General features: G+C 62.2%; 56 protein-coding genes (1 of these 56 running past the window's edge). 23 read left to right on the top strand and 33 right to left on the bottom strand.

Features of this window, described 5'->3' with window-relative positions; all coding sequences use genetic code 11:
• The 4 genes from LB558_RS03430 to LB558_RS03410 form a co-directional block, all read left to right on the top strand.
• Positions 1-626: the 3' end of an ABCB family ABC transporter ATP-binding protein/permease gene (locus LB558_RS03430; RefSeq protein WP_224696197.1), read on the top strand. Its footprint begins 1255 nt before the window's first position; the window shows 626 of its 1881 coding nt (coding positions 1256-1881); its start codon lies beyond the left edge, outside the window; its stop codon occupies positions 624-626.
• Positions 627-897: 271 nt separating this feature from the next.
• On the top strand, positions 898-1245 hold the full coding sequence (locus LB558_RS03425) for an antibiotic biosynthesis monooxygenase (protein WP_224696196.1): 348 nt from the start codon (positions 898-900) through the stop codon (positions 1243-1245).
• 373 nt (positions 1246-1618) lie between these two features.
• On the top strand, positions 1619-2317 hold the full coding sequence (locus tag LB558_RS03415) for a phosphatidylserine decarboxylase (protein WP_224696195.1): 699 nt from the start codon (positions 1619-1621) through the stop codon (positions 2315-2317).
• Positions 2318-2320: 3 nt separating this feature from the next.
• Positions 2321-3139, top strand: coding sequence for a CDP-alcohol phosphatidyltransferase family protein (locus LB558_RS03410; protein ID WP_013532542.1), 819 nt, complete (start codon positions 2321-2323; stop codon positions 3137-3139).
• 27 nt (positions 3140-3166) lie between these two features.
• Here LB558_RS03410 and LB558_RS03405 read toward each other — a convergent pair whose 3' ends face one another.
• Both LB558_RS03405 and LB558_RS03400 read right to left on the bottom strand, forming a co-directional pair.
• Positions 3167-5389, bottom strand: a complete 2223-nt coding sequence (locus tag LB558_RS03405; protein ID WP_224696194.1) for an AMP-binding protein — start codon at positions 5387-5389, stop codon at positions 3167-3169.
• 142 nt (positions 5390-5531) lie between these two features.
• Complete coding sequence (locus tag LB558_RS03400) at positions 5532-5939, bottom strand: tautomerase family protein (protein ID WP_224696193.1); 408 nt, start codon at positions 5937-5939, stop codon at positions 5532-5534.
• Positions 5940-6051: 112 nt separating this feature from the next.
• Between LB558_RS03400 and LB558_RS03395 the strand changes: the two genes are divergently transcribed.
• Positions 6052-6906: a LysR substrate-binding domain-containing protein gene (locus LB558_RS03395; protein WP_224696192.1), complete on the top strand. Its 855-nt coding sequence runs from the start codon at positions 6052-6054 to the stop codon at positions 6904-6906.
• Between the two features lie 166 nt (positions 6907-7072).
• On the opposite strand, the gene LB558_RS03390 is transcribed toward LB558_RS03395, so the two are convergent.
• The 4 genes from LB558_RS03390 to LB558_RS03375 all read right to left on the bottom strand — a co-directional run bounded on the left by LB558_RS03390 (position 7073) and on the right by LB558_RS03375 (position 10624).
• Entirely contained in the window at positions 7073-7981 is a 909-nt protein-coding gene (locus tag LB558_RS03390) for a DMT family transporter (protein WP_224696191.1), read from the bottom strand.
• A gap of 60 nt (positions 7982-8041) precedes the next feature.
• Positions 8042-8929 carry a DMT family transporter gene (locus LB558_RS03385; protein WP_224696190.1) on the bottom strand — a complete coding sequence of 296 codons (888 nt, stop codon included), beginning with the start codon at positions 8927-8929 and terminating at the stop codon, positions 8042-8044.
• Between the two features lie 178 nt (positions 8930-9107).
• Positions 9108-9962, bottom strand: coding sequence for a hypothetical protein (locus tag LB558_RS03380; RefSeq protein ID WP_224696189.1), 855 nt, complete (start codon positions 9960-9962; stop codon positions 9108-9110).
• Positions 9941-10624, bottom strand: coding sequence for a S10 family serine carboxypeptidase-like protein (locus LB558_RS03375; protein ID WP_224696188.1), 684 nt, complete (start codon positions 10622-10624; stop codon positions 9941-9943). Before LB558_RS03375 ends, LB558_RS03380 begins: the two co-directional genes overlap by 22 nt.
• A 218-nt stretch (positions 10625-10842) precedes the next feature.
• On the opposite strand from LB558_RS03375, the gene LB558_RS03370 reads away from it, so the two are divergent.
• On the top strand, positions 10843-11415 hold the full coding sequence (locus tag LB558_RS03370; RefSeq protein WP_224696187.1) for a hypothetical protein: 573 nt from the start codon (positions 10843-10845) through the stop codon (positions 11413-11415).
• Positions 11352-11591 (top strand): response regulator transcription factor, encoded by a 240-nt coding sequence (locus LB558_RS03365; RefSeq protein WP_224696186.1) that lies wholly within the window; start codon positions 11352-11354, stop codon positions 11589-11591. The genes LB558_RS03370 and LB558_RS03365 overlap by 64 nt, the downstream gene beginning before the upstream one ends.
• An 84-nt stretch (positions 11592-11675) precedes the next feature.
• On the opposite strand, the gene LB558_RS03360 is transcribed toward LB558_RS03365, so the two are convergent.
• Together LB558_RS03360 and aguA are read right to left on the bottom strand one after the other, a co-directional pair.
• Positions 11676-12770, bottom strand: coding sequence for a polyamine ABC transporter substrate-binding protein (locus LB558_RS03360; protein WP_224696185.1), 1095 nt, complete (start codon positions 12768-12770; stop codon positions 11676-11678).
• Between the two features lie 45 nt (positions 12771-12815).
• On the bottom strand, positions 12816-13922 hold the full coding sequence (gene aguA, locus LB558_RS03355; protein WP_224696184.1) for an agmatine deiminase: 1107 nt from the start codon (positions 13920-13922) through the stop codon (positions 12816-12818).
• A 203-nt stretch (positions 13923-14125) separates the two neighbouring features.
• Between aguA and LB558_RS03350 the strand changes: the two genes are divergently transcribed.
• The gene (locus LB558_RS03350) at positions 14126-14632 is read left to right on the top strand and encodes an OsmC family protein (protein ID WP_127261329.1); all 507 of its coding nucleotides are present in this window, start codon (positions 14126-14128) and stop codon (positions 14630-14632) included.
• 3 nt (positions 14633-14635) lie between these two features.
• Here the strand turns inward: LB558_RS03350 and LB558_RS03345 are convergent, their stop codons facing one another.
• The 14 genes from LB558_RS03345 to rpsF form a co-directional block, all read right to left on the bottom strand.
• Positions 14636-14857, bottom strand: coding sequence for a hypothetical protein (locus LB558_RS03345; RefSeq protein WP_013532531.1), 222 nt, complete (start codon positions 14855-14857; stop codon positions 14636-14638).
• 168 nt (positions 14858-15025) lie between these two features.
• Positions 15026-15667, bottom strand: a complete 642-nt coding sequence (locus tag LB558_RS03340) for a hypothetical protein (protein WP_224696183.1) — start codon at positions 15665-15667, stop codon at positions 15026-15028.
• A 134-nt stretch (positions 15668-15801) separates the two neighbouring features.
• Positions 15802-16542, bottom strand: a complete 741-nt coding sequence (locus tag LB558_RS03335) for an SDR family NAD(P)-dependent oxidoreductase (RefSeq protein WP_224696182.1) — start codon at positions 16540-16542, stop codon at positions 15802-15804.
• A 219-nt stretch (positions 16543-16761) separates the two neighbouring features.
• Positions 16762-18231, bottom strand: a complete 1470-nt coding sequence (gene purF, locus LB558_RS03330) for an amidophosphoribosyltransferase (protein ID WP_013532528.1) — start codon at positions 18229-18231, stop codon at positions 16762-16764.
• A gap of 104 nt (positions 18232-18335) precedes the next feature.
• Positions 18336-18995: a CvpA family protein gene (locus LB558_RS03325; protein ID WP_127289277.1), complete on the bottom strand. Its 660-nt coding sequence runs from the start codon at positions 18993-18995 to the stop codon at positions 18336-18338.
• A 64-nt stretch (positions 18996-19059) separates the two neighbouring features.
• A complete protein-coding gene (radA, locus tag LB558_RS03320) occupies positions 19060-20463 on the bottom strand; it encodes a DNA repair protein RadA (RefSeq protein WP_013532526.1) in 1404 nt (467 codons plus the stop codon).
• A 57-nt stretch (positions 20464-20520) separates the two neighbouring features.
• Positions 20521-22011, bottom strand: coding sequence for a replicative DNA helicase (locus LB558_RS03315; RefSeq protein ID WP_127261333.1), 1491 nt, complete (start codon positions 22009-22011; stop codon positions 20521-20523).
• A gap of 226 nt (positions 22012-22237) precedes the next feature.
• Positions 22238-22726 (bottom strand): DUF1428 domain-containing protein, encoded by a 489-nt coding sequence (locus LB558_RS03310; RefSeq protein ID WP_224696181.1) that lies wholly within the window; start codon positions 22724-22726, stop codon positions 22238-22240.
• A gap of 141 nt (positions 22727-22867) precedes the next feature.
• Complete coding sequence (locus LB558_RS03305; protein ID WP_224696180.1) at positions 22868-23839, bottom strand: small ribosomal subunit Rsm22 family protein; 972 nt, start codon at positions 23837-23839, stop codon at positions 22868-22870.
• 1 nt (position 23840) lies between these two features.
• Positions 23841-24164, bottom strand: coding sequence for a YnfA family protein (locus LB558_RS03300; RefSeq protein ID WP_224696179.1), 324 nt, complete (start codon positions 24162-24164; stop codon positions 23841-23843).
• A 67-nt stretch (positions 24165-24231) separates the two neighbouring features.
• Entirely contained in the window at positions 24232-25536 is a 1305-nt protein-coding gene (locus LB558_RS03295) for an SAM-dependent methyltransferase (protein WP_224696178.1), read from the bottom strand.
• Between the two features lie 301 nt (positions 25537-25837).
• The gene (gene rplI, locus LB558_RS03290) at positions 25838-26422 is read right to left on the bottom strand and encodes a 50S ribosomal protein L9 (RefSeq protein WP_023813757.1); all 585 of its coding nucleotides are present in this window, start codon (positions 26420-26422) and stop codon (positions 25838-25840) included.
• A 217-nt stretch (positions 26423-26639) separates the two neighbouring features.
• Positions 26640-26888, bottom strand: a complete 249-nt coding sequence (rpsR, locus tag LB558_RS03285; RefSeq protein WP_006203718.1) for a 30S ribosomal protein S18 — start codon at positions 26886-26888, stop codon at positions 26640-26642.
• Positions 26888-27388, bottom strand: a complete 501-nt coding sequence (rpsF, locus tag LB558_RS03280; RefSeq protein WP_013532520.1) for a 30S ribosomal protein S6 — start codon at positions 27386-27388, stop codon at positions 26888-26890. The genes rpsR and rpsF overlap by 1 nt, the downstream gene beginning before the upstream one ends.
• A gap of 449 nt (positions 27389-27837) precedes the next feature.
• Here rpsF and LB558_RS03275 point away from each other — a divergent pair, with 449 nt between their 5' ends.
• A complete protein-coding gene (locus LB558_RS03275; protein ID WP_224696177.1) occupies positions 27838-29496 on the top strand; it encodes a pilus assembly protein in 1659 nt (552 codons plus the stop codon).
• Between the two features lie 47 nt (positions 29497-29543).
• On the opposite strand, the gene LB558_RS03270 is transcribed toward LB558_RS03275, so the two are convergent.
• Complete coding sequence (locus LB558_RS03270; protein ID WP_263494513.1) at positions 29544-31499, bottom strand: LTA synthase family protein; 1956 nt, start codon at positions 31497-31499, stop codon at positions 29544-29546.
• A gap of 252 nt (positions 31500-31751) precedes the next feature.
• Here LB558_RS03270 and fabD point away from each other — a divergent pair, with 252 nt between their 5' ends.
• From fabD to gmk, 9 genes are all read left to right on the top strand, one after another.
• Positions 31752-32690, top strand: a complete 939-nt coding sequence (fabD, locus tag LB558_RS03265; RefSeq protein WP_224696175.1) for an ACP S-malonyltransferase — start codon at positions 31752-31754, stop codon at positions 32688-32690.
• Between the two features lie 56 nt (positions 32691-32746).
• On the top strand, positions 32747-32968 hold the full coding sequence (locus LB558_RS03260; RefSeq protein WP_224696174.1) for a ribbon-helix-helix protein, CopG family: 222 nt from the start codon (positions 32747-32749) through the stop codon (positions 32966-32968).
• The gene (locus LB558_RS03255) at positions 32952-33218 is read left to right on the top strand and encodes a type II toxin-antitoxin system RelE family toxin (RefSeq protein WP_224696173.1); all 267 of its coding nucleotides are present in this window, start codon (positions 32952-32954) and stop codon (positions 33216-33218) included. The genes LB558_RS03260 and LB558_RS03255 overlap by 17 nt, the downstream gene beginning before the upstream one ends.
• A gap of 30 nt (positions 33219-33248) precedes the next feature.
• On the top strand, positions 33249-33986 hold the full coding sequence (fabG, locus tag LB558_RS03250; protein ID WP_023813762.1) for a 3-oxoacyl-[acyl-carrier-protein] reductase: 738 nt from the start codon (positions 33249-33251) through the stop codon (positions 33984-33986).
• Between the two features lie 211 nt (positions 33987-34197).
• Positions 34198-34434 carry an acyl carrier protein gene (locus LB558_RS03245; RefSeq protein WP_006203723.1) on the top strand — a complete coding sequence of 79 codons (237 nt, stop codon included), beginning with the start codon at positions 34198-34200 and terminating at the stop codon, positions 34432-34434.
• Positions 34435-34468: 34 nt separating this feature from the next.
• Positions 34469-35731 (top strand): beta-ketoacyl-ACP synthase II, encoded by a 1263-nt coding sequence (fabF, locus tag LB558_RS03240; protein WP_224696172.1) that lies wholly within the window; start codon positions 34469-34471, stop codon positions 35729-35731.
• A gap of 102 nt (positions 35732-35833) precedes the next feature.
• Complete coding sequence (gene mltG / locus LB558_RS03235; RefSeq protein WP_224696171.1) at positions 35834-37111, top strand: endolytic transglycosylase MltG; 1278 nt, start codon at positions 35834-35836, stop codon at positions 37109-37111.
• A gap of 158 nt (positions 37112-37269) precedes the next feature.
• A complete protein-coding gene (locus LB558_RS03230; RefSeq protein WP_224696170.1) occupies positions 37270-38160 on the top strand; it encodes a YicC/YloC family endoribonuclease in 891 nt (296 codons plus the stop codon).
• A 3-nt stretch (positions 38161-38163) separates the two neighbouring features.
• Positions 38164-38820, top strand: coding sequence for a guanylate kinase (gene gmk / locus LB558_RS03225; RefSeq protein WP_013532512.1), 657 nt, complete (start codon positions 38164-38166; stop codon positions 38818-38820).
• Between the two features lie 5 nt (positions 38821-38825).
• On the opposite strand, the gene LB558_RS03220 is transcribed toward gmk, so the two are convergent.
• The 8 genes from LB558_RS03220 to LB558_RS03185 form a co-directional block, all read right to left on the bottom strand.
• Positions 38826-39176 carry an ASCH domain-containing protein gene (locus LB558_RS03220; protein ID WP_224696169.1) on the bottom strand — a complete coding sequence of 117 codons (351 nt, stop codon included), beginning with the start codon at positions 39174-39176 and terminating at the stop codon, positions 38826-38828.
• Between the two features lie 8 nt (positions 39177-39184).
• A complete protein-coding gene (gene rsmA, locus LB558_RS03215; protein ID WP_224696168.1) occupies positions 39185-40024 on the bottom strand; it encodes a 16S rRNA (adenine(1518)-N(6)/adenine(1519)-N(6))-dimethyltransferase RsmA in 840 nt (279 codons plus the stop codon).
• A 10-nt stretch (positions 40025-40034) separates the two neighbouring features.
• Positions 40035-41063, bottom strand: coding sequence for a 4-hydroxythreonine-4-phosphate dehydrogenase PdxA (pdxA, locus tag LB558_RS03210; RefSeq protein WP_224696167.1), 1029 nt, complete (start codon positions 41061-41063; stop codon positions 40035-40037).
• Between the two features lies 1 nt (position 41064).
• Positions 41065-42003, bottom strand: a complete 939-nt coding sequence (locus LB558_RS03205) for a peptidylprolyl isomerase (protein WP_224696166.1) — start codon at positions 42001-42003, stop codon at positions 41065-41067.
• A gap of 90 nt (positions 42004-42093) precedes the next feature.
• Positions 42094-44514 carry an LPS-assembly protein LptD gene (locus LB558_RS03200; protein WP_224696165.1) on the bottom strand — a complete coding sequence of 807 codons (2421 nt, stop codon included), beginning with the start codon at positions 44512-44514 and terminating at the stop codon, positions 42094-42096.
• The gene (gene lptG / locus LB558_RS03195) at positions 44514-45599 is read right to left on the bottom strand and encodes an LPS export ABC transporter permease LptG (RefSeq protein WP_206517367.1); all 1086 of its coding nucleotides are present in this window, start codon (positions 45597-45599) and stop codon (positions 44514-44516) included. Before lptG ends, LB558_RS03200 begins: the two co-directional genes overlap by 1 nt.
• A complete protein-coding gene (gene lptF / locus LB558_RS03190; RefSeq protein ID WP_224696164.1) occupies positions 45596-46798 on the bottom strand; it encodes an LPS export ABC transporter permease LptF in 1203 nt (400 codons plus the stop codon). The genes lptG and lptF overlap by 4 nt, the downstream gene beginning before the upstream one ends.
• A complete protein-coding gene (locus tag LB558_RS03185; protein ID WP_224696163.1) occupies positions 46785-47099 on the bottom strand; it encodes a hypothetical protein in 315 nt (104 codons plus the stop codon). Before LB558_RS03185 ends, lptF begins: the two co-directional genes overlap by 14 nt.
• Positions 47100-47150: 51 nt before the next feature.
• Here LB558_RS03185 and LB558_RS03180 point away from each other — a divergent pair, with 51 nt between their 5' ends.
• Both LB558_RS03180 and LB558_RS03175 read left to right on the top strand, forming a co-directional pair.
• Positions 47151-48662 (top strand): leucyl aminopeptidase, encoded by a 1512-nt coding sequence (locus LB558_RS03180; protein ID WP_224696230.1) that lies wholly within the window; start codon positions 47151-47153, stop codon positions 48660-48662.
• Positions 48663-48690: 28 nt separating this feature from the next.
• Positions 48691-49140: a DNA polymerase III subunit chi gene (locus LB558_RS03175; protein WP_224696162.1), complete on the top strand. Its 450-nt coding sequence runs from the start codon at positions 48691-48693 to the stop codon at positions 49138-49140.
• Positions 49141-49229: 89 nt separating this feature from the next.
• Here the strand turns inward: LB558_RS03175 and LB558_RS03170 are convergent, their stop codons facing one another.
• Both LB558_RS03170 and LB558_RS03165 read right to left on the bottom strand, forming a co-directional pair.
• On the bottom strand, positions 49230-49751 hold the full coding sequence (locus tag LB558_RS03170) for a DUF995 domain-containing protein (RefSeq protein WP_224696161.1): 522 nt from the start codon (positions 49749-49751) through the stop codon (positions 49230-49232).
• Positions 49752-49928: 177 nt separating this feature from the next.
• The gene (locus tag LB558_RS03165) at positions 49929-50852 is read right to left on the bottom strand and encodes a glycoside hydrolase family 26 protein (RefSeq protein WP_224696229.1); all 924 of its coding nucleotides are present in this window, start codon (positions 50850-50852) and stop codon (positions 49929-49931) included.
• 624 nt (positions 50853-51476) lie between these two features.
• Between LB558_RS03165 and LB558_RS03160 the strand changes: the two genes are divergently transcribed.
• The 3 genes from LB558_RS03160 to LB558_RS03150 all read left to right on the top strand — a co-directional run bounded on the left by LB558_RS03160 (position 51477) and on the right by LB558_RS03150 (position 56823).
• Positions 51477-53363, top strand: coding sequence for a glycosyltransferase family 2 protein (locus LB558_RS03160; protein WP_224696160.1), 1887 nt, complete (start codon positions 51477-51479; stop codon positions 53361-53363).
• A 164-nt stretch (positions 53364-53527) separates the two neighbouring features.
• A complete protein-coding gene (locus tag LB558_RS03155) occupies positions 53528-55969 on the top strand; it encodes a sulfatase-like hydrolase/transferase (protein WP_224696159.1) in 2442 nt (813 codons plus the stop codon).
• Between the two features lie 437 nt (positions 55970-56406).
• The gene (locus LB558_RS03150) at positions 56407-56823 is read left to right on the top strand and encodes a hypothetical protein (protein WP_318011603.1); all 417 of its coding nucleotides are present in this window, start codon (positions 56407-56409) and stop codon (positions 56821-56823) included.
• The last annotated feature ends 46 nt before the right edge of the window (positions 56824-56869 follow it).

Below are 56869 nucleotides of genomic sequence, written 5' to 3'. Positions count from 1 at the left end.
TCGACGGCCAGGATATCAAGGATGTAACGCAGGAGAGCCTGCGCGGGGCGATCGGCATGGTGCCGCAGGACACCGTGCTGTTCAACGACACCATCGCCTACAACATCCGCTACGGCCGCATCGGCGCCAGCGAGGAGGATATGCAGAAGGCCGCCGAACTTGCCCAGATCGGTCCGTTCATCGAGCGATTGCCTGACGGCTACAAGTCGATGGTCGGCGAACGCGGGCTAAAACTTTCGGGCGGCGAGAAGCAGCGCGTGGCTATCGCCCGCACCATCCTGAAGGCGCCGCCGATCCTGATGCTCGACGAAGCGACCTCGGCACTCGACAGCCACACCGAGCAGGAAATCCAGGCCGCTCTCGATCTGGTCAGCCGTGGCCGCACCACCATCGTCATCGCCCACCGTCTGTCGACGGTGATTACGGCCGACGAGATCATCGTGCTGCAGGATGGCCAGATCGCCGAGCGCGGCACCCATGCCGAGCTGATGCGCAAACATGGCCTCTACGCCTCGATGTGGGACCGCCAGCGCGAGGCGACCGAGGCCGAGGAGCGGCTGCGCATCGCCCGCGAGGGCGACGAGCTTGGCGTGGTGGTGAGAAGGCGCACGTCGGAGGTGAATTGACGCGTCTTCCCTTCTCCCTTGTGGGAAAAGGTAGCCTCGCGAAGCGAGGTCGGATGAGGGGTTGTTCCGGGAACGCCAACGCCTCACTGCGCTGGAACATCAGTGTCTCACTCCGCTGGAACACCCCTCAACCGTCTCGGCGCTGGGCGCCGATCCACCTTCTCCCACAAGGGGAGAAGGAAAGAAAATTCCGCTTGACCTCAACTTAAGTTGAGATTGTACGCCGTCCCTGGAGCCCAAAACACCATGATCCAGGAACGGAACAATCGAAATGAGCAAGACAAATCAAAACGTTGACGGTGGCAGCGTGTTCAGGGTGGACAAATTCGTCGTCCCGGCCGCCGCCCGCGAGGAGATACTCACCAAGGTCCGGACAACGCATGAATTGCTGCGCCTGCAACAAGGCTTCGTGCAGGATTTCCTGCTCGAGCAATTCTCCGGGCCGGGCGAATTTAACTTCGTGACCATCGTCGAATGGGAAAGCCAGGCGGCCGTCGACAACGTCGTGCCCATAGTCAAGGCGGCGCACGAGCGCATCGCCTTCAATCCGCAGGAGACGATCGCCCGGCTCGGCGTGCGGGCCGACATGGCCAACTATCAGCGGATTCCCGGGCTGTAGCCTGGCTCCTTACGGGGCCAACCGATGCCAGGTGCCGGCGCTCGACGCTGAGCAACTGGCCGGTACGGGCGTCGCCGACCATGTGATCGAAGCCACGCCATTCGGCGGCTAGGATGAACAGCGTTTTCCTGTCGGTGCCGCCCGGCATGCAGGCAAAGCAGCCGCGATCGACGGTGACCGTGTGCAACACCTCGCCGCCTTGGCGCACCCGCACGCAAGTGTATGCCGAATTCTGCCGACAACGACGCCCACAGGCAAGTGCATCCCCGCCGCTGCCAGTTGGGCCTAATATGGCCTTGCCGATTGTTGCGTTGCGGCGAGGGGGGCTTTCGGCTATTGAGGCCGGACTTGAAACGGAGCCTGTTTTTAGCAGATGAGCCTTGTCGATACGGTCAAGAACGCGTTCGTACCGATCCATCGCGAAGGCTATCCCTTTATCGCGGCCTTTGGCGCGGCGACGCTTTTCCTCGGCTATTTCTCCTCGATCCTGTTCTGGATCGGTCTGATCCTGACGGCTTGGTGCGTCTATTTCTTCCGTGATCCCGAGCGCGTCACGCCGGTCGACGACCGCCTGGTGGTCAGCCCCGCCGACGGCATCATTTCGGCGGTCGGGCCGGCCGTGCCGCCGCGCGAGCTCGGCCTCGGCAATATCGAAATGACCCGCATCTCGGTGTTCATGAACGTCTTCTCCTGCCACGTGAACCGCGCTCCCGTGCGCGGCCGTATTGCGAAAATCGAACATAGGCCGGGCAAATTCCTCAATGCCGAGCTCGACAAGGCCAGCACCGAGAACGAGCGCAACGGCCTGGTCATCGAGAGCCCCAACGGCACGGTCGCGGCCGTCCAGATCGCCGGCCTGGTGGCGCGCCGCATCGTCTGCTGGGCCGAGGCCGGCGGCTCGATCGGCACTGGCGAGCGTTTTGGCCTGATCCGCTTCGGCTCGCGTGTCGATGTGTTCCTGCCCCTGACCGCCACGCCGCGCGTTGCCGTCGGCCAGACGGCGGTTGGCGGCGAAACCGTGCTGGCCGAATTCGGCGGTGTTGCCGGCACGCCTCTTGTTCGGGTTTCCTGACCGGTGGGCACGCAATACAAAAAGTTCGAGGCCCATGCCAGCGGCGGTCCGCGCATCCGCGAGATCCCGATGCGCATGGTGCTGCCCAACCTGGTCACCGTGCTCGCCATTTGCGCCGGCCTGTCCGGCATCCGCTTCGGCTTCGAAGGCCGCTTCGAGCCGGCGGTGGTGATGGTGCTGCTTGCCGCCTTCCTCGATGGTATTGACGGCCGCCTGGCGCGGATGTTGAAGGCGACCTCCAAATTCGGCGCGCAGATGGATTCGCTGGCCGACATCGTCAATTTCGGCGTGGCGCCGGCTCTGGTGCTCTATGCCTTCCTGCTCGACCGCGCCGGTTCGCCGGGCTGGATCGCGGCACTGCTGTTCGCCATCGCCTGCGGGCTGCGCCTCGCCCGTTTCAACGTGCTCGATGACGAGAAGGCCGATCGCCCCATCTGGCAGTCCGAATATTTCGTCGGCGTGCCGGCGCCGGCGGGCGCGGTGCTGGTGATGCTGCCGCTTTATCTCTATTTCCTGCGCACAGGTCTGGAGCCCAGTCGTCCAGCGGCCTTCGTCGCCACCGGCTTCACCATCCTGGTCGCCTTCCTGCTGGTCAGCCGGCTGCCGGTCTATTCCGGCAAGAGCCTGAAAATCCCGGGCGACAGGGTGTTGCCGATCATCCTGGGTGTCGTGCTCTACGTACTCCTGCTGATGACCTACCCCTGGTACACGCTGACCGCGTCAGTCGCCGGCTACCTGATCTTCCTGCCGTTCTCGGTGCGCGCCTATTCGAAGCGCGCCAAGCTGGAGGGCGAGAAGGTGCCGCCTTCGGATATAGGTTAGAAGGTCGGCGGAAGTGCTTGATCTGACTCAGGCCGCGACGCCGAGGCCCAGCCTGTCGATCGCCAGTTTTCTCGTCGACACATAGTCGGTCTTGCCGGACCCCAGCACCGGAATTTCCTCGACCTTGACGATGTCGTTCGGCACCATCAGTTCGGCGGCGCCCGCCTGTTTGCCGAATTTGCGCAACTCGTCGGGATTGGCATCGTCGGCGGTGGTGACCAGCACGATGCGCTCGCCGCGCCGCTTGTCCGGCACCGCTACAGCCGCGTGGTGCTCTTCCGGCCACAGCGACTGCACCAGCATCTCGACCGCACCCAGCGACACCATCTCGCCGGCGATCTTGGCAAAGCGCTTGGCGCGTCCGCGAATGGTGATGAAGCCTTCGCGGTCGACGGCGACGATGTCGCCGGTGTCGTGCCAGCCGGTCAGCGGCTGCAATTCACCGGGGCGGTCCGCAGTCATGTAGCCCATCATAAGGTTCGGTCCGTCAAGCCACAATTGGCCGGCGTCGCTGATGCCTTCGATCGGCTCAAGTTTCATGCGCATGGCCGGCAGCAGCCGCCCGACGGTACCGTCGCGGCCATGGATTGCCGTGTTGACGGCAACCACCGGTGCCGCCTCTGTCAGCCCGAACCCTTCGATGATCTCGGCCTGGAAGCGCTCGCGATAGACGCGGCGGGTTCCCGGCTTCACCGCCTCGGCGCCGGCGACGACGAAGCGCAGGCTGGAAAAATCGCCGTCCTTGGCGGTGCGTGCATAGTTGGCGAGGAATGTGTCGGTGCCGAACATGACGGTCGGCTTCACCTTGCGTGCCACCTCGGGAATGATCTTGTAGTGCAGCGGCGAGGGGTAGAGGAACAGTTTTACGCCCGTGACCAGCGGCAGGATGGTGCCGCCCGTCAGCCCGAACGAATGGAACACCGGCAGCACGTTGAGCAGGATGTCGGCGGGCGAGATGGTGATGCGCGCTTCGGCCTGCATGGCGTTGGCAAGCAGGTTCTTGTGCGACAGCACGACTGCTTTCGGCGTGCCTTCCGAGCCGGAAGTAAACAGGATCACCGCCGGCTTCGCCGCATCCTGCCGCTGCAGCGGCCAGCGCCACAGCAAGGCGGCGGCAAGCTTGTCCAGCGCGGTGACGCTCTCCCGCACATCCTCCAGCCAGAGCAGCCTGGCACCACCCTTTTCGACCGCCGCGACGATGTCCGGAAGGTCGGCCTTCTCGACGAACGCGCGGGAGGAAATCACGGTCCTTATCACCGCCGTGCGAACGGCCGCGGTGACGCTCGCCGGCCCGGCCGTATAGTTGATCAGCGCCGCCACCCGGCCGGCCGACAGAAGGCCGGTGAACGACAGCACGACGCCATTCGCGTTGGGCAGCATCACACCGACCGCTTCGCCCGGCGCCGTCGCTGCCTCGAAGCGCCTGCCCAGGACGCGAGCGCCGATGAACATCTTGCGGTAGCTCAGCGCGCCCGAGATGACGTCCTCGATGATCGGATGCGAGGCGCCGACACGGTCGGCGGCATCGCGCATCGCCAGGAACAGGCCGCGATCGAGGTCGGTGCCGAAAAGCCGGGCCTCGGCGACACGGTCGAACAGCGCATTGGTGTTCGAGGCCTGCTCGGGGTTGCGCGCCACCAGTTCGGCGATGGTCATCGGCTCCAGCACGCTGATCGACAACTGCGGAAACCAGTGTCGCGGTGCCTTGTCCGCCGGCGTCAACGAGACCGGCAGGCTTCGCGCGCCGCCGACGAAGATCGGCACGATGCTGGCATCGGCCTGCATGGCGATGCGGGTGACGGCACGAAACAACCGAAACGTCTTGACGTCAGGCTCGACCGCATCCGGCAGATAGACGGCGAGCCGGCCCTTGCCCTTCAGCACCCGCACCAGCCGGCGGCTGACGAAGACATGTTCGGCGTTGAAGGCGATGGTACGGCCAAGCTCGCGCCAAGGTTCGAGCCATGGCGAGCGCGCCGAGACCTCGTCGAGTATATGCAGCGTGTCTTCCGGCAGCAGCGACAGCATCAGCGCCGGCTCGAAGCGCGATTGATGCGAGATGACGTAGATGACTGGGGTCTGCGTCTTGCGGGCGATCCTGATGCGGCTATCTCCGATCCGGTAGGCGAGCTTGAACGGCACATAGAGCAGCGCCTGGGTGAAGCGCAGGCCGAGGCGGAATTTCTCCATCACGCCGATCAGCACCCAGGCCAGAACAAGACCCGCAAGCAGCGCCAGTGTCAGGATCATGCCGCGTCTCTCCCAATTTTTTTAGCATCTCGGCTCTTTCGCGGCCGCTTCGGCCAGAACCTAGACGATGTGGGAGCAAGGTCAATGCGGATGAGTGCGCCTCCTGCCTTGCCCCTTGTGGGGGAAGGTAAGTCGGTGCTGCTCACGCCGCCTGCAGCCGTCCGCTGATGAAACGGAACTCCTGCGTCTTACCGCCATAGCCGTAAGCGGCTGCCGGCACTTCATGCACGAAGGCGTAGCTCTCCTCATGCACGCCGCCGAGCAGGCGGCCGAAGGCCGCGAAGATCGCCTTCAGATAGGCCTCCAGTTCAAGCTTGGTATTGGTGCCGTCGACCACCTTGATATCAAGCCAGAACGTGTTGGTGTCGTGCTCGGCCAGCGACTTGCCGCCGGCGAACCAGTGCTGCGGATCGACATAGGATACGGCAACTGCCGTGATCGTCGGGTCCTTGCGCAGCTGCGTCGCGGTGATTTCGGTGGCTTCCTTCGCGATGCGAGCGGAAAGCGCCGCGTCAGGCTTGCCGGTGACGCTGATATTGATAATGGGCATTTTTCTTCTCCTTGGCTTGAGCGGCGTCCGACCGCCGTTGAAACAACATGCCACCATCTTTCAGTCAAAAAAATCGAATTGTTTTTAACTTAAGATTCGATAAGGTCGAAGTATGGAAACGCTGGATCCCGATCTGCTCCGAACCTTCCTTGCTTTCGTCGACAGCGGCTCACTGGCCCAAGCGGCTGCAAGCGTTGGCCGCTCGCCCTCCGCGGTGACCGCCCAGATGCAGCGGCTGGAGGAAATCGTCGGCGAACCGCTGCTGGCGCCGCAAGGGCGCGGGCGCGGCTTGACCCCAGCAGGTGAGGACCTCGTCGGCCATGCCAGGCGCATTCTTGCCGCCCATCGCGAGGCCTGGCTGGCACTGAAGGGCGCCCGCGCTGCCGGACGCGTTGCCATCGGCACGACGCAGGATTTCGCCGACAGCGGCCTGCCGGACCTGCTGCGTGCCTTCGCCGCCAGTCATCCGCGCGTCAGGATCGAACTGCGGATCGGCCGTTCCGCCGAGCTGGCGCAGGCACTGCAGTCCGGCGGCCTCGATCTGGCGATCGTCATGCGCCAGGCGGCAGTGTCGGACGAAGTCAGCGTGCTGCGCGAGCCGATGATATGGCTATGCTCACAAAAAGGGCTGGCTTCGCGGCAGGAGGAACTGCCGCTGGCGCTGCTCGATCCATATTGCGGTTTTCGCGAAGCGGCACTTGCCGCACTCGATGCCGACGGCCGCCGCTATCGTATTGCTGCCGGCAGCGCCAGCCTGGCGGGCCTGCGCACGGCGGTGAACGCCGGTGTCGCGCTGACGCTGCGAACGGGTCGCTTTGCCCATTCCGGCATTGTCGAGGCGCCGCGCGAGCTTGGCCTGCCGCGGGTTCCAATGGCTGAGTTCGCCATCCGGCTGCGAACCGGTGCCGATGGGTCGGCAGCCGATCTGGCGGCCCTGCTCAGCGGTAACCTTGCCCTGTCGGGCTGAATGCCTAAAGAAAACCGGCATTGCGGTCGCCAAGCGGCAAAGAAAAAGCCGACCTTACGGTCGGCTTGGAGTAGGACGGGCCGAGGGGTTTGGGGGGACTTGGCGATGGCCCGTCGCACCAATAATGCCTGACCCGGATGATGGTTCCGTGACCGCGTCACTTTTTTCAAGAAATATTTGACGCCAAGCGTTGCGAGCGGGCCATCAGCCAATCCCGCCCCGCATGCGCAAACACCGCACACAACACGATGGCGCCGCCGATCATGCTGGCGGCTGGGGCGATCTCGCCCAGGAACAGGAAGGCAAACAGGATCGCGAACGGCACTTCGGCCGAGCCGAGCAGCCCGGATTCGGCCGGCGGGATGAGTCTCGCGCCTTCCGTCCACAGGATCGAGGATAGCGCGAAGGACGCGCCGAAAGTGGCGAGCAGAACTGCATCTCTCGGCGAAACCGCCAGCGGATCGGTGACGAACCAGCCGAGCACGAACAACAGGAAGGCTGAGACCGCACCGGCCCACACCACGGGCGTGTCGCGGAAGGCGCGTACCATGATCATGTAAAGGCCGCTGCCGATGGTCATCAGCAGTGCCAGTCCGTCCCCGAAAAGATTGCCGGTGCCGAAGCCGGACCAGACCATGATCGCCACGCCGCACAGCGACACGGCGGCTGCGACCATCGTCTGCAACCGGAAGGGTTCGCGTGTCAGAACCCAGGCCAGCAGCGCGGTGACGAAAGGTGCTGTGGCATAGATGACGGCGACATTGGCGACGAAGGTGAACTTGAACGCCGAGATGAAGGCGATGCTGGCCAGAGCTCCCTCTGCTGCCAGCAGCCAGCCGCGCCAGCCAAGCCGCAGGGTCTCACGCCCACCGGAACGGTGACGCCGCCACAGCACATAGAGGCTGATCAGGATCGCGCCGACAAAGCCGCGCCAGCAGATGATGGTCAACGGGTCGGCATGGATCGACTTTGTCAGAACACCGGTCAGGCCGAAAACGGCAGCTGAGGACGACACCAGGATGATGCCGAGCGTGCGCTCCGTGGCGGTGTCGGTGGCGGCTGCAATCTCAGTCATGCAACCAGCCTACGCCGCTTGGTCCTGACATCGTAGTGTCAGCAATCATGGCCACGCACATCATAGCCGTTTGCGGAAATGCTCGGTGCCGACGATCAACAGGCCGGCGGCGACGATCAGCGCAGCGCCCAGGAACACCTCGCGACGCGGCACGTCGCCCCAGATCGCAAAGCCGAGTGCGAATGCCCACAACAGCGAGGTGTATTCCAGTGGTGCGAGGACCGAGGCTGGGGTTCGCTTCATGCCTTCGAAGAGAAGATATTGCGCGAGGCCGCCGAGCGCGCCGACGCTGGCAAGCAGCAGCAACTGGGTCCAGTCCGGTGTCTGCCACCACAACAATGCCGGCGCCGCCGAAAACAGCAGAAAATAGAAATTGTTGAGCAGGAGCTGGATCATCGAGCGTTCGGCAAGGGCGGTTTTGCGCAAGAGCACGATGGCGATGCCCCACAAGAAGGCGGCCGCCAGCACCAGCAGCACCGGCACGGACAAGCCGAGATGGGTAGGATCGCAAGCGATGAATACGCCGGCAAAGCCGATCAGCACCGCCAGCCAGCGCAGCATCGGCACCTTTTCGCCGAGCAGGAACACCGAAAGCACGGTGACAATGATCGGGGCCGCGTAATAGACGGTGGTCAGTTCGGCGAGCTGCAGGCTGCGCGCGGCGTTGTAGTAACAGAGCCACGCAGCAAGCGTGAAGGCACTGCGCACCAGCATCGGCCGCACGATCGGCGAGCGCATCGTGTCGGCAAACAACTGTCGTCCGCCGATCGCCGCGCACGCACCCAGAATGGTGATGCTGCGGAAGAACATGATCTGCCAGACGCTCATGCCGACGACCAACAGCTTGATCGAAGCGTCCTGCGTCGAAAACAGGAGATAGGCCGCACCGGTCAGCAGGATGCCTGCAAGAACTCGCTCGCGTGTTTCGAGAATGGCGATATCGGCCATTGGGCGCGTGGGACCAAAATTGCCGGAGCGGCAGAAATGCTATGAGGAGCGACACAAGGGAGCTGTGAATTCAGCTCCCTTGACACCAAGCTATACGGGCGAAAACCGCTGCGGCGCTACGCCAGTTCGGTGCTTATGTTGGGGCAGGGGTCCATGGCGAGTTGCACTGTCGCCAAGCCTATTGCGTCGCCTGATAAAGTTCCGAAGCGGCTTCTTTCAGCGCGCGCCGACCGTCGGATCTGAAATACATCATGTGCCCGCCCTCGACGACATCGAGACGGATCGGCTTGGCATTGGTGAGCGACGGGATCTGGTTCACCAGGTAGCGCGAGGCGAGGTAAGGTGTCACCAGGTCGGTGTAGCCGTTGACGATCACGACGCCGAGCGAAGGGTTCAGCGAGCGTGCTCGCTGCAGATCGTCCATCACCCCGGCATAGCCCTGCCGCGAGGGGCCGGTCCCGTAATCCCAATTGTGGCTGATTTCGCCATTGAGCAGCCGATAGCTGACATCGGTGCGAAAATGCAGTTCGTCGCTGATATAGCCGACGAACGCCGACGTCAGCGCCGGTACGCTGCGGTCGAGCACTGGATCCGGGCCGGCGATGCGGGCGCTCTCGGGCGCGATGTCGGCCGTACCGATCGAGGCGTCATAGGGGCTGAGCACCTTGCCGCTGGCACGGGCGAACTCCCTTGCGAACAGGCCGGTCGGGATGCGGGCGGAGTTCCGCTGCACCAGGTCGAGCGGCAGGCCGGTGATGTCAGCCACGCGTTGGCTGGCCAGCCGCCTGCCTTGCTCCAGTCCGCTGGTGATTGCCGTGAGGTAATCGCCCATCGCATAATGTTCGACGTCTGCCAGCTTCTCCCGCAAAGCATCGCCGCTGACGCCTTCGGCGCGTAGGCGCACCGCCGCCAGGGAAGGCAGTTCGAGCGCCCAATGCAGCGGCTCGAATTCGTCGGGCTGCACCAGCGTGAACTCCAGCGCCGGCGAGATCAGCACGATGCCGCTCGGACCTATGCCGATATCTTCCTGCAATGTCCTGGCGAGCAGCGCCGCGCGGAACCCGCCATAGCTTTCGCCGGCGAGGAACAGCGGCGACCCGGTGCGGCCGTTCTGCGAGAGATAGAGCCGGATGAAGGCGCCAATCGAGCTGGCATCCTGGTTGACGCCCAGAAATCGCGCGTGTCCTGCCCCGGTGCCTCACGGCTATAGCCGGTTCCCACCGGATCGACGAAGACGAGATCGGTCATGTCGAGCCAGCTGTCCGGATTGTCGATCAGTCTTTGCGGTGACGGCAGGAATTCGCCGTCGGCTCCCGTCGCGATTATCCGTGGACCGAGTGCGCCGATATGCAGATAGGCGGACGCTGCTCCAGGGCCGCCGTTGAACACGAAGGTGATCGGCCGCTGAGGGTCTTTGGCCCCGCTTGCCGGCGGCTCCAGCGTGTAGGCGACGTAGAAGATCTCCGCCGTGACGTCGCCCTTGCCCGATAGCAGCGACAGTGTCGCCGCCTTTGCCTGGTAATCCAGCTTGCGCCCGGCCAGCGTGATCGAATGGTTGGTGGTCTGCGGCGGCGGCAGCAGGGACAGCACGCCGCCCGAGGGCGCCGGCCGCTCCGCTGTTTCAGCCAGGACGGGCTGCGCCAGGGCGGCGAGCATCGGCAGGATAAGGCAGATCAGTTTCAATTTGACCGGCATGATGGCTCCGCGACAACAACTTCCGCATAGGTATGGTCGAGAGGGTCGAAGTCAAAAGGAAATGGCTGTTTTGAACTTGCAACGGCTTGCGCTAGAGCCGGCTGATTTCAGGTCGAATCGACCTGAAATCTGAATCCGGCTCTAATCAAAGAGATTGAGCATGATGTCGTCCGAAAACCGCTTCACACTTTTCGGCATCATGCTTAGTGTGAGCCGGAATGCAGTCGAACGTTTCCCTCGATCAGTTTGGACGCTGGAGCGGCGGTGTCGCTGCTGCAGCCATGGCAGCGACGCCCGAGGAATTGTCGGCTCGCTTTACGGCGGCGGCGAGCGGGCTGGTTGGTTCAGATCGCGTCTATGTCGGCTTCTACCATCGCGATATCACGTCCCTGACCATCGATGATGCCGGCCCCGATCATTGGAACCGCGACTACGACGCCCACATCTATCGCCAGGATCCGTTCTTCCAGAGGTTCGCCAGCACAAGGCAGGATTTCCTGTTGCCGCTATCGGCTCTTCGCAATGGCGACTTCCAGCACACCCCCTACTATAGCGAATTCTATGGTCCCTCGGACAGCTTCGACGAGATCACCGGCGTGTTCAATCTTGACGGGCTGACCGCTGGCTATGTCACTTTTCTCAGGCGAAACGGGGCAGAACCGTTTGCGATCAGGATCTGGCAACGGCTTGCGCGGCAAGCAGCGCGACAAGGCTCATTTTGGAAAGATTGCTTCATCTGTGCCGCTTCCGGCACAAGGGCGCCGCAATCGGTGACGCTCGCTCGCGGCTGAGCAGGCGCGAGACCGAGATTGCGCGGCATCTGGTCGAGGGCGGCAACGCCAAGAGCATTTCGCGAAGCCTCGCCATCTCGCCCGGGACCGTCCGCAACCACATCAAGCAGATCTATCGCAAGCTCGGCGTGCACTCCCAGGTCGAGTTGCTGGCGGCCATCCGCGAAGCCGCTTGAGCCTGACGGCCTCCGCCGGCTCTATCTTTTTGTTTTGACGCAATTCCGGACGGAAAACCGCTGCGCACTTTTCCTGGAATTGCTCTATTGTCCCGTCACGATGCGCGTCCACATGCGGTTTTGTGATCGCAGCAGCTTTGGGTCGTTGTTGTCCACCACGAACAGCTTGGCCTTCACGGCATCAGGCGGAAAGACGCCGGGGTCGCTGGCTATGGCCTTGTCCATCAGCGGCAGGGACTCCGGTATCGCATTGGCGTAGGAGACGTAGCTGGAATTGGCCGCGGCGATATCGGGCCGCAGATTGAAGTTGATCCAGGCCTGGGCGTTGTCGGGATGCGGCGCATCCTTCGGCACCGCCATCGTATCGAAGTTGATGAGCGTGCCTTCTCTGGGGATGGAATAGGCGATCTCCAGCTTCTTCACGGATTCCGCCGCACGGGTCCTTGCCTGAAGTATGTCGCCCGACCAGCCCAACACCACGCAGATGTCGCCGTTGGCGAGGTCATTGATGTATTTCGACGAGTGGAAATAGCGGATGTAGGGTCGCACCTTGCCCATCAGCTCCTCGACCTTGGCGAGGTCGTCAGGACTGGTCGATTTGGGGTTGATGTGAAGATAGTTCATCGCCATCGGGATGACTTCAGCCGGTGCATCGATGATAGCCACGCCGCAATCGGACAGCTTCTTGACCACATCGACGTCGAAGACCATGGCGAAGGAATCCGTCGGCGCGTCCGGCAGCCGCTGCTTCACCGCGGCGACATTGTAGCCAATGCCGTCGGTGACCGCCATATAGGGCACGGCATGCAGGTTCTGTGGATCGGCGCCGGCGATCAGGGCGAGGGCTTGCGGATCGATCTTCGAATGGTTCGCAAGCTTCGATTTGTCGAGTTCCAGGAAAGCCCCTGCTTTCACCTGGTTCTTCAGGAACGGATAGGCTGAAGGGTAGACCACATCATATCCGGAGCCACCGGTGAGCAGCTTGGTTTCAAGCACCTCGTTGCCGTCATAGACGTCGTAACGAACCTTGATTCCCGTCTCCTTCTCGAATTTCTCGGCCGTGTCAGGCGCGATGTAGTCGGACCAGTTGTAGACGTTGACGATCTTTTCCTCGTCAGCCGAAGCCGCATTTGCGCAGATGCCGCACGCAAGCAGGGTTGAGAAGATCAGAGTGCGCATAAATGTCCTCCGTTTTCGCTATCTGTTTTTGTCATGCCCCGTCCCTCAACGCCGTTGCGGGGCATAGACCGGCAAGGTGATGCAGGCGACATTGCCGCCGCCGAGCAGGATCTCGCGCGAGTTTTCGATGCCGACTATTCGGTGATCGGGAAACAACTCGGCCAGAGTCTGCTTGGCCTTCACATCGAGATCGCAGCCGAACTGCGGTACCACCACGACGCTGTTGCCCGGATAGTAGTTGATGTAGCTCGCCGCGATCCGGTTTCCGGCCGGTCGCGCCCAGGTCGAATCCAGCCGGTCCACGCTGTCGCTTTCTTCCGGCGTCATCTCGATCGGCAAGGGGTGGGGCAGCCGGTGAACTTCCAGCGCGCGGCCACGCGCATCACGGGCCGAACGCAACACCGCCTCGGCTTCGCGCACGATCTCATATTGTGGGTCGTCCCGATTGTCGGTCCAGCTCAGCACGACCACGCCGGGGCGCACGAAGCAGCAGACGTCGTCGACATGGCCGTCGGTCTCGTCGAAGGCAAAGCCGCGTGGCAGCCAGATGATGGTGTCGACGCCGAGATAGTCGCCAAGCTGGCGTTCTACCTCGGCCTTGCCGAGATGAGCGTTGCGATTTCGGTTGAGCAGGCATTGCTCCGTGGTGATGAGCGTACCTTGGCCATCACATTGCAACCCGCCACCCTCGGCGACCAGCGGTGCGCGATAGCGCTCCATGTTCTCGATTTCGAGCACTTTTTGCGCTGCCAGATCATCGAGGTCCCATGGCGCGTAGAGGCCGCCGTCAAAACCGCCATAGGCGTTGAAGATCCAATCGACGCCACGCACGTCGCCTTGATCGTTGACGACGAAGTTGGGACCGCTGTCGCGCAGCCAGGAATCGTTGGTGGACATCTCCACGACACGCACATGGCCGGGCAATCGCGCCCTGGCATTCTGCCACTGCCGAGCAGAGGCCGCCACCGTCACCGGCTCGCTTTGCGCGATCGCCGCGGCGACATCCACGAACAGCTTTTGCGCGGGCTTGGCGCCGAGGCGCCAGGTGTCCGGTCGCTCCGGCCAGATCATCCAGCAGCCTGATTTGGGTTCGAATTCGCCGGGCGCGCGAAATCCATCCTGTTTCGGCCTTGTCGAGAGGGTACGGGGCATCTGGGGACCGCCGGGAAATGGAGTGATGACTTGCCCGGATCAGACGTTTTTGGGACCTTGTCCGTCAATGTCCCATTTGGGATGTCGGTGTTGGCGGCTGTCTCCCGTTGCGGAACGGCATTGCCTTCCCATGGTGATCGGCGCAAATCTCGACCGGACGGCATATGCCGGTGACGCAAGCAGTCGACGAAAGGGGAACGCGGATGGATGCTACCGAACTGAAGGCCATGCAGGCGCCGCTGAAGCAGGCATATCGTGACGATGCTTCGCAGGCCCTGATCACGCTTCGCGCCAAGGGCTCGATCGACGACCAGTCGGTTGCCTGCAAGGTGGAGACGGGCAGGGCGCTCGCCATCGCCGGCCTGCATCCGGCAACAGGCGGTTCAGGTCTTGAGCTCTGCTCGGGCGACATGCTGCTGGAGGCGCTGGTCGCTTGCGCCGGGGTGACGCTGAAGGCGGTGGCGACGGCGCTCGAGTTCAAGCTCGGCGCCGCCACGGTGGAGGCCGAAGGCGATCTCGATTTTCGAGGCACGCTCGGTGTCGCCAAGGATGCACCGGTCGGCTTTCGCGCCATCCGGCTCTATTTTAACCTCGACACCGATGAGCCGCAGGAGCGGATAGACTCGCTGCTGAAGCTGACCGAGCGTTATTGCGTGGTATTCCAGACCATCAGCCAGAAGCCGGAGCTGACGGTGAGCGCACGCCGCTGACGCTTACTGTGCTGACGGTTCTTCGGCGTCGCCCTCGTCAGTGAAGGGCGAGGCGCTCGGCACGCATTGCACCGACCAGCCGGCCGGTGTCGGCTGCTTCTGATATTCGGTGATGGCGGCGGTGCACTGTTCGCGCTTGTCGAAGGTGCTGGGCAGCACGACCATGCCGCCCTGCGGGCCGGCGATTACCAGATACCAGACCAACGCTGCTGCGGTCGTAGCCATGGGGATTTCCTTGTTCTGCCAGTTGGGCGCTTGTTGTGGGAGTCGCTGTGACCCTACCAACTCCATGGAAATGACGAAAGCATGACCGCCGCATAGCTTCCCGCCGTCACATCACAGCCGCGTGATGTGACGGCGGGTTTCCCAGCCCGATTTCGAAGCGCAATCGGCTCAGTTGGTGGCAAAACAATAGAACAAGCCGTCGCCCCCGGTGCCCTTCAGCGCCTCCTGGCTGCAGCCGCCGCGCGAGGCGTGCGAGGAATTCCAGGATTTGGCGGCTGCCGAATCGTCGAGGCCCGTGCGGTCATGATGGCCCATCATAGCGGCGCCTTCCGCCCCGCTCATCGTCCAGTCGCCGCAGGTCTGCTCGGCGATCTTGGTGCCGTCGGGCTTGGAGCCGGTCAGCACGTCGTGGCGGTTCGGCGTGTCGCCGCGGCCGTTGACCACTTCGCCTTTCTCGTCGAGCGCCGTCTGCTTGGTGATGCCGTTGGCATCGCTGTGCAACGAGGCGACGTCGTCAGCGATCTTGACGCCCTTGGCGTTCACCCACGGCCCCTTGCCGATGCGGTCGCGCGCGTCGGTGTCGCTGGTCGACAGATAGGCAGCCCAATTCTTGCCGGTGACACCCGCGGCTTCCGCCAGCGATGCGCAATGCGCGTCGGCGCCCTTGAGGCCGCCGAGGTCGGCGCCCTTGCCGGAACCGACACTGGTGACGAAGAAGCTCATCTTGGCATCTTGCGAGAGGGCTGCGCCGACTGTGGCGGCGAGGGCGGCCGTGACGGCGGTGGTGGCAACGAGAAGCAGTTTACGCATGTCGGTCCTCCGGTTGGTCTTCGACGGGTTACGTCAGAAGAAACGTTGCGGGAGGCCTGTTTAATCCCTACGCATGTCGCCTAAAAGTGTGCAGCGGTTTTTGGGAAACCGACATGCGTCAAAAAAGTTCAGGTTTATTCCGGCTGCCTGTAGGCGACGAAGCGATTGTGCTTGGCCTGGAAGATCAATCCGGTCTCTTTCAGCTCCGGGCTGGCCAGCGGTACGATGCGTTTGGCGATCTCGGCGGGGTGCGGCAACGTCTCGGGATCTTCGCCCGGCACTGCCTGGGCCCGCATGGCGGTGCGGGTGGCGCCGGGGTCGGCGGCGTTGACCCGGAGCGGCAGGCTCTGCGTCTCATGCGCCCAGGAGCGCATCATCGTCTCCACCGCGGCCTTGGAGGCCGCGTAGGGCGCCCAGAAGGCACGCGCCGAGTGCGCTGCGTTGGAAGACAGGATGATCGCTCGTCCAGCATCGGAAAGCCGCAGTAGAGGGTCGACCGAGCGGATCAGCCGCCAGGTCGAGGTGACGTTGATGGTCATCACCTTCTCGAAGGTTTTTGCTTCGACATGACCGATCGGCGAAATGACGCCGAGAACGCCGGCATTGGCGACGAGAATGTCGAGCTTGCCCCAGCGTTCGTGGATGGCGCCGCCCAGGCGGTCGATGCCGGCCATGTCGGTGAGGTCGAGCGGCACCAGTGTCGCCTGGCCGCCGGCCGCCTTGATCTGGTCGTCGAGCTCTTCCAGTCCTCCGACGGTGCGCGCCACCGCAATGACATGCGCGCCGGCGGCAGCCAATTCCTTGGCAATGAAATAGCCGATGCCGCGCGAGGCGCCGGTGACGACTGCAACGCGGCCGGTAAGGTCGAGGGTCATGCGAGAATTTCCGTGAGGTCGGCGTGAAACACCCCCCTCTGCCCTGCCGGGCATCTCCCCCTCAAGGGGGGAGATTGGACTTCGCCGAAGTTGGCTCTGGCTTTGCAGCCTTGGCGATTGGCGAAAGTCGATAGTTCAGCCGATCTCCCCCCTTGAGGGGGAGATGTCCGGCAGGACAGAGGGGGGTAAACTGGCGAAGGCAACTGATAAACCAGCACCCTACGTCCCGCTTGTCGCCAGCAGCGACAGCGTGCGCACATTGTCGTGGCCTTCGAAGTCGAGCAGGCGGGTTGGATACTGGCCGGTGAAGCAGGCATCGCAGAATTGCGGCTGGTCGTTGTCGCGGCTGGCCTCGCCGACCGCGCGGTAGAGCCCGTCAATGGTGAGGAAGCCGAGCGAATCGACGCGAATGAACTCGGCCATCTCCTCGATCGACATGCGCGATGCCAGGAGCTTCGATTTCTCCGGCGTGTCGACACCGTAGAAGCAGGAGGCGCGCGTCGGCGGTGAGGCGATGCGCATATGCACCTCCTTGGCGCCGGCGTCGCGCACCATCTGCACGATCTTCTGGCTGGTGGTGCCGCGTACGATACTGTCGTCGACCAGCACCACGCGCTTGCCCTCGATCATGCGGCGGTTGGCATTGTGCTTCAGCTTGACGCCCATGTGGCGGATCGAATCGCCCGGCTGGATGAAGGTGCGGCCGACATAGTGATTGCGGATGATGCCGAGCTCAAAGGGAATGCCGGCCGCCTGGCTGAAGCCGATCGCCGCCGGCGTGCCCGAATCCGGCACCGGCACGACGATGTCGGCCTCGACCGGGCTTTCGACCGCCAGCTCGGCGCCGATACGCTTACGCACCTCATAGACGTTGCGGCCTTCGACGGAGGAATCCGGCCGCGCGAAATAGACATATTCGAAGATGCAGAAGCGGGTCTTCTGCGGCTCGAAGGGGAACAGGCTCTCGATGCCCTTGGACGTGACGACGACCATCTCGCCGGGCTTCAGGTCGCGAACGAAACGCGCGCCGATGATGTCGAGCGCGCAGGTTTCGGAGGCCAGGATCCAGGCGCCGTCGAGATCGCCGAGCACCAGCGGCCGGATGCCGAGCGGATCGCGGCAGCCGATCATCTTCTTGGCCGTCATCGCCACCAGCGAGAAGGCGCCCTCGACCTGCCGCACAGCATCGATGAAACGCGAGTTCAAATCGCGCTCCTTGCTGGTGGCGACGAGGTGCAAAAGCGTCTCGGTATCGGAGGTGGAGGAGAAGATCGCGCCTTGCTTCTGCAGCGCGCGCTGCACGGTCATGGCGTTGGTCAGATTGCCGTTGTGGGCGACGGCGAAGCCGCCATCGGCCAATTCGGCGAAAAAGGGCTGGATGTTGCGCATGCCGGCACCGCCGGTGGTGGCGTAGCGCGTATGGCCAATGGCGCGGTTGCCTTGCAGGCTGTCGATGACGCGCTGCTTGGTGAAGGTGTCGCCGATCAGGCCGACATGGCGTTCGACATGGAACTGGCTGCCGTCATAGGAAACGATGCCGGCCGCTTCCTGGCCGCGATGCTGCAGCGCATGCAGGCCCAATGTAACGATTGCCGCGGCGTCCTGCCGGCCGAAAATGCCGAACACACCGCATTCGTCGTGGAAATGGTCGTCGGCCTCGGCGGAAAGCACGTCGTCTGCGTCTGCCATCTTAAGCTCCGCTAAAATCGCCATATAATGCGGGTTCGCGCCGAAAGCAACGCGGGCCGTGCGGTCGTTCACACCATCGTCAGATACTGACGCCGTTTTCGGCGTCAGTTTGCCGGTGCCGCCGGTGCCGGAGCGTTGTTCGCCGGTGGTGTTGCGTCATTGTCGTCAGGCGCCGGCGTGTTGGCATCGTCGCCGCCCGCCGGAGCATCCGCCGCCGGTGCGTCCGGAGCAGCTGGCGTCTCGGCGGCCGGCTGATTGGGATTGAGCTTCTTGAGGATCGCGTTTTCCGGATCCTCGGGCAGCAGGCTTTCGAGCTTGGCGCCGATCTGTTCGAGCAGCGGCCGCGACTTGGCCTCCGTGACCCAGGCTGGTGCCTTGGCGCCTGCCAGCCAGTTGAAGAACAGCAGGGCGACGGCAACGACCAGGATACCGCGCGCGGCGCCGTAAAGGAAACCCAGCGTACGATCGAGTGCGCCGATCCTGGAATCGATGATCCAGTCGGCGAGCTTCATGGTGATGACCGAGACGACGATCAACGCGATGATGAAGACCACGCCGGCGGCCGCCGCCATGGCGACCTTTTCATTCTCGATGTAGGGCGCGAGGTAAGGCACAACCGGCTTGTAGAAGAAGAACGCCGCAGCTGCCGCCGCTGCCCAGGAGACGACGGACAGGACTTCGCGCGAGAAGCCGCGAACCATGGCGAGCATCGCCGAGACCAGAGTGAAGCCGACGAGAATTCCGTCAAGCAGCGTAATCGGCATGTCTTTCGCCCCACTCCATGAGCCGCATTATAACGCGGAGCATCGGGGCTCTGGGTCCGATGCTCTAGTCTTCTTCGTCCACGCGGCTTCGGCGTGAGCCGGCTATGCGTGCCACGAGGTCGGCAAGCTCGGTCGGCTGGAAAGAACCGGCCCCGATCCCCCCGGCCAGTTCCCCGCTGCCCGAGGGCAGAACCGCGCTTCCAAAACCCAGCTTTTCGGCTTCCTTGAGGCGCTGTTGCGCATGCGCAACCGGCCTCACGGCGCCCGAAAGGCTGATTTCGCCGAAATAGACGCAATCGGCGGGAAGGGCAAGACCGGTGAGCGAGGAAACCAGGGCGGCAGCCACTGCCAGATCGGCCGCAGGCTCCGATATCCGGTAGCCTCCGGCGACATTGAGGTAGACATCGTGGCTGCCGAAGCGCACCCCGCAATGGGCTTCGAGAACCGCCAGGATCATCGACAGCCGGGCGCCGTCCCAGCCGACGACGGCGCGGCGCGGCGTCCCGAGCGAGGAGGGTGCGACCAGTGCCTGGATCTCGACCAGCACCGGCCTTGTCCCCTCCATGCCGGCGAAAACCGCCGCCCCCGGCGATTTGGCATGGCGTTCGCCAAGGAAAAGCTCGGACGGATTGGCGACCTCGCGCAGGCCCTTGTCCGACATTTCGAAGACGCCGATCTCGTCGGTCGGTCCAAAACGGTTCTTCACCGTACGCAGGATGCGGTAGTGGTGGCCGCCTTCGCCTTCGAAGTAGAGCACGGCGTCGACCATGTGCTCGACGACGCGCGGCCCGGCGATCTGGCCTTCCTTGGTGACGTGGCCGACCAGCACGATCGCCGCGCCTGTGGATTTCGCATAGCGGATCATCGCCTGGGCGGCGGCGCGCACCTGGGTAACAGTGCCCGGCGCCGAATCGGCAAGGTCGGTCCACAGCGTCTGGATCGAATCCAGGATGACGAGATCAGGCCGCTTGCCGTCGGCGATCGTCGCCAGAATGTCCTCGACATTGGTTTCGGCGGCAAGTTCCACCGGAGAAGAGGCGACGCCAAGCCGCTGCGCCCGCAGCCTGATCTGCGCGACCGCCTCTTCGCCTGAGACATAGACGATGCGGTGGCCTTTTGATGCCAGCGCCGCGGCCGCCTGGGTGAGCAGGGTCGACTTGCCGATGCCGGGGTCGCCGCCGACCAGCAGCGCCGAGCCGCGCACGAAACCGCCGCCGGTGGCACGGTCGAGTTCGCCAATGCCCGAGATGATGCGTGGCGCGTCCTCGATATCGCCCGACAGCGTGGTCAGCACCACCGCGCGGCCCTTGCGGGCGTTGCGCGTGTTGGCTGGTCCTGAGCCGATGCCGCCGGACGTGCCTTCCTCGACCAGCGTGTTCCATTCGCCGCAGGCATCGCATTTGCCGGCCCAGCGCTGATGCACCGATCCGCAACTCTGGCAGATGAATTGGACCCGGGATTTGGCCATCAGAAGGATGCTGCTTGAAAATGGCCTGGGCGAGGTGGGCTGGGGTAGGTCAAAAAGCTACTCGAACCTTTCCGGCAGATGATGCTCCTCGGCAAGGTCGGAGAAGCGGGTGAACTCGCCCTGGAAGGCAAGGCTGACGGTGCCGGTCGGGCCATGGCGCTGCTTGGCGATGATCACTTCGGCCTTGCCCTGGACCTCGATCATCTTCGTCTCCCAGGCGAGATGCTCGGGCGTGCCTTTCTCCGGCTCCTTGTTCTTGATGTAATATTCCTCGCGGTACACGAACAGCACGACGTCGGCGTCCTGCTCGATCGAGCCCGATTCGCGCAGGTCGGACAGCTGAGGATGTTTGTCGTCGCGGCTTTCGACCTGACGCGAGAGCTGTGAAAGCGCGATGATCGGCACGCCAAGTTCCTTGCCGAGCGCCTTCAGTCCGGTGGTGATCTCGGTGATTTCCTGGACGCGGTTCTGCGACGCCTTTGCGGACGAGCCCTGCATCAGCTGGATATAGTCGATGACCATCAGGTCCAGCCCGCGCTGGCGCTTGAGCCGGCGGGCGCGCGCCGCGAGCTGGGCGATCGAGATGCCACCCGTCTGGTCGATGTAGAGCGGGCGCTTGTGGTTCTCCTGCGTGTAGGCGACGAGCTTGCCGAAATCGGCTTCCGTCAAATCGCCGCGCCGGATTTTCGACGATGGGATCTCGGTCTGCTCGGAGATGATGCGGGTGGCCAGCTGCTCGGACGACATTTCGAGCGAGAAGAAGCCGACGACGCCGCCATTGGCCGCCTTGACGGAGCCGTCGGCCTGTTGGGCAGGCTCATAGGCGGCAGCGATGTTGTAGGCGATGTTGGTGGCCAGCGACGTCTTGCCCATGCCCGGGCGGCCGGCGATGATAATCAAATCCGAAGGCTGCAGGCCGCCCATGCGGTGGTCGAGATCGCGCAGGCCGGTGGCAATGCCGGACAGGTGGCCATCGCGCATATAGGCCGCGCTGGCCATGTCGACGGCATTCTTCAACGCATCGGAAAAGCTTTCGAAACCGCCATCGTAGCGGCCGTTTTCGGCCAGCTCGAACAGCCGCCGCTCGGCATCCTCGATCTGTTCGCCGGGCGCCATGTCGACCGGCGCGTCATAGGCGATGTTGACCATGTCTTCGCCGACGGTGATCAGCGCGCGGCGCGTCGCAAGGTCATAGATGGCGCGGCCATAGTCGGTGGCGTTGACGACGGTCACAGCCTCGACCGCCAGCCGCACGACATATTGCGCCATCGTCATGTCGCCGACCTTCTCGTCGGCCGGCAGGAAGGTTTTCAGCGTGATCGGCGTGGCGACCTTGCCCATGCGGATGAACTCAGACGCCACCTCGAAGATCTTGCGGTGCAGCGGCTCGTAGAAGTGGCTGGCCTTGAGGAAGTCCGAGACGCGATAGAAGGCGTCGTTGTTGACGAGGATGGCGCCGAGCAGCGCCTGCTCGGCCTCGATATTGTTGGGCGCTTCACGATAAAGCGGTGTTTCCGCCACGCCGAATTTTCGCGCTGCTTCTGCCATGATGTCCCCGATTTCGATCCCGGCTTCTCGATATCAGACCGTGACAAGTCCATGCTGACTTATCTGCACCAGTGCCTGTCCAATGAGCTTTGATACCCGCGATTCACAGCCAAGATTTTTCGGTGGAAAGAATCACAATTGACTCGAATCGAAAGACGAATGTATCGCGTCTATAGGGAGAACAAAACAGGAAAACAAGCGCTGGTTTCCTGGCCCGCACTCCGGTTCAAAGCTGATTGAGGCGCGCCTCGATAAACCGGCGCTCCGCCGGTTGCCGGCTCAACTCGAGCGCCCGCCGGTAGGAGGTCTTTGCCGCTTCGGTCAAGCCAAGCCTGCGCTGCATATCGGCCCGCGCCGCATGCGCCAGATGGTAGCCGTCCAGCCCGCCCTGTGCCATGACCGCTTCAATTGCCGCCAGTCCGGCCTGCGGGCCGTCGCGCATGCGCGGGTCGCTCATCATCGCCTGATAGGCCGCGTCCGCCGCCGCCTTGTCCGCGTATTCGTGCCACGAAAAGGTGATGACTTCATCCGGCTTTGCCTTTACGGCGCCTCTGAAGTCGGTGATCTTGCCGCCGGGTACGTCGTCGCCCCATCCTTCGACCATGCGGGTGGTGCCGAACTCCTTCAGCACCGATGTCGCCTTGGCGACATGCCTGCGATAGGCTTCCTTGTGGGCGGCGGGCACCGCGGCGACAAATCCTGCGATATAGCTCATTGCGTTTCTCCTGTTGGCTTGATGCCGTCTGACATTCTTGGCGTCTCGAAGGTCCGAGAACGCCAATGGTCGAACGGCACGGCCTGGATTCGACATCGCTCCGAAATTTTTCTTCGGCGCGGTCGCAAACGCCACTACTGCCTATTCGGAAGCCAGCCTGTCGCCCCAGTCCAACCGCCGGGCCAGCTTGAAGTCGGCGCCGTCGCGCTTGGTGAACAAGCGCTCGGCGGCAGTGCCGTCGTCTCGGCAAAGCTTGAGCAGAACCTTGCCGGAACCGGACTTCGGCGGCGCAAGAACCCGCGCCTGGCGTGATGTGGGTCCGTCGCGAGAAGCCGCGACATAGATGAACTTCTCGTCTTCCCACGGCACGTCGGCGTCCTTGGCCAGCCGGTGCAGGCGCGAGCGGGCGACGCGGCGGGAAAAGTGACACCAGTCGGGCGCGGCGAGCGGGCAGGGCGCCTGATGCGGGCAAGGCGCAAGCACATGCGCGCCCGCCTCGATAAGCTGCCGGCGCACGGCAAGGATGCGCTGCCAGCCGGCGGGGGTGCCCGGCTCGACGATCAGGAGCGTGTCGCCAGTGAGTTGCCAGAGCCGGTCGATGAGCTTCGGCAAAGACGCCGGGGCAATTTCGTCCAGCACATAGGCGCAAGTGACCAGATCGGCCGGCTTGAGGTCGGCAAGGTCGATGGTGGCATCACCCGCCAGCCACCTCGTCTGGGCGGTAATCGCCCCGGCGGCAAGCGTCTCGCCGACCTTGCGCACCGCCGCGCTGGCTTCGAACAGCACCGCCTGTTCGAGATCGGGCCACTGATCCGTCGTGGCCCAAAGCACCGTGCCAGGGCCGGCACCGACATCGAGCAGGCTCCTGGGTTGAAAGCTGGGCTTTGCGTTGCTCAGCGCGTCGAGGCTGGCGCGGATCGCGGCATAGGTCGCCGGCAGCCGCGTCGCCAGATAGGCTTTCACCGCCAGGTCCGCGGCCATGTGCAAACGGCCGTCACGCAACTCGGCACGATAACGGTCGGACAGTGTTTTTGCCGCTTGCTTGAGGACCGCCAGCGGAACGTTTTCGAGCAGACGCTCGACACCTTGGCGAAGGGAGGCCGGCAACTCCATCTCACGCGCCCCGCGGGACGAGAAGGATCACCGAAGCACCGGCAATGCAGAGCGCGGCACCGGCAAGATCCCAGCGGTCGGGGCGAACGCCCTCCACCAGCCACAGCCAGCCAAGCGACGCCGCGATGTAGATACCGCCATAGGCGGCGTAGGCGCGACCGGCGGCTGACGTGTCGACCAGCGCCAGCAGGAAGCCAAACAGGGCAAGCGAAGCGAGGCCGGGGAGCAGCCACAGCGGCGACTTTTCCAACCGCCACCAGGCCCAGAATGAAAAGCAGCCGGCGATCTCGGCCAGAGCGGCGGCGGCATAGAGGACAAAGGTCATGAAAAAGGTCCCGCAACGGTCACGGGACCTTTTTCAGTGCAGGCGCCGGCAATGGCAAGCGGCAATGCTATTCCTGGTCGGCAACCTTGCGGCGGCGAGCCGGCTTGGCGGTCGGACTCTTTTTGACGGGAGCCGTTTCACGATGCCCCATATCGCGCATCTCGAGCGCTTTTTCGCATTTGGCCATGTAGTCGCGTGTCATCGGCAGCGTATCGTTCTTCTTGGCGATCTGGATCTGGAAGATCACCAGATCCTGCCAGCGGAAGGCGGCTTCCGAGGCCGCGAGATAGAATTCCCACATGCGGCAGAAGCGCTCGTCATAGATCGCCTTGGCCTTATCGCGGTTGGCAGCGAAGCGCTCGCCCCAGTGCTTCAGCGTGTCGGCATAGTGGAGCCGCAGGATCTCGACGTCGGTGACGACCAGGCCCGACTTCTCGATCGCCGGCATGACTTCCGAGAGCGACGGGATGTAGCCGCCTGGGAAGATGTATTTGCGGATGAAGGCGCTGGTCGCCCACGGCACGCCGGAACGGCCGATCGTGTGCAACAGCATGACGCCATCGGGCTTGAGCAGCGTCGCGCTCTTGTCGAAGAAGGTGCGGTAGTGGTTGACGCCGACATGCTCGAACATGCCGACCGAGACGATGCGATCGAAACGCTCGTTGAGTTCGCGGTAGTCCTTGAGCTCGAAATGCACGCGGCTTTCCAGCCCTTGCGCATGCGCCCGGTCGGTGGCGACGCCATGCTGCTCGGTCGACAGCGTCACGCCCTGCACGTCGACGTCGAACGCCTTGGCGAGGTAGAGGCCAAGTCCGCCCCAGCCGGAGCCGATGTCGAGCACGGTCTGGCCAGCCTTCAGCCGCAGCTTGGCGGCTATGTGGCGTTTCTTGGCGGCCTGCGCTTCGTCGAGCGTCATGTCCGGCTGCTCGAAATAGGCGCAGGAATATTGCATGTCCTCGTCGAGGAAGAGCCGGTAGAGGTCGCCCGACAGATCGTAGTGCCGCTGCACGTTGCGCCGCGAGCGCGAGGCGGTGTTGATCTGCTGCAGCCGGCGGAAGGCGTGGCGCAGGCCTTCGATGGCCTTTGACCAGGTGGCGTCGATGCCGCCGCTGCCCATGTTCTGGAAGGCGATGCGCATCACGCCCAGCACGCCGCCTTCGAGAATGTCGAGTTCGCCGTCCATGTAGGCTTCAGGCACAGCCAGCATCGGATCGAAGGTGATGGCTCGCTCGGCATGAGCGGTCTTGATGTGCATGTGCACCGGTTCGCCGGTCCCGTCCCCGAAAACCACCGCCGTGCCCTTGGGGCCGGTTACTCTAAGATTTCCGGTGCGCACCAGGCGGTCGAGAACGCGCTTCAACAGAATATTCATGACCAAATGTCCCCTCTCGGCCAGACAGGCTGCCTTGGCGCGTAACCGCGAAAATCGGGATCGATTTCGCCGGAGGTCTTGCACCGAACCATAATTGCACAGCGTGCTTTGCGCGGCCAAAGGACGCGCGACGCCATAGTCTGCAACAATATATAGGGGTTCGAAAAGTTCCATTTGGCACAAAAATGCCCAGGCGAGAGGCCCGGGCATTGGTCCAGCATGGCTGGATGACGGCAAAGTGATAGGAGCTTGGCTTTAAGTCGTGATCAGCCCATGGCTCCAATCGTCTTGCGACGTGTGATCAAGCGTTGTCTTCGCCGCCCTCGAACTCGGTGTTCGGATCGAAGAAGTTCTCCGGCCGGGCGTTGTCGTTGATGTCGTCGCCATAGATGGCTTCGGCGGTGGTCAGTGTCTCGCCCTTGGCCTGGCGCTCGGCTTCGTCGGCCGTGCGCGCGATGTTGAGCGTGACGGTGACCTCGACTTCCGGATGCAGCGCGATCGCCACATTGGTGACACCGATGGTCTTGATCGGCTGGTTGAGCAGGATCTGGTTGCGGTTGATCGAAAAACCTTCCGCCGTCAGCAGATCGGCGATGTCGCGGGTCGAAACGGAACCGTAGAGCTGGCCGGTTTCACCGGCGGAGCGAACGGCGATGAAGCTCTTGCCGTCGAGCTTTTCAGCGACCTGGGCTGCTTCCGACTTGCGCTCGAGGTTGCGGGCTTCGAGTTGGGCGCGCTGGCCTTCGAACTTCTTCTTGTTGGCTTCGTTGGCGCGCAGCGCCTTGCCCTGCGGCAGCAGGAAGTTACGGGCGAAGCCATCCTTGACCTTGACGGTATCGCCCATCTGGCCGAGGCGGGAAACGCGTTCGAGAAGAATTACGTCCATGCTTTTGTTCCTTCGGTTGGGCGTCAATCGATCGATAAGATCGACGCCGAATGTCTTGGGAACAGGCAGGAAGCTTGAGCGCCTTTGGCGCTGGTGTCGCTGTCCTGCCTGTTGCGGCAGTTAGAGGTTTTGACCTCAACCCGGGATTTGATGTCCAACCCTGCGGCGCCCGTCGCCGTGGGAGAAGAGCGGGCGGCGAACCGCCCGCATTGAGATGTTAGCGAACCACGTAGGGCAGCAGGCCGAGGAAGCGGGCGCGCTTGATCGCCTTGGCGAGTTCGCGCTGCTTCTTCTGGCTGACGGCGGTGATGCGCGACGGCACGATCTTGCCGCGCTCGGAAATGTAGCGCTGCAGCAGACGCACGTCCTTGTAGTCGATCTTGGGCGCGTTGGCGCCGGAGAACGGGCAGGTCTTGCGGCGGCGATGGAACGGGCGCCGGGTCGGGATCTGATTGATGTCGACCATTATTCTGCACCCCCTTCAAAGCCTTCGCGCGGACGGCGCGGACCACGATCGGCACCAGCGTCGCCGAACGAGCGCGGCGGACGATCGCCACGGTCGCCGCGATCGCGATCGCCGAACGAGCGCGGACCACGATCGCCACGGTCGCGGTCGCCGAAGCCGCCGCGTTCCGAGCGCTCTTCGCGCTTCTGCATCATGGCCGACGGGCCTTCCTCATGCGCCTCGACCTTGATGGTCAGGAAACGCAGCACGTCTTCGGACAGGCCCATCTGGCGCTCCATCTCGTTGAGCGCGGCCGCCGGGCAATTCAGGTCCATCAGCGTGTAGTAAGCCTTCCGGTTCTTGTTGACCCGGTAGGTGAGGGACTTCAGTCCCCAGTTCTCGACCCGGCCGACGGACCCGCCATTTGCGGAGATGACACCCTTGTACTGTTCGACAAGCGCATCGACCTGCTGCTGCGAGAGGTCCTGCCGGGCAAGAAACACATGTTCGTAAAGAGCCATTATGTTATGCCTTTCTTCGTTTCTCTCCCGGTTCCCGGCGGCAAAAGCCTCTGCAACTTCTCTGACCCGCAAAACCCTCGAAGGGGCAGGGGGAAGAAAGGAGCATGACGAGACGGTCGAGAGCGGAGACACGGGAGGCGGAAGCACTTCCGGCTTCACACGAAGGTTCTAAAAAACCTCCGGCCCTCCGTTCAGCCCCCAGCAAGGACCGGCAGATTGCGGGCGTCTATACAGCAATCCGGCCGCAAAGCAAGGGCAAGCGGCATTCCCGTGTCACAGCCGACAACCGGAGAGCCGCGACCGCTGAAGTTTTGGTTTCCGGCAACCACGTCTTAACCACACCAGCAGGTTGTGTGGAGTTGAAGCCTGCCGTCAACGGTCGATTCATCATGGAAGGCGCAAAAGCCCGGACAACCGCGCAAAAGCGGCAAGCATTTCCGGGGGCAAGGATGCTTCTCAACAAATTCTGGCGCTCGAAGACCGGCAATTTCACGCTCGTGCTGGGACTGGGCTTGCCAGTCATCCTGACGGCTGTCGCTTTCGCAACCGATGTCTCGACCCTTATGCGAGCCAAGAGCAATTTGCAGAACGCTCTCGATTCGGCAAACCTTGCGTCTTCGCACCTTGGCGATCTCGACATCACCCGCAACGACGCTTTCAACCGCTATTTCCAGGCCAACATCGTCGGTCATGGCGAGCTCGGCAATGCGCAGGCGACGTTGACTGTCGACAAGGGTGTCAACTTCGTCAAGACAAAGGCGGTTGCCTCGGCGGACGTCAATCTCAACTTCGCTTTCCTCTTCGGCGACAGCAGGCACATCGTGGTGAATGCCTCGGCGGTCGAATCGAACAACCAGCTCGAAGTCGTGCTGGTGCTGGACAACACCGGCTCGATGGCCGGCGCGCGCATGACGGCGCTGAGGACGGCGACAAAATCGTTGCTCGACACGCTCGAAGCGGCGAAATCGCCAACGCGCAAGATCCGCGCCTCGCTGGTTCCTTTCGTAACGGCCGTCAACGTCAATGGCGACGGCTTCGACCCGTCCTGGATCGACATGGACGGCAAGTCCTCAACCAACGGCGTCAATTTTCCCGTCATCGACGGCAAGCGGCCGAACCACATGGCGCTCTTCAAACAGCTCAAGAAGACCGGATGGACCGATGCCGGATGGAATGGCACCGGATGGAAGGGTTGTGTCGAGGCGCGGCCAGGCGCTTACAATATCTCCGACACGCCACCCGACCCGGCCAAGCCCGACACACTGTTCGTGCCGTACTTTGCGCCGGACGATCCCGAAGATGCCCAAAAGCCGTCTGGCTCCTATGGCAATTCGGATAAATACTACAACAACTCCTATCTCAACGATGTCAGCGACAAAACCACGCTTGCCCAGTCTGGCATCAACATTCTGGGCATCGATCTTAGCAACCTGCTCGGCAATCTCATCGAACTTTTGTCGCCCGATGACAGGGCTGCCAGGGAAAAGATCGCCAAATATGTTGCGCCCGCCAAGGAACTCATCACCGAGATCGGCTCTCCCATCAATGTCGGCCCGAACCGTGCGTGTCCGACTCCGGTGGTCCCCCTGACCGACGATTTCGACAAGCTTCGCAAGGCGGCCAGTCAGATGACCGAGTGGAACGGTTCGGGCACTAATGTCTCCGAGGGTCTGTCATGGGGTATGCGGGTGCTGTCGCCCGCCGCGCCCTACACCGATGGAGCGCCGTGGAAGACGCCCGGAATCAGCAAGATCGTGCTGTTGCTCACCGACGGTGAGAACGTCGTCTATGGCGCCAGCCAACAGCTGACGAAGTCTGACTACACATCGTACGGCTATCTGGCCGGCGGTCGTTTCGGATCGGATAACCAGACGACGGCGGCACGCAACGTCGATGGCTGGACCAAAAGCGTCTGCACCCAATTGAAAGACCAGGGCGTGCAGATCTACACCATGGTGCTGCAGTCCGACACCGCAGCCAACCGTGCGCTTTACAGCGCATGCGCCTCTGATCCGAGCGGCTATTACGCAGTCAACGATCCGACCAAATTGCCGGACGTCTTCCAGCAGATTGCCAACAAGTTCTCGAAGCTGCAATTGACGAACTGAACGCGCGATCCGAGACGGACCAGCCGGCTCTGAGCGAATCGCTGGTCTCAACTCGTATGGGCGGCGACAATCTTGTCGACCGTTTCGGGGAAGAAGTCGGGCGCCGCGTGGCGTTTGCCGAACATCATATCGTACTGCAGCAGGCGGAAATCGCGGATCGCGGGATCGATCTCCTTCTGCCGCGCCCAATCGGGCGTGGCCTCGCCAGCCGGCGTCAGCAGCAAATTGCGGTCGACGACACGGTAGCGTTCGCTCATCTCGCCCAGGAATCCAGTGTAGTAGGGATGGCTGATGCCAGCCGTCTTCAGGATATGATAGGGCAGGAAGGCCGGGCTGACGGCGCCCATGTGCTCAGCCGGCCCGGTGCGGTTCGACCAGATGACCAGCGGCGTCTCATGATGCTCGAGGGCAGCCTCGGGCGACGCTTCCTTGCGCGGCGCGACATTGTCCTTCATGAAGCCGGTTTCGACGTAGACCGGTCCCAGCGGCGGCAGATGGTCGCCGAAGAAGGCGATCACGGTGGGGCGCGAGCGTGTCTTTGCCCATTCGACCAGGCGTTCGAGACCGCGATCGGCATCGGCAGAGCCTTCGGCGTAGCTGAGCAGCGATTCGCGCGCCCACTGGCTGATCGGCGCCTGCACCCTATGCGTGGGATTGTAATAGCGGTTCGGCTCGTAGGGACCGTGGTTTTGCAGGCTGACTGCAAAGAAGAACACCGGCTCGTCGCTGGCGTCGGCCTCGCTGATGATCTCGTCGGTCATCGCGGCATCCGATGCCAGTGGCCCGCGCCTTTGCATCGGCGGCAGCGTCTCTTCCGACTTGAAATCGTTGAAGCCGAAATCGGCGTAGACCGCGCCACGGTTCCAGAACCAGTTGGTGCCCGGATGGATGGCGCGCGCCCGGTAACCCTGGCTCTTCAGGAAGGTCGCGAGCGAAGGCGTCGGCGTGCGCACATATTGCTGGTAGGGGATGCTGCCGGCCGGCAGGAACGCGTTGGAGAAGCCGGTCAGCGCCTCGAACTCGATATTGGCGGTCATGCCGCCGAACTCCGGCGAGAACATCGAGCCCGAGCGCAGCGCCCGCACATTGGGGATTGGATCGGGCGTGATGGTGACGCCAGGCAGCTTGGTCGGATCCCAGAAGGATTCGCTCATGACGATGATGATGTCGGGCTTCTCGGCCGGCACCGAGGCGGTCACGTCAGGCCTGGCGATCGCCGCGATCGCCTTGTCGGAATAGCCCGGCGGCGCCGAGACATGCGCCATCGGCACATTGAGCGCAAAGGCCAGCGCGAAGCCGTTGGAGGCATAGTTTTCCTTCTGGTCCCACATGATCGGGATGATCTGCAGCCGGTCCCTGGTCCAGGAGAAGGTGGCGTAGTCCATGATCGAAACGAAGAAGGCAAGCAGCGGCACTGCCAGCGTCAGTCGGGCAAGGCGGCCTTTGTGGCTGAGTGCCGGAACCTTGCGGCGCCACAGCCGCCAGCCATAGACGAGCAGCGACAGGCCGGCGACGATGCCGACGACCATGGCGAGCGCGGTCATCGGCCGGTCGCGCACCAAAAGCGGCAGCAGCGCGAAGATCTGGCGGGCATAGAGGAAATCGGTCGGATAGAGCGGATCGCCGAGATAATGCGATTTCTGGTGTCCGACGAAGGCAAGGGAAAGCGTCAGCGGCGCGACGATCATCAGACTCTGGTGGCTGCGGCCGAGCACCGCATCGAGGCCGATCAGGATCAGCGCGAACACGACGATGGTGGTCCAGCCCGGCTTGAGCGGCTGCAGGAAGAAGGAGACCGTGCCGGCAAAGTCGCCGCGCACGATCAGTTCGATGGCAAACACCAGGATGGCGGCGATCGCCAGGCTGATCAGCCCATAGCGCACGACCGGCCATCTCCTGCCGGGCAGATAGCCGGTGGAGGGATCGTCTTCCAGGAACTGTGCCGCTGCCTTGCCGGCGCGTTTGTAACTCTTCGCCACTTTAACTTCCCCACCCAGCGACAACACGTCACTCGATTGTCATGGAATTGTCACGCAAAGCTAGCGCCTGTGGCCAAAATAAGAAGAGCCAGCAAACGAATCGTGAGCGGTTTTCATCAGGAGTGATCGCCAAAAAGCCTTTGGGAACAGGCACTCGGCAGGCAAAGTGGACGCCGGGCAGCGGCGAACCGGGCTTGACTTGGCGGCCTGCCTTGCGTCACAGGCAAGAAAAATTCGTCTATCAGGCAAGCAAAACCAGCCCTTGGGAGCCCGCGCATGGCCGTTGCATTCACCTTTCCTGGACAAGGCAGCCAGGCAGTCGGCATGGGCAAGGATCTCGCCGACGCCTTTCCCGAGGCGCGCAGGATCTTCCAGGAAGTCGACGACGCGCTCGGCGAAAACCTGTCGAAGCTGATCTGGGAAGGGCCGGAAGAGACGTTGACGCTAACCGCCAACGCGCAGCCGGCGCTGATGGCAGTGTCGCTGGCCGTGATCCGGGCGCTGGAATCGCGCGGCTTCTCGCTGAAAGGCAAGGTCGCCTACGTCGCCGGTCATTCGCTGGGCGAATATTCGGCGCTCGCGGCCGCTGGCTTCGTTTCGGTTGCGGATGCCGCCAGACTGCTGCGCATCCGTGGCAATGCCATGCAGGCGGCGGTGCCGGCGGGCGAGGGCGCCATGGCGGCGATCATCGGATTGGAACAGGCCGATGTTGAAGCCGCTTGCGCGGAAGCCGCCAAAGGCTCTGTCTGTCAGATCGCCAACGACAATGGCGGCGGCCAACTGGTCATTTCCGGCGCCAGGGCCGCGGTCGAACTGGCGGCCAGACTGTGCACGGAAAAGGGCGCCAAGCGCGCGCTGATGCTGCAGGTGTCCGCGCCCTTCCATTCGGCGCTGATGGCGCCGGCCGCGAACGTCATGCGCGAAGCCCTGGCCGGGGTGGCAAGGAACGCGCCGGTGGTTCCCGTCCTCTCCAATGTCACGGTCAGCCCGAGCAGCGATCCGGACGAGATCGCCCGCCGCCTGGTCGAACAGATAACCGGCCGCGTACGCTGGCGCGAGACGGTGGAATGGTTCGGCGCAAATGGCGTCACCACGCTTTACGAGATTGGCGCCGGCAAGGTGCTTTCAGGATTGGCGCGGCGCATCAACCGCGATATCGCCACCGCGTCGGTCGGCACCTCGGCTGAGGTCGAGGCGGCCATGGCGGCGCTCTGACTTGAATTCCCGGTTATGCGGTTGTACATGAATACATGTATTCGCGGGAGATCGTCATGCCTACATCCATACGACTGGCCCCTGAAATGGAGGAGCGTCTAGATTTCCTTGCGGCCAGGACCGGTCGGAGCAAGGCTTACTATCTGCGCGAACTCATCGAACGCGGCATCGAGGAAATGGAAGATTACTACCTCGCGGCCGAAGTTCTGGAACGGATCAGGCGTGGCGAAGAGGAAGTCGTAAAGGGCGAGGACTTCTGGCGTGGCCTGGACGCTTGAATACGCTTATTTAGCGCGCAAATTTGTCGAAAAGCTGGATCCGCAAACGCGTCATCGTATCCGCGATTTCATCGAAAACCGCATCGCAGGACTCGACAATCCTCGTGAGGCCGGCAAGCCGCTGAAAGGCCCCCTCGCGACTTTTTGGAGATATCGGGTTGGGGATTATCGCATTATCTGCGATGTGCAAGACAACCGGTTGGTCATTCTGGTGGTAACGATAGGTCACCGCGGTGACGTCTACAGATAGTCGCCCGCCCGACTGAGAGAAGGAAAAGACATGTTCGAATTGACTGGCCGCAAGGCGCTCGTCACCGGCGCATCGGGAGGCATCGGCGAGGCGATCGCCCGGATGCTGCATGCGCAGGGCGCGATCGTTGGCCTGCATGGCACCCGCGTCGAGAAACTGGAAGCGCTGGCTAGCGAGCTTGGCGACCGGGTCAAGCTGTTCCCGGCCAATTTGTCCAACCGTGACGAGGTCAAGGCGCTCGGCCAGAAAGCCGAGGCCGATCTCGAAGGCGTCGACATCCTGGTCAACAACGCCGGCATCACCAAGGACGGGCTGTTCGTGCGCATGTCGGATGCCGACTGGGACACCGTGCTCGAGGTCAACCTGACGGCCGTGTTCAGGCTGACCCGCGAACTCACCCATCCGATGATGCGCCGCCGCCATGGCCGCATCATCAACATCACCTCGGTGGTCGGCGTCACCGGCAATCCCGGCCAGACCAATTACTGTGCCTCAAAGGCCGGCATGATCGGCTTTTCCAAATCGCTGGCACAGGAGATCGCCACCCGCAACATCACCGTCAACTGCGTCGCCCCGGGCTTTATCGAATCGGCGATGACAGACAAGCTCAACGACAAGCAGAAAGAGGCGATCATGGCGGCGATCCCGACGCGGCGCATGGGCACCAGCGTCGAAGTCGCGTCCGCCGTCGCTTATCTCGCCTCCAACGAAGCCGCCTACGTCACTGGCCAGACCATCCACGTAAATGGCGGCATGGCTATGATTTGAACGAGGTTCGGCACCAACGCCGGCGGGTTGTGAAAAGAGACCATTTCGGCTTGGACCTCAGCTATTTTTCGTGTAATGCGGCCCGCAACCCGGCGGTTCGGGCAAAAACCGGTCCGTAGTCGTTGCGTTTCCGGCAGGACCATCTTTCAGCTTGATTAGCGGCATTCTGCCCGCTAACGAAGACAGACAAACAAAAGACGAGGATGCCCAAATGAGTGACACCGCAGAGCGCGTCAAGAAGATCGTCATCGAGCACCTTGGCGTCGATGCCGACAAAGTGACGGAGCAGGCGAGCTTCATCGATGATCTGGGCGCCGACAGCCTCGACACGGTCGAACTCGTCATGGCGTTCGAAGAAGAATTCGGCGTCGAGATTCCCGACGACGCCGCCGAGACCATCCTGACCGTCGGCGATGCCGTGAAGTACATCGACAAGGCATCGGCCTGACGCTTTCCGCAGTCATCACCGGGGAGGACCTGCGATGAGGCGTGTCGTCGTCACGGGCCTTGGGTTGCTGTCGCCGTTCGGCATGGGCTTTGAGCACAGCTGGAAGCAACTTCTGACCGGCAGCAGCGCTGCCAAGCGCATCACCGAGTTCGAGGTGGAGGATCTTGCTTGCAAGATCGCTCACGTCATTCCGCGTGGCGACGGCAGCAATGCCACCTTCAATCCCGAGGCCGTGCTCGAGCCGAAGGAATTGCGCAAGATCGGCGACTTCATCCTGTACGGGATTGCCGCCGCCGACGAGGCGCTGAAGGATTCCGGCTGGGAACCCAAGACGCATGAAGAGCAGTGCGCCACCGGCGTCCTGATCGGCTCCGGCATCGGCGGCATCGAGGGCATCGCCGAGAACGCGATGATCCTCAAGGAGCGCGGCCCGCGCCGCATCAGCCCTTTCTTCATTCCGGGCCAGATCATCAATCTCGTCTCTGGGCAGGTTTCGATCCGGCACGGGCTGAAAGGCCCGAACCATGCCGTCGTCACGGCCTGTTCGACCGGCGCGCACGCCATTGGCGATGCTGCCCGGCTGATCATGTGGGGCGACGCCGACGTGATGGTCGCCGGTGGTGCCGAGGCGCCGGTGACGCGGCTGTCGATCGCCGGCTTTGCCGCATGCCGGGCGCTGTCGACGGAACGCAATGATTCGCCGCAAACGGCGTCGCGGCCCTATGATCGCGACCGCGACGGCTTCGTCATGGGCGAGGGCGCCGGCGTTGTCGTGCTCGAGGAACTCGAACACGCCAAGGCACGCGGCGCCAAGATCTATGCCGAGGTGACGGGTTATGGTCTCACCGGCGACGCGCATCACATCACGGCGCCCGCCGAGGATGGCGATGGGGCCTTCCGTTGCATGACGGCGGCACTCAATCGGGCCAAGTTGACGCCTGCCGATGTCGACTACATCAACGCGCACGGCACCTCGACAATGGCCGACACGATTGAGCTCGGCGCTGTCGAGCGGCTTGTCGGCAATGCGGCATCGAAGATTTCGATGTCGTCCACCAAGTCGTCGATCGGCCATCTGCTCGGGGCGGCCGGTGCCGCCGAAGCGATCTTTTCGATCCTTGCCATCAGGGACAATGTCGCGCCGCCGACCATCAACCTCGACAACCCGGAGCGCGAAACCGCGATCGACCTGGTGCCGAACAAGCCGCGTGCCCGCCAGATCGACGTGGCGCTGTCCAATTCCTTCGGCTTTGGCGGGACCAATGCGTCGCTGGTCTTCCAGCGCTACAATGGCTGATCGTCCGGCTGCCGGGCGACGCTTCGGCGTGCCGTCAATTTTGCCATATTCGCCCCTACTCTGCCGCTGGGGATTCGTTGGGCGATCAAACGGTAGGGCGAAATGAACACAAATCCGGCAGGCAACGGAGAATTCGGGCAACGGCCGGCGACGTCCGGACCGATCGTGCCGAAAACGGCCAGCGAGGCGTTGCGGCCGGAGGCCGGCACGCCGCCGCCGAAGCGCTCGCGTGCATCACGCAGCCAGGTCGTCGTGTTCATGAACTTCGTCATCTCTTCGGTGATGTTGATGGTTCTGGCCGCCGGCGTCGCGGTCTATTTCGGCAAGCAGGAATTCACCGAGCCCGGCCCCTCGGCCAACGGCGACACCTTCCTGGTCAAGCCGAACACCGGCGTCCAGGATATCGCCGACCAACTCGAGCGCCGCGGACTGATCAGCGATGCCCGGGTATTCCGTCTTGGCGTGCGGGCCTTCGGCAATGATTCCGCGCTGAAGGCCGGCGAGTACGAGATCAAGCCCAGGGCTTCCATGCGCGACATTATGGAGCTTTTGAAGAGCGGCAAGTCGGTGATGTATTCGCTGACCGTTCCCGAAGGGCTGACGGTCGAGCAGGCGCTGCAGCGCATCGCCGACGAGCCTGCCTTGAGCGGCGACATGCCGGCAACCACGCCGCCGGAGGGCAGCCTCGCCACCGACACGCTGCGTTTCACGCGCGGCGCGACACGCCAGCAGATGGTCGACAAGCTGCTGGCGGATCAAAAGAAGCTGGTTGACGATGTCTGGCAGCGGCGCGCGCCGGACTTGCCGCTGGCCAACGTCGAAGAGTTCGTTACGCTGGCGTCGATCGTCGAGAAGGAGACGGGCAAGGGTGACGAGCGTTCACGGGTTGCCGCCGTCTTCCTGAACCGGCTTGCCAAGGGCATGCGCCTGCAATCCGATCCGACCATCATCTACGGGCTGTTCGGCGGCAAGGGAAAGCCGGCGGACCGACCGATCTACCAGTCGGACATCCAGAAACAGACCCCCTACAACACCTATGTGATCAACGGCTTGCCGCCGACGCCGATCGCCAATCCGGGTCGTGCAGCGCTGGAGGCGGTGGCCAATCCGTCGAAGACCGACGACCTCTATTTCGTCGCCGACGGCACCGGCGGGCACGTCTTTGCCGCGACGCTGGACGAGCACAACGAGAATGTCGCCCGCTATCGCGCGCTGCAGAAGAAGCAGGCCGATGACGCCGCCAAAGCCGCCAAGACGACCGGTGCCGACGACAGCAATGCCGTCAAGCCGACTGACAGTGGGCCGACTGACAGTGGGCCGACCGGTGGGCCGGCTGACGGCGCCGAGGACAGCGGCGGTGACGCGGGCGCTGCCCAGTAGAATGAAGAAAGGCGTTGCCCGACAGGCGACGCCCTGACATTTGGAAGAGCGCCGCGCGTCCGATTTCGACACGCCTGCGGCGCAGTCATTTTCAAGCCGCACTTGCTCCTGTCCCGGAAAGCCGGTTCGGGGCGATGTGCCAGGGACGTGTGGGCGACATGAATTTGCAGAGCATGACCGGTTTTGCACGTGCCGTCGCCGAGCACGAAGGCACTTCGATCGCCTGGGAGGTCAAGTCCGTCAACGGCAAGAGCGTCGAGGTACGGCTGCGGCTGCCGCAAGGCTTCGAGCGGTTGGAACCGGCTGTCCGGCAGATACTTCAGAAGCGTTTTGCACGCGGCAATTTTCAGGCGACGCTGACCATCGGCCGTGCCGTCGGCGCGCAGGCGCAGCCGGTCGTCAACGAAGCCTTCCTGAAGGACCTGGCCGGGCTCGCCAAGCGGCTGCAGGAGCAATTCGGCGTTGCTCCCGCGACGTCAGATGGACTGCTTTCGCTGCGCGGCGTGCTCGACATTCCCGAAACTGTCGAAACCGATGAGGCAAGGACCGCGCTCGATGCAGCGATCATGACCGCGCTCGAAGTGGCCCTGAACGGGCTCGAACAGGCACGGCAGGGCGAAGGGGCTGCGCTGGCTTTGCTGTTGTCGGGTCATATCGACACAATCGAGGCGCTGACGCTGCGGGCAGAAGTGGATCCATCCCGCGAGACGGCGGTAATCCGCGAACGCATCGCCGAGCAGGTCAGGCTGCTGATGGACGCTTCCGCCAACCTGGATGCCGCCCGACTGCACATGGAGGCGGCGTTCCTGGCCACCAAGGCCGATATTCGCGAAGAGATCGACCGGCTGAAAACGCATGTCGCATCCGGCCGGGCACTGCTGGTGGGCGGCGGCGCGGTCGGTCGCAAGCTCGATTTTCTGGCACAGGAATTTAACCGCGAATCGAATACGCTGTGTTCCAAGTCGAATGCCGCCGCCGTCACCGCGATCGGGCTGGACCTGAAGGCGGTGGTCGACCAGTTTCGTGAACAGATCCAGAATCTGGAGTAGCCGATGGTTGCCAAGGATTTGGGGTCCCGCATTCGCCGCCGGGGCCTGATGCTCGTCCTGTCGTCGCCATCCGGCGCCGGCAAGTCGACGATCGCGCGCAATCTTCTGGAAAGCGATTCCAGCCTCGAACTGTCGGTCTCGGTCACCACCAGGCCGCGCCGCGGAAGCGAGATCGAAGGCGTCCACTATCATTTCCGGACGATGCGCGAATTCGAGCGGCTTCGTGATTCCGACGCGCTGCTGGAGTGGGCCGAGGTGCATGGCAATTGCTATGCGACACCGCGCGAACCTGCCGAACTGGCGCTGTCTGAAGGGCGCGACATGCTGTTCGACATCGACTGGCAGGGCGCCCAGCAGCTCAAGGAGAAGATGCGCGCCGACATTGTCTCGATCTTCATCCTGCCGCCATCGATGAAGGAGTTGAAGGCACGGCTGAAGCGCCGCGCCGAAGACCAGGAGGCGGTGATCGAAACGCGGCTGAAAAACGCCCGCAACGAGATCGAGCACTGGAAGGAATATGATTTCGTCATCGTCAACGACGACCTCGACCGGGCCTTCGCCGAAGTGCGCGGCATCGTCGTCGCCGAGCGGCTGAGACGCGATCGCCGGCCGGGCCTGTTCGATTTTGTCTCGGGACTGTTGGACGAAAAGACTGGCTGAACCGGCTACGGTGTGGCAGCCGGGTAGTTGGATATACGCATGCTATCGGCCAGCGTCAGATGTTCGACGATCTGCACGATGTCGGTCCATTCGATCTCAGGATAGTGCTCGCGCATTCCAGACAGCATGACATCCCTTGGCCATTCGCTTTCCCGCCCGAGAAAGGCGGCAGCTTCCGACAACGGCATCTCCGTACAGCGCGTAACCCACACGATGGCTGTCGATGTGGTGTCACCATCGCAGACATAGCGCATGTAACCCGGCACGATCGTCACTTCGCGCCAGCGTATGGTGGACGTCTTTTGCCCAGCCACAACAAGCGGGAAAAGTCGAGGCACCACCCCAAGTTCCTGCATGTCAATCCTCATACCGCATTGGTCAGCCGCACGAATTCCTCGACGCTGAGCGTCTCGGCGCGGCGCGTCGGATCAATGCCGGCTCGTTCGAGAAGAGCCTCGCCACCGAGGCTCTTCACGCTTTGCCGCAGCATCTTGCGACGTTGGCCGAAGGCGGCTTCGGTGACGCGGCCGAGTTTCTTCACCTCGGCGGGCAGGGGCGTCGTGCGCGGCACCAGATGCACCACCGAGGAGGTGACCTTTGGCGGCGGCGTGAATGCCTGTGGCGGTACGTCGAAGGCGATCCTCGCCTCCGTCCGCCAGCCGGCAAGAACCCCCAGCCGGCCATAGCTGTCGCTGCCGGCGGGCGCGACGATGCGCTCGGCCACCTCGCGCTGGAACATCAAAGTCATCGAGGTGTAGAAAGGCGGCCAGTCGCTGACCGTCAACCAGCGCACCAGCAGCTCCGTGCCGATGTTGTAGGGCAGGTTGGCCACGATCTTGACCGGGCCGCCATTGCCGGTCGCTCGACTGGCAAGTGCCACGAAATCCGTCTTCAGCGCATCGCCGGAAACAACCTCCAGCCGGCCGGGATAGTGGTCGGACACTTCGGCAAGAGCAGCCAGGCAACGTTCGTCACGCTCTATGGCGATCACGTGGCGCGCTCCGTTGGCAAGCAAGGCGCGGGTCAGCCCGCCGGGACCAGGGCCGACCTCGATCACTGTTGCATCGGACAAGTCGCCGGCGGTGCGGGCGATCTTGCCGGTGAGGTTGAGGTCGAGCAGAAAATTCTGGCCGAGCGCCTTCTTTGCCTGCAGCCCATGACGCTCGATCACCTCGCGCAGCGGCGGCAGTCCGTCGATGCTCATGCCTGCGGTCTCATGCGGCAACTGCCTTCGTGTTTGTGTCGGCCAGCCGTCGGGCAAGCTTCAGCGCCGCCATCAAGCTGTCGGGCCGCGCCACGCCCTTGCCGGCGATGTCGAAGGCGGTGCCGTGGTCGGGCGAGGTGCGGATGAAGGGCAGGCCGAGCGTGACATTGACCGCCTCGTCGAAAGCCAGCGCCTTGGCCGGGATCAGCGCCTGGTCGTGATACATGCAAAGGGCTGCGTCGTAGCCGGCCCGTGCCCGGGCGTGGAATAACGTGTCGGCCGGCAGCGGGCCGAAAGCGTCAACCCCTTCGGCACGCAGGATGTCGACCGCCGGGCGCACGATTCGCTCGTCTTCGAGACCCATGGCGCCGCCTTCGCCGGCATGCGGATTGAGCCCGGCAATAGCGAGCCTCGGCTTGGCGATGCCGAAACGGCCGGTGAGGTCGGCGGCGGTGATGCGCGCAGTGGCGACAATCAGTTCAGTGGTCAGTGTCTTTGGCACCTCGGCCAGCGCGATGTGGATGGTGACGGGAACGGTGCGCAGGTCGGGGCCTGCCAGCATCATCACCGGCATCGCCTCGACGCCGCTGTGCCGGGCCGCCAGATGCGCCAGATATTCGGTGTGGCCGGGAAAGCGGAAGCCGGCGTCGTAGAGCGGCTTCTTGGCGATAGGGCAGGTGACCACGGCCGAGGCTTCGCCGGCAAGGCAATCGGCGACGGCGCGGTCGATGGCCTCGATGGTGGCGGCCGCATTGGCCGGATCCGGCCGGCCGGGGTTGTCGATGCAGCCGGCGGCCAGCGGAACGATCGGCAAGGCGCGCGCAAAGACCTGCGCCGCTTGTGCCGGTGTGGCTTCGACGATCGGCAGCGAGATGCCGAGCAGGCGCGCCCGGGAAGCAATCAACGCCGGATCGGCGAGCAGGTAGAAAGGGGGCAGGGCGGCAGCTACGCGCGCCATAAAGGCGGCGATGGCGATCTCCGGCCCAATGCCGGACGGATCGCCGGCGCTCAACGCGAGCGCAGTGACTGCGTTGCCCACGTCAGCGCTTGACGATGCGGGCTTTTGCCTTCAGCTCGTCGACATATTTCTTGCTGAGCGCGTCGGCATCCTTGTCGCCGCCGGAGCCTTCGGCCTGGAACGCCATCTGGGCAACCTTGTCGTCGGACACTTCGCGCGACGAGCAGATGCCGATGAATTCGACGCCGCGCTCGGTTTCGCGCGTGACGGTGGCACCGCCGACCTTGGTAGCCTTGATCTGCTCGGCCCAGTCCGGCGGCAGTTGCGGCGCGAGCACCCGGCCCAGATCGCGAACGGTGACGTCGATCAAGCCCTTGGCGAATTCGCGCGTCGTGTTGCAGCCGTTGAACCGGGCGCGCATGGCGTCGGCCTCGCGCTTGCGTTTGCCCAGCGTCGCGCTACGTTCAGCCGCCGGCACCACGAAGATGACTTGCTGCAGCATGTATTCGGTGGCGCTCGGTTTGGTGCCGCCTTTTTCGAGCATCTTCCTGACGAGATCCTGTTCGCTGACGGCACCGGTACCGTCGCCGGAACGATAGCGCGCGCTCAAGGCCTGGTTCCAGGCCATCTGGGCGCGGATGAATTCCTTGAAGTGGCTCTTGCCGACGCCCGACTTCTCCATGACGCCGTCGAGTTGGCTGAGCTGCATCTTGTTGCTCGAGGCAAAGCGCTGATACGCGGCATCGACCTGCGCCTCGCTGATGCGGATACCAAGCCGCTTGGCCTCGGCCATACGCAGCGTCTGGTCGATCATTTCTTGGCCGGCATCGCCCTTCTTGCGTTGCAGCTTCAGGAAGGCGGCGCGATGGGCGATGTCGCCGGTGGTGACCGGAATGTCGTTGACGACGTATTTGATCTCGCTGGCGAAAGCCGGTGGCGTCATTGCGGTCATCGACACGGACGTCGCCGCCACGAGCAACGCGAAACCTGCTGAAAAGAGGTATTTCCTCATCGTTGGCATCCCAATTCTATCCCGGTCCCGCCCAATTTCATCTTTCCAGGTGCGAGAAATCCGTGCCAGCCCTATGCGGCGAAACGATGTCGCCGATTGTTACTGGATCGTGTCGATGGCACTGGTCGACGAGCCGAAATCGCCGAGGGTGCGGAACGACAGATTGAAGCCGATGGTCTGCGACACCTCCCTGGTGTTCAGATCGCGCGACTGCGAGTAGGTCATCAGATAAGTGAAGCAGGAATCATTGTAGGCGAAGCCCACACCGTCCTTGACCAGCAGGCTTTGCTGCAGGTCGTAGGTTCCCGTGCCGAAGACGCGCCAGTTTTCGGCGAGATGCGTCGATGCACCAAGCGTGACCTCGTGGCGGTCGGTGGTGAAGCCGTACAGTGGCTGAGCCTGGATGAAGGCGTATTTGGCGCTCAGCGACACAGGCAGGCCGGAATAGGCGGCCTTCACCTCGGCGCGGCGGATTTCGAAGCTCTGTTCGTCGAAACGGCCACTGACCGAGGCCGCAAAGCCGTTGGGGCTGTTGATGCCGAACAGGCCGACATAGTCGGACTTGGCCGTGTCGAGACCGGAATAGGCACCGACATTGACCAGATCCGGCGCGGCGAACGAGTTCTCGCCGCCAATCTGGTAGGATTGGCCGAAAATGGCATTGGTGCCCCAGCCATTGTTGTACGAGCCGGAATAGCGGAGGCCGACATTGGCCCGCGAACCGCCTTCAACGCGGTCGTAACCGGAGAATTTGTCGCGTTCGAACAAGGTAGTCGCATCGAAGACCATGCTTTGGGCGTCTTCGTTGGGCACTGAGAGGCCGCCGACATATTGCTCGTTCGGACGCATAAAGACCTGTGCCATCGGTTCGATGACATGGCTGGATCCGCTGGCCATGGAGAACAGCACCGGCCAACGCATCTCGAGGCCTGCGGTTGCCATGTAACGGGCAAATGACGAGCGCATATCGGCCTGCTCGCCCAGATTTGTCCCCATCTGGTTGACGGCGTCTAGCGAAGCCGACGACGCGTTGAGATAGTCGCCGTCGCCCTGGAGCGCGAGCAATGGTGTCAGCACCAGCCCGCCTTCGGTGACGAAGCTCCGCTTCCACTCGGCCTCGGCGGTGAGACGGCCTGATTCGCCTTCGATACCGGGGACACGCTGTGTGGGGGTGGAGAACGTGTCATCGAGCTCGTCGCGGCGGATGACACGCGCGTTGACATTGAGCGACAGTTGGCCGCCGGCCACCGACGCATCAGGAATATAGGCGTAGTCGAGCGACGGCAGCACCCAGGGCTGTTGTCCGCTTCGCGCGGAGGCGTTGTCGTCAGGCGTATCTTCCTGCACATCGAAATGCATGGCGCGCACGTCGAAATAGTTGCGGCCGTTGAGACCCGTCAAGTAGACCGACGACTGGTGGACGCTGCTATTGTACTTGTCGATGCCGTAGGTGTTCGAAAAGTTCTTGTCGGTCTGCAGCAGCACGTCCCAGCCGAAGTTCCAGCGTGAGTTGATGGCGAACTGCCCTTGGGTACCCATCATGCCGCGGAATTTGTTGGGGTCGCCGGCGCTGCCCGAGTTGACGTTGTGGCCAGAGCTGGAGGGGAAGGCAGTGGTGTCGAGGAAGGCGTCGGGATTCTGCTGGTGTATCCCGGCGATCTTCAAGCTGTACTCGCCATTGTTGAAGCGCTGACGCCACTCGGCCTCACCGAGGAAACCCTGCCTGGTATAGCCGGTGCCGGTGACGGTCAGGTCGTAGGTCGGCGCCAATGCGAGGTAATAGGGGACTTTCACGCCGACGCCGAGATCGCTCTTGTAGATGATGCTCGGGATCAGGAAGCCGCTCTTGCGCTTCACCGTCGGGTCGGCAATTTCGAATGCAGGCAGATAGGCAAGCGGAAAACCGAAGAACTCGAAATTCGCATTCTCGAAGCGAACCGTCTTCTTCTCGCCGTTCCAGATGATCTTCTTGGCCTTGACGCGCCAGGTCGGCGCTTTGTCCGGCTTATCCTCGCACGGCTCGCAGGCGGTGTAGACGCCATTGTGGAAGGTGGTCAGCACGCCGCCCATGCGTTCGGCGCTTTCGGCGGCGAAATAGGCCTTGTCGATGGTCTCGACCCGCAACGCGTTGACGAAGCCGTCGGCGAAGTCATCGGTGATGTCGATATGCTGCGAATTGATCTTGGTGCCGTCGCTGTTGATGACTTCGACGTTGCCGCTCGCCACCATCCGCTTGGTGTTGCGGTTGTACTCGACCCGCTGGGCGACAAGGCGATTGCCACCGTAGTCGATCTGCACGCCGCCAACGGCGGTCACCGTCTGATTGTCGTTGTTATAGACCAGCGTATCGGCGGCCAGCAGCATTTGCGAGCCGGCCGGAACCGATGTCGCCATGTCGCCGACATCCTGCGCAAGCGCCGGTGCCGGAACGGCGTAGGCAAGCACGCACGCCAAGGCGGTCGCCGCATAGAGGCGCGCCAAACCGGCCTGCCTGTTGCTGGGCAAAAACGCCTCCCTCACTAGCCGTCTTCCTTGTATAGCAGGAAAGTCACCCCGAAGAACATGGCCACCATGACCGGTACCCAGGCGGCTACGACAGTCGGCACGAATCCCGCCACGCCGAATGCCTTCACCAGCACCGAAACGACATAAAGCAGAAAGCCAGCGATGATGCCACCCAGAATCATCGTCGCCGACTGTCCCATCCTAGCAAATCGCATTGAAACCGTTGCCGCGATCAGCGTCATGGCGACGAGAAGGAACGGCAACGCCACGAGCGAATCAAACTGCATGGCAAAGGCATTTGCCTTGAGGCCGAAGGAGCGGGCAACCTCGATCTTTCCGGGCAGGTCGTAGAAGGGGATGGTTTCGGGGCGCGCCAGCCGCTCTTGCACGAATTCGGGCTTGAGATTGGTCGGTACGCGATCGGTTGCCGATGCCTGGATCGTGCCGTTCTGGAACGTCTTGACGTCCTGCAATTCCCAATAGCCGTCGCGCAGGAAGGCACGGGCGGCGTCCTTGCGCTCGACGATGTTGCCTTGCGGGTCGAGAATGAAAAATACGACATCGGCCATTTCCAGGCCCTGGTTCAGGATGGCCCGCGCACCGATGATGGTGTCCCCCGAACTGGTTTTCTGCCGGATCCAGGGCGTGGCATTGGCCGAGACCGTATTCGATTTGCCGGAACGCAGCTGGGTTTCGATCTGCTCGGACCAGGAGAATGCGTGCGCGGCGAGCGGATTGATAACGCCAACCGACAGGACGCCGAACAGCAAGGCTCCGATACAGCAGGGCAAGAGGAACTGCCAGGCGGAAACACCGGCGGAACGCGCGATGACCAGTTCGTAGCGCCGGTTCAGCGACACCAGCGTCGCCATTGCCGAGAAGAGACCGACGAACGGCACCGTCTGCAGCATGATCATCGGCATACGGAGGCCGGAAATGGCTACCGCCGTGCCGTAGGTGAAGCCGGGCAGGCCGGTGGTGCGTCCGGACAACTCGGTGAAATCGATCAGGAACACCAGCGCCAGGAGACCGATGAAGAACCAGACGGTGATCGTCACATAGCGGAAGAAGAAATAGCGGCCCAGTGTCCAGCCCATCAGCCGACCCCTTGCCCTGATGCGCCGCGCCTGGACAAACGCAATTTGAAAGCATTCCAGCTGTCAGCGATGCGCGTGGCGAAGTTTGTCATCCAGTCCGCCCAGGTCACGGGCAGTTCCAGTGTCCGGTTGGAGACGATGAACCAAATCGCCACGGCGGAAGCCACGATCGGCACACCATAGACCATATACGCATATTGCGGGATCTCATCCGCCTTGCTGGCGGCAAAAAAGCCCAGCCAACGCACGAACAGCGATATCGTGATCGCAGTGATCAGCGGATTGACGCGCGCCTCGCGGTGCGAGCGCGCATCCCCGGCGACCGCAAGCGCAATCAGCGCGAAAACCATGGAATAGGTCCATTCCGAGAACCGCTGGTTGACTTCGGCCCGGTATTCGTAGGGGTTCTGCTGATAATACTTGTCGTTTGCAGCCGGGTTGAGAAGGTACTGTGTCGTCTGGTCCTTGGGTAGGAGCGTCACCGCCGAAGCCGCGGCCATGAAGGCCGACATGTCGAAGGCATAGGAGGTGAAGCGGATGACGGAGAGATCGCCGGTCAGCGTTTTGCGATGGATGACGCCGTCATTCATCATCAGCACCTTTTCGCCGCCGCGTTCGACGATGCTGCCGGTCTTGGCGTAGTAGACGAGGTTGACGCCTTCTTCGCGCGAATCGGCCACGAAGATGCCGCCCAGCCGATTGTTGGGAAGGCGTTCGCCGACCTGCAGGAACAGCCCGTCGTCAATCTTGCGGAAGGTGCCTTCCTGGATGATCAGCGACAACAGATCCGCGCGCGACGACGCCACCAGGGCCCGGTTCTTCTGCCGTGCGTAAGGGTCGATGCCGTTGTCGATGGCAAAGGAAAAAACGGCGGCGGCGAGCGCCAGCAACATGATCGGCCGCACGATCGTCCAGCGCGAGGCCCCCGCGGCGTTGACGACGGCGAGCTCGGAATCCGAATTCATGACACTGAGTGTCTGTGCGACCGCCACCACCAGCGCAAAAGGCACCACGATCGGGATGATGGACGGAAGGATGAGGGCGGCGACTTCGAAGAAGGTTAGCGCAGACTGGCCGCTGTCGGTGACCAGATCTATCTTTGCCAGCACCTGCGTCGTCCATACGATCGCCAGCGTCCACACAAGAGCGGCCATGAAGACCACGAAAGCGCGGCGCATGATGTAGCGTTCAACGACCTTCATGAAGGCTTTTCTCGATTTTTTCGAACGGCATCATGCCACCGCACAAGGTAGCTGTCCGGCAGCGCCTGCACAACTGGCTCATCAGATGGTCTATCCGGGTTCTGTCCCATATCACGCCCCCCCGGCTGGGCGGAGTGTCGGCGGGAATGGATAAGAAAGGGCGAACATCGATGGTTAACAACAGGTTGCGGCAAAAAGCGGGGCCGTGCCGCGACGAATCGTCATCGATTCCATAGGTCATATGGGATGCCAATTCGGCAAAGTCTTGCCAAATGCCGGAAAACGACCAAATGTCGCGCATCGTTTCGAACCGCTTCCCCAAAAGTCGCGCATTCCCTGAAAGCAGGACATGATGAATCAAAGACCGTCGATCGCCTTCGCCAAATTTTCCGGCTCCCAGAGCGCGGTAAACAAGAAGGGCACGGTCTTCGTGCTCGCGGCGGATGAGGGCGGCCTGAGCGACGTCGCCAAGGCCGGCGATCCCGGCAAGACACTGGAGCGGGCCTTTCCCGTGGCTGAGTTCACGGGCAAGTTCGCCAGCACGGTGGAAGTTCTGGCGCCGCAGGGAGCGTCGCTCGACAGACTGGTGGCGATAGGCACCGGCAAGGTATCGGGACTGGACGAATATGCGTGGCTGAAGCTTGGCGGTACCGTTGCCGCGTCGCTCCGCAAGGCGACCGAGGTTGCGGTGGTCCTCGATGTGGTCGGCGCCTCGCCGAGCGCGAAGGACGCGGCAAGCCTTGCCGCGGGCATTCTCCTGCGCAGCTATTCCTTCGACAAGTACAAGACCAGGAAGGACAAGGACGACGGCAAGGCGGAGCCGAAGAAGCCGGTCAAGGTGACCATCCACACCGCCGATCCGGCCGCTGCGAAGAAGGCCTTCGCCGATGCCGAGGCGGTGATCGACGGCGTCCTTCTGGCGCGCGACCTCGTCAACGAACCGGCAAACGTGCTTGGGCCGGTCGAGTTCGCTGCCCGCGCCAAGGAACTCGAAGCACTAGGAGTCAAGGTCGAGATATTGGCTGAGAAGGAAATGAAGAAGCTCGGCATGGGCTCGCTGCTCGGTGTCGCGCAAGGCTCGCCGCGCGGCGCCCGCATGGCGATCATGCAGTGGAACGGCGGCAAGCCGAAGGACAGCCCGATCGCCTTCGTCGGCAAGGGCGTCACTTTCGACACCGGCGGGAATTCCATAAAGCCGGCCTCGGGCATGGAGGATATGAAGGGCGACATGGGCGGTGCCGCCGCCGTTACCGGCCTGATGCATGCGCTGGCGGCCCGCAAGGCGAAAACCAATGTCGTCGGTATCATCGGACTGGTCGAAAATGCCGTCGACGGTCATGCCCAGCGTCCCGGTGATATCGTCACTTCGATGTCGGGCCAGACCATCGAGGTGCTCAATACCGACGCCGAGGGCCGCCTCGTGCTGGCCGATGCGTTGTGGTACTGCAACGACCGCTTCCAGCCGAAATTCATGGTCAATCTGGCGACGCTGACCGGCGCCATCATGGTGGCGCTCGGCCAACATTATGCCGGTCTGTTTTCCAACAATGACGAACTGGCCGAAAAGTTGGCGGCGGCGGGGCAGGCGACGCAGGAACGGCTGTGGCGCATGCCGCTCGGCGCCGAATACGACAAGCTGATCGATTCCAAGAACGCCGACATGAAGAACATTGGCGGCCGTTTTGGCGGCGCCACCATCGCGGCGCAGTTTCTGCAGCGCTTCGTCAAGGACACGCCATGGGCTCATCTCGACATTGCCGGCACGGCGATGGGGGCGCCGTCGAACGAGATCAACCAGTCCTGGGGTTCCGGTTTCGGCGTCAGACTGCTCGACCGGCTGGTGCGCGACAATTATGAGCAGTGAACGGGTTCAACCACTATAGGCTGAAGCGATGGCCGACGTCCTGTTCTACCACCTGACCGAATCGACGCTGGAGGATGCGCTGCCAGGGCTCCTGGAGCGCAGCATCGACCGTGGCTGGCGCGCCGTGGTGCAGACAGGCACCGAGGAACGCCGCGATGCGCTAGACCAGCATCTTTGGACCTTCCGCGACGATTCGTTCCTGGCGCACGCAACCGATCGTGAGGCTCATCCCGGTGAACAGCCGATTCTGTTGACCACCGGCGACGGCAATCCCAACGATGCCAGGATAAGGTTCCTGGTCGACGGCGCGGCGCCGCCTGACCTTGGCGGCTACGAGCGCGCGGTGTTCCTGTTCGATGGCCACGATGCCGCCCAGCTCGAGGCGGCGCGAGGGCACTGGAAGGTGATGAAGAGCGCTGGCCACGCCGTCACCTACTGGCAACAGACGCCAGATCGCCGCTGGGAGCGCAAGGCGTAAAGCAGGTCGCCTTAACGAGACCGAGGCAGGTCGCCTGACCGTTCAGTCGACCCGCTTTTGGACCAGTGACCTGTCGCGGATGAAAGTCTCTACTGCTTTGCCTTGATCCGGCTCTGTTTGCGGCTGACGTAGTCGCCCTGTTTCAATTTCATGAACGCGTCCGCAAGGTTGCGGTGCGAACTCCTGAATACGTACCATTCGCCATCCGGAACCCGGCGCTGGTAGAGAATCCTGCCTGCCTGGCGATGTTCGAAACAGGAAAGAGCGTTGGAGTCACCTCCGGCTCCGTGCCATTTTGCGCGGAAGCACAGCTTGCCTCCTCCCGGAATGAACCAGATGCCGTCACCGTAGCCCAGCTTGCGCGCCTTGTCCGAGGTCCAGGCACTGAACTGACGGCGCTGGACGGCAAAATATCCAGCACCCTCCCGATCCCAGAGCCACGAGCGGTTCTGATACATCTGGTAGATGCCTTCGTCCGGCACCACCTCTGCCCGCATGGCCTGTTCGGCGATTTTCGTCGCCGTCTTGGCCGTTGCGGGAGGCTGGAAAGCAAACAGACCAATGGAACAGGCAAGTGCCGTTCCGATACAATTGCCCAGTACTCGTTTCACAACCCCTACCCCTACCGTTACGCCACGCCAGTTTATTGGAACGCCTGGAACCGGATGATTTCAGGTGGAATCCTGAAATCTGCATCCGCCACTAAATCAAGGAAATGGAGCATGATGCTCGGACAGATGGTGCCCCGTTTGTCCGAAAAACCGCTTCTCAATTTTCAGCATCATGCTCTAGGGCAAGACATGCTGGGTCACCCTCCAGTCGGGCAGACCATAGCCACCCAGCCACGGCCACACTTCCTTCTGGTTGAAGTAGACGACCGAAGTCAGCGCCGGGAACTCCGCATAGGATTTGCGGCTATCGTCCTGCCACTTCGAGACATAGTCCTGCTTTCCGACATAGCCGAGTTCCGCAACGACGATCGGCTTGTTGAACACTGCAACGCGGTCATAACCGGGCTTCAGCAACTCAGCGAAGGTGCGGTCACGACCGGCCTCGTCATCATCTTTTTTCTGCAGACCGAATACCGACAGGCCGATGACGTCGACATAATCGTCGCCGGGGTAGTATTTTTCCAAGCCCTCTTCGCCTTTGGGAGACCACATGTACTTGGCGGCGGGGGCAGCCTTGCGGCAGATGTCGACTTCGCGCTTGTAAGCGGAAATCCAGTCCTTGGGAGCCCAGTTGGCCCAGGTGAAGCGGCCGTTCTTGTCCTCCATTTCCTGCGCCCAGCGAATGGTCACCGGGCTCTTCATCTGTCCCACCAGGTCGCAGATCGCCTGCATGTTGGCGTCATATTTGCCGCTCAAAATACCATCACGCAATTCGGGCGGGGTGATGCGCCAGTCCTTGGACCATGTCCACGGCTCAATCGTGATCAGAAGCGAGCGGCCGCGCTGCAGCGCGTAAGCGTCGGCCAGCGGCAGCGTCGACAGATCGACGTCTTCCCAGGGCAGGAACAGCTCTTCGATGCTGGCGCTCTTGTCGGTGCTGAAGTCCCCGTAGGGATCATAGGAACCGAACGCCGACGCAGCGCTGCTCGTCTGAACGGGGTCGGTCGCGGTTACGGAGCCGGCCCCTCCCGCAGTAGGGAAGGCGGCGCTTCCGCCCAATACCAGTGCGATTGCAAGTGCCTTTGCCGCGGAGTTTGTCATCATATATTCTCCCATGGCCTCGACTTCTCGTGGAAGTTAAGGCTTCGCCCGTGCGCATCGATACATGATCGACGCGGCTACCCAAAAACCTATCGGCTCTATTGGGGGAATCTGCGGGATTTCGGAGCGATCATTGGCGGTTGTGCGAACCTTCGCACGGAGCCCACCCAAAATTACTTCTCAAGGCGCCAACACAGAAGGAGCCGTCGAGAGAGTTTCGCCGCGATACTCACAAATTCGCGTCAATATTCCGATATATCATCCCTGTCTAATTTAAGAGCCGGACCGACCAAAGAGTCAAGCGCAATTAATGGTTGCTTAACCATGATGCTCGCAACATGGTTAACGCTGCCTTGAGCGGGTCGTCCTTCGGATAGCCTCGGCCCCTTCGACGGATTCTCCAACGCTGAAACTTTTGCCGGCTGTGATTGCAGTGCTGGTCGGGGGAGACGTCCACGGAATTACCCTCCCGATTCAAGATGTTAAGTTAACCAATTCGCAAGAAGTATAGTTAACCAACACTTAATTTAGTTGACTCTAAGATACCTGAGTGGATTCTAAGGGCGGGTTTTCAAGGCTCGTCAGCCGTCGTTCGGCTGATGCTCGGGTGGCGGCGGTAAGTGTATGAGTGTTTCCGCGGACGTGGGGATCATCAGCGGCAAGACCATGCCGAAACGGGGGCAGGGGGCGCTTCTGGGCGACGGGGCGGAGAAGCCTCCTTTCCTGGTGCCCGTCCTGTCGGGCACCCAGCAGTGGATCTGGAAGCTGGGACTTGCCTGCTGGTCGGTAACATTCGGATTTTTCTGGTGCTGGTGGCTGCAGCCCGGGCACATCGAACACGTCATTCCGTACATGCTGGCGACATTGACGCTCGTATGGCTGACGTTCATGCCGATGTATTTTCTCTTGAACGTGCATGCGATGAAAAAGCCGTCCAGGCTTCACACGATCCCGGAATGTTCGCGGGTCGCGATGGTGGTGACCAAGGCTGCGTCCGAACCGTTTTCGGTGGTTGCGCGAACGCTCGAAGCGATGCTGGCGCAGGACTGTCCGCATGATACCTGGCTGGCCGACGAGGACCCGTCCGAGGAAACGATTGCCTGGTGCGATGCCCATAACGTCATGATTTCGACGCGGCGCGGGCGGGAAGATTATCACCGCAAGGTGTGGCCCCGCCGGACGCGCTGCAAAGAGGGAAACCTGGCGTTCTTCTACGACCACTATGGCTATGAGCGCTACCACTTCGTCGCTCAGATGGATGCGGACCACGTCCCGACACCAACCTATCTCAGCGAAATCCTGGTCGCCTTTGCCGACCCGGCGGTTGGCTATGTATCGGCGCCGAGCATATGCGACAACAATGCCGCTGAAAGCTGGTCGGCACGCGGCCGGCTGTTCCCGGAAGGGATGTTCCACGGACCCTTGCAGTCCGGCCATACGGGCGACGGAACGCCGCTCTGCATCGGCTCGCACTATGCCGTGAGAACCGCAGCGCTCAAGCAGGTCGGCGGCCTTGGCCCGGAACTGGCCGAAGATCACTCGACGTCCATGCTGTTCATCGCGGCTGGTTGGCGCGGTGTGCATGCCATAGACGCCATTGCCCATGGCGACGGCCCGCAAACCTTTGCCGATCTTGTCACGCAGGAGTTCCAGTGGTCGCGGAGCCTGATGACGATCATGCTCGAATACTCGCCCATATACCTTTCCAAGCTATCGCCACGGCTGAAATTCCAGTTCCTGTTTCGCCAGCTCTGGTATCCGCTTTTCGCCGTGTTTTCGCTTGTCATGTACGTCATGCCTATGTACGCGCTTCTGACGGGGAAGAGCTTCGCCAATGTGACGTATGTTGATTTCCTTTTATACTATGCGCCGAACTCTATTTCCCTGATTATGCTGGTGATGTTGCTGACGGCCTTCGGCCTGTCGCGCCCGCTCACCGCCAAGACGATCAGTTGGGAGGGAATGTTGTTCTCATTCTTCGCGCGTTGGCCGTGGGTGCTGGCGGGCACGCTGTCGTCGATCCGTGATTATGTGACCAAGTCGTTCGTGGATTTTCGTGTTACCCCCAAGGGCAGTGGCCCGAAAAATCTGCTGCCTGCCCGCGTCATCGTTCCGTATGTGGCACTTGCAATCGGAGCTTCGCTGCCGGTCCTTCTAGTGGACCGCGCTTCGGATGCCACCGGCTTCTACTGGTTCGCTGCCTTCAATGCGTTCGTCTACGGGCTGCTTGTGGTCGTAATCATCACCAGGCACCTGGCGGAAAACAGAATTTCGTTGCGGCGCAACGTCGCGAAACTCGCCTTGCAGGCCTCGCTCGCTGGCGTTGCGCTCTTCGTTCCGGGCGCTGCGTTTTATGACCGCGGCCTGGAAGGCATATATGGGCTCCAGCAGGGAGCAGGCAGTGTGCGCATCGTCAGCGTGGCCTATCCGGTTTCCGGAGCCGGGCGTGGCGGGAGCGGAACCCGCACATTCCATCTTGACCCCGCCTGGGATCGGGCAAGTGTCAGATAGTCTGGAAGAGCCTGGCGGCCCGCCAACTCAGGGATTGCCATGACAAAACATCCAGGGAGCGAGTGAACCTGGCACTCGGAAAATGGCAGCGGCTCTGAGATTGCACGTAGCATCAGGCCCTTTGCTCTTTCGGTTGTCCTCGCGGTTATGCACGGAACGGTCAGATGGGATTGAAGACACAGCCCGGTTCACAAGGTCCCAAGCGCTTTCTCCGCGCAGGCCTGCTGATCGCTTGCACCGGGTTTTTCGCCTGGATGCTTCTGGGTGTCTACCGCGGCTTCATCATCGATCCCCAATCGACGCTCCAGGGTCGCTTGGCCTCCATCCCCAGCGGAATAGCGTCAAGCTACCATGATCTGATTTTCATTTCGTCGCTGACGGCAGCAGCCCTGCTCCTGCTTTTCCTGGCAAAGGCCAATCGCTTCTTCGGCGTCGTCGTGGTCATCACTTTCTATCTCGCCATCCTGATTTCGCTATGTTGGGGTTTTGCCAACATCAATCTCGTCAAAATGCTGAGCGAGCCGTTCACTTTCCAGTGGTTGATCTATGGCGACTTCCTGCAGAATGCCGACGCCAAGAACGCCATAGGTGACGCGCTCAACCCAAGGGATTTCGCATTCTCGTCGTTGTCCATAGTTCTGGCGCTGGTCTTGGGCTACGCAACAGCAGGGCTGTGCCTGCGGCTGGCGGGAACTGCTCGAGCGGTATTGCTGGGGGCGCTTTTCCTGTGCGTCGGTGCTGGACTGGTCGGCACCGGATACCATGTTCGCGCGACGGCCCTGCCGGAGGCAAAGGTTGCCAACCCTATCGTGTACTTCGTTGAATCGGCCCTGTTCAGCCCGACCCCAGTCGTTTTCGCCGCGAATACCGGGGTGGACGTTGACGTCGCCAGCGTTGGGGAACGTCCGGCGGAGACGTCCAGCTTCAAGGTGCAATCACCAAACCCGATAAAGAACGTGCTGGTTTTCATGATGGAATCGGTGCCATCCCGATACGTCGAGACATTTGGTGGAAAGTATCCTGTTACACCAAACATAAAGAGCTACTCAAGTGACTCGATACGCTTCGACAATATATATGCGCATACTCCCTCTACAAACTATTCGATATTCTCGCTGTTCAGCTCGATGTACAATGACATATCTTACTATGGAATGACCGCGAGCCATCCGGATCTGCCGCTGAGTTCAATCTCCAACACTCTGACCGCGAGCGGCTTTCGCACCGGATTTTTCTGGAGTGCGGATTCACGGTTCCAGCGCGTGGATGAGTTTCTGCTCAACAAGGGGCTTGATGTCATTCAGGACTACCGCGGGCAGAAATGCGACATTCCCACATTCAAGCTCAGTTCCAAGGAATGGAAGAATTTCGACTACAACAGCGATCTCTGTACCGCTCAATCCGTCATCAACTGGGTGAATGAGGATGCCGAAAATCCCTTCTTCGCGGTGATGTTTACGGCGATGACCCATTACCCCTATCTCATCGACAGCCCGCTGTTTACGGCGATGAAAGAGACCCCCCACCTCTCTGACAGCTCGAAAGTTCGCTATTCAGATGACGAGAAGTTCAACGCCTACCTCAACGCGCTGAAGGTCGGTGACCAGGCGTTGGGACAGATCCTCGATTCACTCAAGCAGTCCGGCAAACTCGATTCGACGCTTGTGGTCATACTCGGCGACCACGGCGAAGCGTTTGGAGAGCATGGGAACTACGTCCATGCCAGTGCTCTCTACGAAGAAAACATCCATATCCCGCTTATCATGATCAACAAGCAGCTTTTTCATGATGACGTCGCACATTCTGTCGGTGGGATTATCGACATAGCCCCGACCATCCTCGATATACTCGGCCTTCCTCTTCCAAAATCCTGGCAGGGTCACAGCTTGTTCAGCGAGCAGCGGCCGAACAAGACATTCTTCTTCATTCCCTGGAGCGGTTTCCAATTCGGCTACCGCGAAGATGATCGGAAGGTCATCTTCAACGCGACCACCGGCAGCATCGAGGCGTATGACCTCAAGACGGATCCTGCGGAAAAGGTCAACCTCATCAAGGCTGGCACCGGCGATCGCACCGCCATCCTGCAGCCGATCGCGGGATGGGTACAGTCGCAGAAGCGCCGCGTTGCCGATATGATCGCCGATGCGGCGAAAGATGTGGCGCGTTGCAGGATTGCCAGCCTCGAGATCGACGCGGCCGGCACCAGTTTCGATGGTCCCCCTCGGCTCGACGTGCTTGTCGACGGAAAGCCGGTTGGACAGGCGGTCGTCCTGGGGACGGAAAGCACGGCGATCACGGCAGGATCGATCGTCGCGGAGTTGAAGGCAGCGTCCGCTCATACCGTACCATTTCGCTTCAATCTAAGCGCCGTGCCCAATCCGCGGAAAATCGAACTCCGCTATGCCAACGACCTCTGGGCGGGACAGGGCAAGGCTGGCGATCGCAACCTTTTCATCAAGAATATCAAGATAGACGGCCGAGTGATGCCGAAGAGCAAGCTGCATGTCGACAACAAGACTGTAGGGTTCATCGATGACAGCGGGACCAGCATGTTCAACAGCGGCTCGCTGTGGGTCAGCGGTCCATTTGTCGAGGGGTGCATGTAGCGGCATCGGCTCCCTGGAGCGGGCCGCCGCATCCAGCCACTGCCGGCGATAAGGATCGCCGGCCCCTTTTTGTCGGCTGGAGAGAGCTTGGGGCAGTCGCCCTGCCGGCGCCGTTGTGGCGCTGAGCGTTTTATAAATCGCAACAGCCCGAGCGCCGGCTTCTGTTTGCCGCAGGCGCGAGTACGTCACGTATGCCGATGGCCGTTTGGCAAGGCTCCGTCTGCCAGAGCTGATCCGACAACCGAATTTCCATCAAATTCGAGCGAAGAGTGAAAGGCTGCGTTCATTATGACGTTTGCACGAATTTTAATAAGTCTCTTCTAATATGATGGAACGATGTGAATGGAAAACGGCCACTCACGAGCAATTAGAAATGACGGATTCGAAGTATATTCTTTGCTTCCAATCACGTTGCATTACAGGGCAGGGAGCGGATGATGAGACAGTTTATGGACAATCTGACCGATACAGCCAGAAAATATGCCTATGCTGTTGCTGCAATCGCATTGGCCTCGATGGTGTCAGGCTGCCAGGCGATGGACACGACCAAGACCAGCTCAATCAACGGACGGATCGTTGATCAAGGTTTCGGCAAGAAGGTCCAGCACGTCAGGAAGCTCGATCGCGTCGGAAAGAAGGTTCTTTACCGCAAGCCGCTCACACACACGACCATGGTGACGCGTACGAGGGAGGAGGCCTATGCGGCCTTCGTGCGGCCGCACCGGGTCGGCAGGCCGGCGACGGTGAAGGTCTCCTACAGCCCGGGCAATGGCGGCCCGTTCCTGGGTCATTCGCCTTGGATTTGTGGCCCGAGCGGTTTCGGCCAGCGCGCCAGCTGCCGTTCGCGCTACTAACCATCAGACCTAGAAGTGGCGGCGCGATTTGACTGAAGAGTCCGCC

Origin of the sequence: Mesorhizobium sp. CO1-1-8, from assembly GCF_020164875.1 — a bacterium.
GTDB lineage: Bacteria > Pseudomonadota > Alphaproteobacteria > Rhizobiales > Rhizobiaceae > Mesorhizobium.
The sequence above is the reverse complement of the archived record's forward strand: the minus strand, read 5'-3'. Positions and strand labels throughout refer to the sequence as shown.

What these genes read in the sequence shown, in the direction of transcription:
- LB558_RS03425 (WP_224696196.1), top strand. Translation starts at nt 898, where the DNA reads ATGAGCAAGACAAATCAAAACGTTGACGGTGGCAGCGTGTTCAGGGTG.
- LB558_RS03415 (WP_224696195.1), top strand. Translation starts at nt 1,619, where the DNA reads ATGAGCCTTGTCGATACGGTCAAGAACGCGTTCGTACCGATCCATCGC.
- LB558_RS03405 (WP_224696194.1), bottom strand. Translation starts at nt 5,389, where the DNA reads ATGATCCTGACACTGGCGCTGCTTGCGGGTCTTGTTCTGGCCTGGGTG.
- LB558_RS03400 (WP_224696193.1), bottom strand. Translation starts at nt 5,939, where the DNA reads ATGCCCATTATCAATATCAGCGTCACCGGCAAGCCTGACGCGGCGCTT.
- LB558_RS03395 (WP_224696192.1), top strand. Translation starts at nt 6,052, where the DNA reads ATGGAAACGCTGGATCCCGATCTGCTCCGAACCTTCCTTGCTTTCGTC.
- LB558_RS03390 (WP_224696191.1), bottom strand. Translation starts at nt 7,981, where the DNA reads ATGACTGAGATTGCAGCCGCCACCGACACCGCCACGGAGCGCACGCTC.
- LB558_RS03385 (WP_224696190.1), bottom strand. Translation starts at nt 8,929, where the DNA reads ATGGCCGATATCGCCATTCTCGAAACACGCGAGCGAGTTCTTGCAGGC.
- LB558_RS03375 (WP_224696188.1), bottom strand. Translation starts at nt 10,624, where the DNA reads ATGCCGGTCAAATTGAAACTGATCTGCCTTATCCTGCCGATGCTCGCC.
- LB558_RS03370 (WP_224696187.1), top strand. Translation starts at nt 10,843, where the DNA reads ATGCAGTCGAACGTTTCCCTCGATCAGTTTGGACGCTGGAGCGGCGGT.
- LB558_RS03360 (WP_224696185.1), bottom strand. Translation starts at nt 12,770, where the DNA reads ATGCGCACTCTGATCTTCTCAACCCTGCTTGCGTGCGGCATCTGCGCA.
- aguA (WP_224696184.1), bottom strand. Translation starts at nt 13,922, where the DNA reads ATGCCCCGTACCCTCTCGACAAGGCCGAAACAGGATGGATTTCGCGCG.
- LB558_RS03350 (WP_127261329.1), top strand. Translation starts at nt 14,126, where the DNA reads ATGGATGCTACCGAACTGAAGGCCATGCAGGCGCCGCTGAAGCAGGCA.
- LB558_RS03345 (WP_013532531.1), bottom strand. Translation starts at nt 14,857, where the DNA reads ATGGCTACGACCGCAGCAGCGTTGGTCTGGTATCTGGTAATCGCCGGC.
- LB558_RS03340 (WP_224696183.1), bottom strand. Translation starts at nt 15,667, where the DNA reads ATGCGTAAACTGCTTCTCGTTGCCACCACCGCCGTCACGGCCGCCCTC.
- LB558_RS03335 (WP_224696182.1), bottom strand. Translation starts at nt 16,542, where the DNA reads ATGACCCTCGACCTTACCGGCCGCGTTGCAGTCGTCACCGGCGCCTCG.
- purF (WP_013532528.1), bottom strand. Translation starts at nt 18,231, where the DNA reads ATGGCAGACGCAGACGACGTGCTTTCCGCCGAGGCCGACGACCATTTC.
- LB558_RS03325 (WP_127289277.1), bottom strand. Translation starts at nt 18,995, where the DNA reads ATGCCGATTACGCTGCTTGACGGAATTCTCGTCGGCTTCACTCTGGTC.
- radA (WP_013532526.1), bottom strand. Translation starts at nt 20,463, where the DNA reads ATGGCCAAATCCCGGGTCCAATTCATCTGCCAGAGTTGCGGATCGGTG.
- LB558_RS03315 (WP_127261333.1), bottom strand. Translation starts at nt 22,011, where the DNA reads ATGGCAGAAGCAGCGCGAAAATTCGGCGTGGCGGAAACACCGCTTTAT.
- LB558_RS03310 (WP_224696181.1), bottom strand. Translation starts at nt 22,726, where the DNA reads ATGAGCTATATCGCAGGATTTGTCGCCGCGGTGCCCGCCGCCCACAAG.
- LB558_RS03305 (WP_224696180.1), bottom strand. Translation starts at nt 23,839, where the DNA reads ATGGAGTTGCCGGCCTCCCTTCGCCAAGGTGTCGAGCGTCTGCTCGAA.
- LB558_RS03300 (WP_224696179.1), bottom strand. Translation starts at nt 24,164, where the DNA reads ATGACCTTTGTCCTCTATGCCGCCGCCGCTCTGGCCGAGATCGCCGGC.
- LB558_RS03295 (WP_224696178.1), bottom strand. Translation starts at nt 25,536, where the DNA reads ATGAATATTCTGTTGAAGCGCGTTCTCGACCGCCTGGTGCGCACCGGA.
- rplI (WP_023813757.1), bottom strand. Translation starts at nt 26,422, where the DNA reads ATGGACGTAATTCTTCTCGAACGCGTTTCCCGCCTCGGCCAGATGGGC.
- rpsR (WP_006203718.1), bottom strand. Translation starts at nt 26,888, where the DNA reads ATGGTCGACATCAATCAGATCCCGACCCGGCGCCCGTTCCATCGCCGC.
- rpsF (WP_013532520.1), bottom strand. Translation starts at nt 27,388, where the DNA reads ATGGCTCTTTACGAACATGTGTTTCTTGCCCGGCAGGACCTCTCGCAG.
- LB558_RS03275 (WP_224696177.1), top strand. Translation starts at nt 27,838, where the DNA reads ATGCTTCTCAACAAATTCTGGCGCTCGAAGACCGGCAATTTCACGCTC.
- fabD (WP_224696175.1), top strand. Translation starts at nt 31,752, where the DNA reads ATGGCCGTTGCATTCACCTTTCCTGGACAAGGCAGCCAGGCAGTCGGC.
- LB558_RS03260 (WP_224696174.1), top strand. Translation starts at nt 32,747, where the DNA reads ATGCCTACATCCATACGACTGGCCCCTGAAATGGAGGAGCGTCTAGAT.
- fabG (WP_023813762.1), top strand. Translation starts at nt 33,249, where the DNA reads ATGTTCGAATTGACTGGCCGCAAGGCGCTCGTCACCGGCGCATCGGGA.
- LB558_RS03245 (WP_006203723.1), top strand. Translation starts at nt 34,198, where the DNA reads ATGAGTGACACCGCAGAGCGCGTCAAGAAGATCGTCATCGAGCACCTT.
- fabF (WP_224696172.1), top strand. Translation starts at nt 34,469, where the DNA reads ATGAGGCGTGTCGTCGTCACGGGCCTTGGGTTGCTGTCGCCGTTCGGC.
- mltG (WP_224696171.1), top strand. Translation starts at nt 35,834, where the DNA reads ATGAACACAAATCCGGCAGGCAACGGAGAATTCGGGCAACGGCCGGCG.
- LB558_RS03230 (WP_224696170.1), top strand. Translation starts at nt 37,270, where the DNA reads ATGAATTTGCAGAGCATGACCGGTTTTGCACGTGCCGTCGCCGAGCAC.
- gmk (WP_013532512.1), top strand. Translation starts at nt 38,164, where the DNA reads ATGGTTGCCAAGGATTTGGGGTCCCGCATTCGCCGCCGGGGCCTGATG.
- LB558_RS03220 (WP_224696169.1), bottom strand. Translation starts at nt 39,176, where the DNA reads ATGCAGGAACTTGGGGTGGTGCCTCGACTTTTCCCGCTTGTTGTGGCT.
- rsmA (WP_224696168.1), bottom strand. Translation starts at nt 40,024, where the DNA reads ATGAGCATCGACGGACTGCCGCCGCTGCGCGAGGTGATCGAGCGTCAT.
- LB558_RS03205 (WP_224696166.1), bottom strand. Translation starts at nt 42,003, where the DNA reads ATGCCAACGATGAGGAAATACCTCTTTTCAGCAGGTTTCGCGTTGCTC.
- lptF (WP_224696164.1), bottom strand. Translation starts at nt 46,798, where the DNA reads ATGAAGGTCGTTGAACGCTACATCATGCGCCGCGCTTTCGTGGTCTTC.
- LB558_RS03185 (WP_224696163.1), bottom strand. Translation starts at nt 47,099, where the DNA reads ATGCGCGACATTTGGTCGTTTTCCGGCATTTGGCAAGACTTTGCCGAA.
- LB558_RS03180 (WP_224696230.1), top strand. Translation starts at nt 47,151, where the DNA reads ATGAATCAAAGACCGTCGATCGCCTTCGCCAAATTTTCCGGCTCCCAG.
- LB558_RS03175 (WP_224696162.1), top strand. Translation starts at nt 48,691, where the DNA reads ATGGCCGACGTCCTGTTCTACCACCTGACCGAATCGACGCTGGAGGAT.
- LB558_RS03165 (WP_224696229.1), bottom strand. Translation starts at nt 50,852, where the DNA reads ATGACAAACTCCGCGGCAAAGGCACTTGCAATCGCACTGGTATTGGGC.
- LB558_RS03160 (WP_224696160.1), top strand. Translation starts at nt 51,477, where the DNA reads ATGAGTGTTTCCGCGGACGTGGGGATCATCAGCGGCAAGACCATGCCG.
- LB558_RS03155 (WP_224696159.1), top strand. Translation starts at nt 53,528, where the DNA reads ATGGGATTGAAGACACAGCCCGGTTCACAAGGTCCCAAGCGCTTTCTC.
- LB558_RS03150 (WP_318011603.1), top strand. Translation starts at nt 56,407, where the DNA reads ATGAGACAGTTTATGGACAATCTGACCGATACAGCCAGAAAATATGCC.